Raw genomic sequence first — 57,671 nt, 5'->3', positions numbered from 1 at the left:
CCAAGCCTCGACATGGCGGCATTCAAACATGACGTCGGTAGCATTCAGGCCGAGCTGTCTCCTGCGGACAGCGCCGAGTCAGAGCATTACATCCTGCCCTTTCTGAAGCACACACCGAAGGAGAACCTCAACGATCCCAACGTCCGCAGCTACCTGGAGAACACCCCCGTGGAGGACCTCGGCAAGCTCACCGAGCAAACCATCACCGCCTATCAGAATGGCGACATCGCCACCTTCGACGGCAAGAGCTTCGTCGAGCTCCAGGAGCACGATCTCAGCCTCGCCTCCACCAGCTACACCATCCTCGGCATCACCGTGCTCGCAGTTTTTCTGATCTTCGTGTTCTACAAGGTGCCGGAGCAGCGTCATGAAAAAGGCGAAGCTCTGAATCTCGGCGCTACGGCGAAGCGGCTCTTTGCCAACCCCCGCTACCTCGGTGGCGTGGTGGCGCAGATCTTTTACGTCGGCGTGCAGATCATGGTCTGGACCTACATTTTCCACTACTGCGAGAATGAGCTCGGCATCGATAATGCTACTGCCGGCAAACACCAGATTGCTGCCCTCGTGCTGTTCCTCGGATTCCGTTTTGTCTGCACCTACTTCCTGAAATACATCTCACCCGGCAAGCTGCTCGCGCTCTTGTCGATCGGGGGAATCGCCACCACTCTCGGCGCGATCTATCTCAGCGGCATGGCCGGACTTTACTCGCTGATGGGCATTTCAGCCTGCATGTCACTGATGTTCCCCACCATCTACGGAATCGCCCTCGAGGGCGTGGGTGAGGATGCCAAGCTGGGCTCGGCCGGATTGATCTTCGCCATCGTCGGCGGCGCCTTCATGCCGAAACTGCAAGGCATGATGATCGATAGCGGCGATATGTTTGGTCTCACGGCCACCCGGGCTTCCTTCTACCTGCCGGTGCTTTGCTTTGTCATCATCGCGGTTTACGGTCTCGCGTTTCGTCGCCCCCGTCCCGTGATCCACGTCACCGAACCTGGCGAAGCGATCTAACATCAGCTATTCCTATTCACCATGGATCTTCACCTTACCGACCAAGTTGTCATCATCACCGGCGGCGCCAAGGGCATTGGCGCTGGCTGCACCGAAGCTTTTGCTGCCGAGGGCGCTATTCCTGTTATCGTCGGCCGCTCGCCGGATGTCGGCAGGCAGCTGATCGAGCAATGCGGTCGCGGCCATGTCATTGAGGCCGAACTGACCTCCGAGGAAGCTTGCCGGCTCGCGATTGAGGAAACCTTGGAGAAGTATGGTCGGCTTGATGGCATCGTGCACAATGCCGGCGTTAACGATGGCGTGTCGCTGTCACAAAGCCCCGCGGATTTCATGGCCTCGCTGCAGAAGAATATCTTCCATGTTTTCACGCTTACTCATTACGCGTTAGATGCCCTGATTGGGTCCAAGGGGTTCATCGTCAACATTTCTTCCAAGGTCGCCGATACCGGTCAGGGGGCCACCTCTGGCTACGCCGCGTCCAAGGGCGCAATGAATGCCCTGACTCGCGAGTGGGCGCTGGATTTGGCCAAGCACTCGATCCGGGTGAACAGCGTGGTGCCGGCGGAGGTGATGACTCCCCTCTATCAGAACTGGCTGGATACCCTCGACGATCCTGAAGCGGCGGTGCAAGACATCGAGTCGCGCATTCCCTTCGAGAACCGCATGACCACCTCCGAGGAAATTGCCAATACAGTGGTCTTCCTCGCCTCGGACCGTTCGGCCCATACCACCGGGCAGATTCTCTATCCGGACGGTGGCTACGTGCATCTCGATCGCTCTTACGGGGCTGTGGAAAAAGGTTAGGCCGGGAGATGGGATTGATCTTTCCCCCAGCATGCCATAGCGTGCGGGGGAACCCAGTCCGCTTTGCAAACTATTCGTCTCGCCCTAGCCCTCCGCCGCTCTTCCGCCGAGCGCTTCGTCACGGAGTTGGGAATCCACGACTATGCCCGGGAACATCCGGAAATCGAGATCATCTGCAAGGACGGCAGCCACTCGCTGTCGTGGGAAGATGCCCTTGCTTCAGAGCCGGACGCCCTGATCGGCTACTTCCACCAGCCTTGGCATATCGAGCGAGTCCGTGAGCGATCGCTACCTGCGGTCTGCATCAACAGCGTTTTCGACCACACCGAGACCTCCTGCGTGCGTGTCGATTCCTACGCGGTGGGAGTCATGGCCGCCGAGTATTTTCTGGAGTTAGGGTGCAAGGATTTCACCTACATCACGGATGTTTCCCAGCATTACTATTCCTGCCAGAGACAGGATGGATTTTGCGATCATTTGAAAAAGCATGGCCACCATGCCGAGTGCATTAGCTCGGAGTCGTTAGAGCCGGCGGCCCTGTGGCTGCAGAAAAAGATGTCGTCAGATCCTCTGTCCGGCGTGTTCTGCGTCAACGATCGTAATGCGCGGGCTTTATTGAACTTGTTAGAACCCGCCAATGCCAATTTGGAAGACTCCTTGGTGGTGTTGGGGGTCGATAACGATCCGTTTTACTACGAAAATGGCGCGGTGATCTTTTCCAGCATCGATGTGAACCATCGGCATGTCGGTTACCTTGCCGCCAAGACCCTGCATCAACGTTACCTGGATCATGCGCTGCCACCCAGCTGCACCGAGGTGCCTCCTCTGCAGCTGCACCAGCGCTACCAGCTGGCACGGAAGTTGCAAAACCAACATCCGGCGCTCGGATTGGTGTTCCAGAAGATCAACGCGGACTTTGCCGATGCCTCCCTGACCGCGGAAGTGGTGGCGAAACATTGCGGTCTCAGCGTGCGCTCGCTGAACCGGATTCTCAAAGACCACGGCCACGCGCCGCTGGCAGCCAACATTCTAGACGCTCGTGTGAGGGCGGCGAAGAAGCTGCTGGAGCGCTCGAATTTGACGCTCGAACAAATTGCCTACACCGTCGGTTTTAACGAATACACAACGTTTTACCGGTCATTCAAAAAGTCGATAGGAACGGCTCCCTCCGCATTCCGTTAGAATGACTGGTTCACTTGCCGATGGCGTCGGCGAGTTTTGAATGGCATTGGGCGTGACATCCCTTATCTTATTCGAACTTGCCTACCACGACAACGTCCCATGCTTAAATTACCATCCCTCATCTTACTGGCCTCATGTTTCTGCCAGATCGCCGTTGCGAAGGAAGCTCCGGCGACAAAGCCTGAGACGTTTTCGAAATCCTGGAACTACCGTGGAATTATTCTCAACGAGCCCGGTTGGGACCTGTGGGGGGCATCGCCCGTGATGGATGACGATGGCAAGGTGCACCTTTTCGTCGCCCGCTGGCCCGGTAAAATTCCGTTCAACAAAGGCTGGAGGTTCGATTGCGAAATCGCACGCTACATGGCGGATTCACCGGAAGGACCGTTCACCTATCAGGAGACAATCCTGAAACCTCAGCCAGACACGAAGCGCTGGGATCGACTCGGCCTCCACAACCCGAACATCCAGCGCCTGTCCGATGGTCGTTATGTGCTGAGCTATATCGGGCGTCCTGCTAGAAAAGGGCAACCTGGTAACCAGCGCATCGGTATGGTGATTGCGGATTCGCTGAAAGGGCCTTGGAAACCTGTCAACGGATCGTTTAAGAAACCGCTACTCGATATCCCCTCCGACGATTCTGTGTGGTGCTATAAGCCAAGTAATGGAGTTTGTAATCCGGCTTTGTTAGAGATGCCTAACGGAAAGTTTCACCTCTATTTCAAGTCGAGCGATGGCAAAAGGTCGGTCATGGGTGTTGCCATTGCCGATCAGGTGGAGGGGCCTTATGTGTTTCACCCCGACCCGATCACCAAAAATAATGCCACCATCGAGGACGGTTATGCCTTCCACTGGAACGGCGAGGTTTGCTTTGTCACCACGGATAATCACGGAATGATCGAAAAAGGGGGCGGCCTGCTGTGGCGCTCCAAGGATGGCATCACGTTCAATCCGAAACCCCAACAGGCATTTCCACGCTTTGAGACCGCCTACCTCAAGGGGACGGATCGCAAGAAATTTAAAGTGCATTACTCGAACCGCGTCAAATTTGAACGCCCTCAGATCCTACTCGTCAATGGCCAGCCTCGCTACATGTATGTCCCCTGTGGGGTCGCCACCGATGGTTCGGACGGCACCAATGTGCATCTCTTGGAAATTTCACCCGAAGGTGAAAAATAGACCGTCTACGCAGGGGGCTCGGTCCATGCGAGTGAGCCGCCTCACGTTCCCATTACCCCCCACCTATTCAAGCAATGACCACCCAAGTCCCTCTGAGTCAGCAGCACCCGGTAGCCTGGTGTGCACTACTGCGCGATCGCTCTGGGGCTGCTGCCGCCGTGAAGTGCCTGGGCGAGCAATCATCGGCCTTGGGCGACGCGGGGATCTTGAATCTGCAATTTTTCTGTGAAGAAATCGAGGGCTCCGAGGTGGTCGTGGCGATCATGGATGTGAAAGATGCAGACAGCGCTGCGATGGCGGAATCGTGCTGGCAAGCACTCGCAGAGTCCCCCCGGTTCAAGCCGGTTTTCGATCGCTTGCAGCCATGCCTGCTGCCGCATCCACGCCACGCAGGCGGTGAGCAATCGCCCTGGGTGCGTGCCGAGACGATCTGCCGGATCCGCCCCGCCGTGTGCGCTGGGATGACTCCGGAGGGGGCGTCCTGGCATGCTGCGGTCACCGGTCTGAGGAAGGAAAAGGAAGCCGAATACCGCCTGCTGCATGATAACGTTTGGCCGGGTGTGGTCGAGGCGATTGGGCGTTCGCAGATCCGCCGTTTCGATATTTTTCTCATCGAGTTGGGCGACCCGGAAAAGAATCAACCGTATCTTTTTTACCGCTTTCAATACAGCGGCGACGATTTTGATAAAGACATGGCCATGCAAGCGGCCAGTCCCGTCAATCAACGCTGGTGGACATTCACCGATCCCTGTCAGATCCCTCTGCCGCAAGCCGCCGCGAAGGGGCATGTCTGGTTGGGCATGATCCCTCTCGAAACCGACACACCCGATGACTAAGCTAATCGACTCCCATCACCACCTTTGGACCTTCAACGAAGCTGAGTTCTCCTGGCTGGAAACCTCTTTGCAGAAAAGTTTCCTAGCAGAAGATCTGGAATCTACCTTGGCCGATACCGGCGTGACTCAAAGTATCGCGGTGCAGGCGCGTTGCAGTCTGGAGGAGAACGATTTTCTCATCGCCCAGGCGGCCGAAACCGATCTGATCTGTGGTATCGTTGGCTGGGCCGATCTGCGCTCTGATGATGTGTCAGAGGTTCTCGATCGACTCGCCGCGCAACCATTGATGAAGGGAATCCGTGAAATCACCCAAGGTGCGGCAGATGAGGAGTTTTTGGCGAACGACGCCTTCGATCGCGGTGTCGACCTCTTGGCAGCGCGCGGATTGAGTTACGATCTGTTGATTTTTGAAGACCAGTTAGACGTGGCCGACGCCTTTGTGGGTCGACACGAAAACCTGCCGATCGTGCTCGACCACTGTGCCAAACCCTCCGTGCGTGCTGATGTTTTCCCTGAGGCTTGGGCGAAGGGGATTCGACAAATTGCCCAGCATGAAAACCTCTGCTGCAAGCTCTCCGGTCTGGTCACCGAGGTGCGTGACGGGTCGGCGTGCAAGGCCGAGTTGTTTCAGCCTTACTTCGACACCGTGCTGGAAGCCTTCGGGCCAGAGCGGATCATGTTCGGATCCGATTGGCCGGTATCGCTGGGTGCCACGCCATACGCCAGCTGGCTGGAGACTGTGCTCAGCCTCACCAGCTCACTAAGTGAGCCGGAACAGGAGATGATTTTCAGAGGCTCGGCAGAGCGCTTCTACCGAGTCTAACGGGTCACTGTGTAATGCCTTACTTTTTAGGCATGATCGGGCTGTCGAAGTCGGCGAGGTCCGACGGTTTCACGCCTTTGACGTGGCCGGCCTGGCGGAATGTGGATGGCTTGTAATCTCCGACGAAACTGACATCGGCATCGGCTTTGATTTCCTTTTCCAGTCCGGCCGCCCAGAAGATGCCGTTGATGGCCATGCGACGGTAGTTATCGTCTAATAAATCTTCCGATGCCCCTTGGGTCGAGTGGAAGACGCGGCCTTGGGTGCCATTTTTACCGGTGTAGTGACGTGTCCATGTGCAGGGGACGGGTGGTTTTTTGGCATCGAGTTTGGCGTCTTTTTTCATCGAGACCATCGGCTGGGAGTTGGCCAGCACGGTGAAGCCTTCACGCGCCACACCATTGTATCCACCTGCGTGACAGAAAGCGCCGTCCTTCACTCCGCGCAGGATCGGGTGTTCTTGCTGTGAGGGGATCAGCTGGATGCGGGTTCCTTGTTTGTGGTTCTTGCCGTAGTGGCCGACCCAGGTGTTTCCGAGCACTTGGTGACCGAATCCCTTTTCGTAGTCGGCGCCTTTGTAGTTGTAGCTGTAGCGCGCGTAGGTGGCGTCTGCTGGGATCTTGAAGGCATGGGAGGAGGTGCGGAACCCGACCACCGGGCCGCCGCGGTCGACATAATCGACGATGTGTTTCATCTGCTCATCGGGGAGATTGAGGAAGCGGGTGAAGATGACCATCAGGTCGGCTTCTTGCAGGGCTTCCAGGCCTTGGATGTTGGATGCTCCCGCTGTGATTTCTCCCTGTTCATTGACACCAAAAAGCACGGTGCATTTGAAGCCGTGGTGCTTGGCGAGGATGCGGGCTAAGGCTGGGCAGGATTCTTCGGCGCGGTATTCGTGGTCCGAGGTGACAAAGACGATGTGCTTGCCTTTTCCTGGACCCTCGGTCCCTTGGTAGGTGATTTGGGCGGTGGCAGACATGATGCTGAGGGCGAGTAGAATGAGATATTTCATGATGAGTTCGAAGGGGTGGGGTTTAGGGGGAGTATTTCGGGTGAATGAGGATGTGGTGCGTGCCGACCTTGAGGACGGCACTGAGCTGTTTGGGGTTCTTGGGGGAAAAGGCACTGCGCTCGGTGGTCAGCAACCATGAGCCGTCGGCACGACGCGTGAAGGTTTGCTTTTTATCGGATGAGATCTGGCCGTCACAGGAAAAAAGGTAGGCCTCGCTGAGATCGGCATCATGCGGGGTGTTGATTTGGATTCGGACCACGGGCTCGTTCGGCCCGCTCAGCACTGCGCCGGACCAGGCTTTTGAGCTTTGCGGGATTTCCTGTTGTGCCTGGGCGATCACCTTGGCCGCGGCAGGATCTGGGGTGGGTGAGTCGGAAACTTTGAGATCGAGCGTCAAGGTTTGGGCTCCCGGGCTGCACTGGTCGGCGCAGCACATCCAGCGCGTCGCGGCCTGCAGTGAGACCGTCCGACTGGCGATCTCCTTGGGCGGGGTGATGGTCACTAGCAGGGTGACATCGCGCTCGTAGCCGTGGCACGGGTGCTGGGCCATTTTTGTCAGTTCCGGATACGGCCAGCGGATCTCCGAGGCGGTGAATCCGGCTGGCAGTGTCCAGTCGATTGCGGTCGCCATTCCGACGATGCCCGGGTTTTTCCAGTAGGTGTGGAACCCTGCGTCATGCTCGATATGCAGACCCACCGTGAACGGCTCACCGGGCACCACGGTGGTGGTTTCCGAGATCAGGGCGATCTCGAGACCTTTCGCTGCTTCGGCCTGGACAGTGACGGTGGCCAGGGCGAGGCAGAGGCTGGCGAGTTGGATTTTCGGGGGCAACGTGGGTTGGGGGTGGTTTAGTAGTTCAGCCCGTGCAGGGACTTGGGTAGGAATACGCCGTCCTTGCGGATGAGCTTTCCATCGAAGTAGATTTCCCCACCGCCGTAGTCCTTGCGCTGGATGGTGACCATGTCCCAGTGGACCTGCGAGCGGTTGCCATTGTCGGCTTCTTCGTAGGCTTGGCCGGGGGTGAAGTGGAACGAGCCGGCGATTTTCTCATCGAAGAGGATGTCGCGCATCGGTTCCATGATCTGGGGGTTGAAGCCGAGGGCAAACTCGCCGATGTAGCGCGCGCCCGGATCGGAATCGAGGATCTTGTTGAGTTCCTTGGTCTGGGAGCCGGCGTCCGCCTTGACGATTTTGCCTTTTTTGAATTCGAGGCGGATGTTGTCGAATGGGATCCCTTGGTAAACGGTCGGTGCGTTGTGGGTGATCACACCTTCAACGCTATCCTTGATCGGAGCAGTGAACACTTCGCCGTCGGGGATGTTGTAGTGGCCGCCGCAGACCACGGCGGGGATGTCTTTGATGGAAAACTCGAGGTCGGTGCCTTCGTTTTTGATCTGCACGTGGTCGGTTTTTTCCATCAGTCGCTTCAGGGCATTCATCGCGGGGAGCATCGATTTGTAGTCGAGCAGGCAGACGTTGAAGTAGAATTCCTCGAAGGCCTCGGTGCTCATGCCTGCTTGCTGGGCCATCGCAGGGTGGGGCCAGCGCAGCACACACCAGCGAGTTTTATCAACGCGGTGGTTCATCACTTTGCGCATGTGTTTCATCACCGTCTTCATCTTGGCGGCGGGGACATCGCTGGTTTCGCAGATGTTGTGCGATCCACGAATGGCGATGTAGGCATCCATGTCTTTCATCTCGGCGAGCTGGTGCTTGGCGATCAGCTCATACTGGTCATCGCTGGCAGCCATCGACATTTCACGGCTCAGGCGACCATGATCCAGCTTTAACACTGGGATCCCCTTCTTCGCTCTGACCTCACGGATCAGGGCGATGCCGAGCTCATCCGGCACGTCGATGAGGTGGAGCAGCACTTTCTCACCCTTCTTGATCTTGGTGGAATAGCGGACGAGCTGCTGGGCGAGTTCGGAAATTCTTGGGTCTTGCATGGCAGTGACAGTCGAGAAACTGGGGCGATGAGTCAAGAGAAGGCAGATTTCATTTGCTCGGATCGATTGCGGCACCTAGGAAATGGGCATGTCCAACGGCGATGCGAAGATCAAACTCGGAGTCCTCGGCTCCGGCTCCGGCTCGAATATGCAGGCAATTCTCGATGCCATCGAGGCCGGCACCCTGAATGCCGAAATCGTGCTGGTGCTCTCCGATAATCCGGACGCCTACATCCTCGAACGCGCTGAAAAAGCAGGTATCCCTGCGCGAGTGATCGATTGCGCTGGCTATAAAACCCGCTTTCCGGATGCCTCCCAAGCCGCTGTCGCCGCGGAGTTGAAAGCCGCAGGCGTGGAGATGGTCTGCCTCGCCGGCTTCATGCGCTTGGTGAAACAGGCGATGCTCGATGTCTTTCCTAACAAGATTCTCAACATCCACCCGTCACTGCTGCCAGCCTACCCAGGTCTGATGGCGTGGAAACAGGCGGTGGAAGATGGCGCCAAGGAGTCGGGCTGCACCGTGCATTACGTCGATGCCGGCATGGACACCGGCCCGATCATCCTGCAAGCGCGGGTGCCGGTTTTTTCCGATGATACCGCAGAGACCCTGCATGCACGGATCCAGGAGCAGGAACATCAGCTCTATCCGAAAGCGATCAATCTCGCACTGGGAAGACCGGCGTAGAGAGTCCCCGACGTCGTTGTCCCAACCCTGCTGACGACGGTTTTTTTTGGGTCAAAAAATATGGTGCTCAGCGAGTGAGTCGCCAAGCATCCCTGCTCGACATGCCAGTGGGGTGGTGTATTTCCAATGCCAGAAACCACTTATTATCCATATGGCTACGAAAAAAACGACCAAGAAGACCGCCTCGAAAAAATCAGCCGCTTGGGAGAAGCCGATGCCGAAGGCGCAGTTCGACTTCATGCGTGAAGTGCTCGCCGCTCCGAGTCCGATCGGTCTGGAGGCCGCCATGTCCTACGGTGTGCTGAAGCCGTATTTTGAGAAATTCATGCCCAAGTCCTGGGGTATCCACCAGTTCAAAGGCAACGCCGGCCTCGTCGTCGATACCCACCCGGGCCAAGACGACATGACTTCCGTGATGATCATTGGTCACGCCGATAAGATCCGCATGCAGGTCCGCAACATCGACAAGGATGGCAAGATCTGGATCAACACCGACTCCTTCCTGCCCTGCACCCTGATCGGGCACGAGGTGAAACTTTTTAGCCAGGTTCCTAACAAGCCAGGCACCTATCGCACCATCGAAGGCGGCACCATCGAAGCCCTCGGCGCGATCCACTTCTCCGAGCCAGCTCAGCGCACCGGCGACAAAGGTCTGAAGCCGGAAATGATGTATCTCGAGCTGCAGATGCACGGCGAGAACTGTAAGGAAAAAATCGAAGCCCTCGGCATCCGCCCTGGCGACCCGATCATTCTCAATCGCCCGATCAAGCGCGGTTTCTCTGACGACAGCTTCTACGGCGCCTACCTCGATAACGGCCTCGGCTGCTTTGTGGTTGCGGAAATTGCCAAGATCCTCGCGAAGTCACCACTGAAGAATGTGCGTGTGCTTTACACCATCGCCACACACGAAGAGATCGGTCGTTTCGGCGCCACCGCCATCGCCGGTGAACTCAAGCCGGATATCCTGATCGGTTCCGATGTGAACCACGATTACGACGCCGCTCCAGGCATCGCCGCCCGCAGAATGAACTCACTCAGCATGGGCAAGGGCTTCACCCTGACCAACGGCTCGATCACCAGCCAGTTCCTCAACAGCCTGATCGAGAAATCTTGTCAGAAAAACGGCATTCCTTATCAGATCGACTTTGCAGGTCGCGACACCGGCACCGATGCCATGGCCGCCGCGCTGGCTGGCTTCGATAGCGCCGCTACCTCCATTGGCTTCCCAATCCGCAACATGCACACGATTTCCGAAACCGGCCACACCGCCGACGTCATCGCCGCGATCCACGCCATGGTGGAAACCTTCAAGGACATGGACAAAATGAACCGCGGCAAAGGCCTCTCACGCGAGGATCTGAAAAATGGCCACCCACGTCTGGATGACGCGAAACAGCTGTAATAGCATCGACGGCTAACGATCTCAGCGTTACTTCTTCACCAGTCCCACGGCGGTCGATATCGGCCTGCCGTGGTCAACCGCCTCGTGCCATGAAGGAATACTTTAACTCCGAATACCCGTCCGTTGATCACCTCATTAAGAAGGCGAAAAAGCGGATGCCTGGATTTGCCTACGATTATCTATCAGGTGGCTGCTTTTCCGAGGTCAACTTGGATCGCAACATCGCGGACATTCGCAAGGTTCAGTTGAAGCCATGGTATCTGGGCGACTACGCCGGGGCATCGCAGAAGACCGAGTTGTTTGGTAAAACCTACGACGCTCCCTTCGGTGTCGCCCCCGTCGGCCTCCAGGGCTTGATGTGGCCAAAATCCTGTGAGTATTTGGCGCAGTCGGCTGCCGATCACAACATCCCCTTCGTGCTCTCCACGGTCGGCACGGCAGACATCGAAAAGATTTCCAAAATCACCGATGGCGACTTCTGGTTCCAGCTCTATCACCCGGCCGAGGACGAGCTGCGTGACAAGCTGCTAGATCGTGCTTGGGACGCCGGATGTAAGACCCTGGTGATCCTGGCCGACACCCCAACCTTTGCGTATCGGCCGAAGGAAATTCGCAACGGTCTCTCGATCCCGCCGCGCATGACGCTGCGCAATATTTTCCAAATGTGCACCCACCCCACCTGGTCGTTCAGCCAGCTGTTTGCCGGGGCACCGGAGTTTGAGACCATGAAACCATACATCCCCAAAGGTCTGAATATGAAACACCTTGGGATGTTCATGAACAAAACCTTCTCCGGCCGACTCACTGAGGCGAAGATCGCCCCGATCCGTGACAAGTGGAAAGGCAATCTCGTCATCAAAGGCGTGGTGAATCCCGAAGACGCCGAGCTAGCGGTGAAGCTGGGGCTCGATGGCATGATCGTCTCGAACCACGGCGGCCGACAGCTCGACCGTGGGCAATCGACCATCACTCCACTGCAGCAGCTTGCCCCCGATTTCAAAGGCAAGATCAAGCTGATGATGGACAGCGGCATCCGCTCCGGCGAAGACGTTGCAGCAGCTTTGGCCAGTGGTGCCGACTTCACCTTCCTAGGCCGCACCCCGATGTATGGCGTCTGCGCCCTCGGCCAGCACGGCGGTCACCACACCTTCGAGATGCTCAAGAAGCAGCTGCAACAGGTGATGGAGCAGATCGCCTGCGCCAAGGTCGAGGACTTCCCAAGACACTTGGTATCCTAGCCAAAGGCTTCCATCTCGTCGGGTTAATCTGGCGATACGATTCAAGAAAAAGCCAGCACTTGTTAGTGCTGGCTTTTTGCGTCTTTAGCCACGTTCTACGTGGTGGTTCCTACTCCACGGTCACGCTTTTCGCGAGGTTCCGTGGTTGGTCGATTGCGCAGCCGCGGATGCGGGCGACGTGGTAGGCGAAAAGTTGCAGGGCAACTGCGGCGGGAACCACGGCGGTGTATTGCGGACAAGCGGGGATCTCGATGACGTGGTCGCAGGTCTTGCGGGCTTCTTCATCGCCTGCGGTGATCACACCTAACACCGGAGCCTTGCGTGCCTTGCACTCGGCGACGTTGCTGAGAGATTTGTCCTGACCGGGGCCTTGGTTGAGCAGAGCGATCACCGGCATGGATTCTTCCAACAAGGCGATCGGGCCGTGTTTGAGTTCGGCGGAGTGATAGCCTTCTGCGTGGATGTAGGAAATTTCCTTCAGCTTGAGCGCGCCTTCGAGAGCCACGGGGAACATGTAGCCGCGACCGATGTAGAAAGCGTTATCGTAGTTCGCGTAGTGGGCGGCGACTTCGGCGATCTGGTCGTTGATGTCTAACACCTCTTGCACGAGCTCGGGAATACGTTCGATTTCCTTGGCAATTTGAATCCCGTCCTCGCGTGAGAGTCGGTGAGAGCGGGCGATTTTCAGAGCGATCATCAACAGCACGGATACTTGGCTGGTGAAGGCCTTGGTCGAAGCCACACTGATCTCAGGGCCGGCGTGGAGGTAGATGCCTCGGCCAGTTTCGCGGGCGATGGTGGAACCCACGACATTCACCAGAGCGGCGACCAGCGACCCCTTGTCCACGGCTTCGCGCACGGCGGCGAGGGTGTCGGCTGTTTCTCCGGACTGACTGATCGCCAGCACCATATCGCGGCTGCCGACGATGGGGTTCCGGTAGCGGAACTCTGCGGCTTGCTCGACTTCGGCAGGGATGGCTGCGAAGTCCTCCACGGCGTATTCGCCGATCAGTCCGGCATTCATGGATGTGCCACAGCCGACGATGAGCAGGCGCTGGATGTCGACAATTTCACGCGGTGTCAGGTTGAGACCTGAAAGGATGGCAGTGCCCCGATTGAGATCGATGCGACCGCGGATGGTGTTCTTGATCGCCTCCGGTTGTTCGAAGACTTCCTTGAGCATGTAGTGCTCGTAGCCTCCTTTTTCGGCAGCGTCCGGTGACCAATCGATCTCGGAAGGTGTCCGTGTGACGGCTCCGGAATCGAGGCTTTGGATATCGACTTTGCTGCCTTCGATGCGTGCGATGTCGTTATCGTCCAGATAGATCGCCTGACGGGTGTAGGTGATGATGGCTGAGGCATCGGAAGCGACGATGGTTTCGTCCTCACCGAGACCGATGACGATGGGGGAACCGCTGCGAGCGACGACTAACACGCCGGGCTCATCCTTGCTCATGCAGGTGACGCCATAGGTGCCTTCCACTTCCTTGAGCGACTTCTTCACCGCTTCGAACAAATCGCCCTCATAGTTGGCTTCCACGAGGTGGGCGAGCACTTCGGAATCGGTCTCCGATTTGAAGGTGTGGCCTGCGGCCTTGAAGCGATCGCGAAGGGCGTTGTGATTCTCGATGATGCCATTGTGCACCAGCACCACGCGGCCATCGTTGCCTTCGTGGGGGTGGGCGTTGAGTGTCGTCGGTGGTCCGTGGGTGGCCCAGCGGGTGTGGGCGATCCCTGAGTGAGACTGGGAAAGCAGCTCTTTCTCGCCCTCCACCTGATCCGCGAGACCCGCGACCTTGCCACTTTGTTTTCTGATCAGAATGCCGCTATCCGAAGAGAGCGCAACGCCCGCAGAGTCATATCCACGGTATTCGAGTTTTTTAAGTCCGCTGATGAGAACGGGCATGGCTGAGCGTTTGCCGGTGTATCCTACGATTCCGCACATGGTGATATAGTTATTGGGATTGGGTGATTGGGAAATTGGGGAGTGTGTGCCACTGAGGTGGCAGATTACGTAAGATCACGCTCGACGGTGTCGTTCGGTCTCGTCGATGAGTTGGGGCCTAGTTTGCGACCGGGGTAGATAGCTGTTAGGATGCCGGTGTGGGTGCCGTCGCCGATGATGGCTCCGAATTTCCTGCGACCAGTGTCTAACAGACGACCCTCAATCATGGATTTGTGGTTGGCTCCATCGTGACGTAAGTTGGAGGTGATGGTGCCGGCGCCGAAGTTGACTTGATTGCCGATGACGGAGTCGCCGACGTAGGAAAGGTGGCCGACGGATGAGCCGTGACCGACGATGGAGTTCTTGATTTCAACCGCTTGGCCGATGTGGCAATCGTTGCCGATGGTGGTGGACCCGCGCAGGTAGCAGTTCGGGCCGATCTTGCAGTTCTCACCAATGACGACGTTGCCCTCGATGACCACGCCGGGAAGGATCTTGCTGCCCTTGCCAACGCTGACAAAACCATCGATGTGGGCGGCGGGGCTGACGTCACCTTGGAAATCGTTGGCGTTGAGCTGACTGACAATTTGCTCGTTGAGGCTGATGAATTCCCAGGCGTAGTTGATTAGGAACGATTGCTCGGAGGCTGTGATTTCTTCGCCGTTTTGATCACCGGTCCATGCTAGGGTGTAGCCTTGTGCCGATTTGAGAACGGCGGGCTGTGCGGCAGCGGCGAGCTTTTCCCAGTCGGCCTGAGTGATCCATGCGTTATCGTATTGATGCGCGTCACTGATGCCATCGGCGTTCTGTTGCTGCAGCTCGAGCAGAGTTTTTCCGGCGATGAGTTGCGTGCCGCATGCTTGGTCTTGCAGCAGTGGCCACCAGTTGGCTTCTTGGGTTGGATGGATGGTGAGGCTCATGGGATTAAGCTCCGATGGTGTTCTGGATTGCGGCGGCGATGAGGTCTGCCTGGGTCTGCGCCATTTCAGAATCCGAGCACTCGGTGAGCACGCGGATTTTACGCTCGGTGCCGGAGTAGCGAACTAACACCCGACCTTTTTCTGCAAAGGTTTCCTCGGCATGTTGGATGGCTTTGTGGATTTCCGGCACTTCTTCGATCGGTGGTTTTTCGGTCACGTCGAGCCCTAACAAAACCTGCGGGTAGATGTCCATGCAGTCGGCGAGTTCGGAAAGTTTGACCTCTTGCTCGCGCATCATCGAGAGCACCATCAGCGCGCTCATGATGCCATCACCGGTGGTGGCGTGGTCTGAGTAGATGATGTGGCCGGAGTTTTCGCCGCCGAGGTTGTAGCCTTTTTCGCGCATGCGCTCGATCACCAGGCGATCGCCCACGCCGGTGGTTTCCAGTGCGATGCCATCTTTTTCCAAGGCATCACGCAGGCCGAGGTTGCTCATGACAGTGGCGACCAGGGTGTTGCCCTTGAGTTTGCCTTTGGCTTTCAGTGCTTTGGCGCAGAGGCAGAGGAGCCGGTCGCCATCGACCACCTGGCCGGTTTCATCGCAGAAGATAACGCGGTCGGCATCGCCATCGAGGCAGATTCCGACGTCGGCACCGTGATCGATCACTGCCCGGGCAGCGCGTTCAGGGTGAAGCGCGCCGCAGCCTTCGTTGATGTTGCGTCCGTCCGGCTGAGTGGAAAGTTCGATCACCTCGGCTCCGAGCTCTTCGAAGATCAACGGGCCGACGTAGTAGCCGGCACCGTTGGCGCAATCGACCACCACCTTCAATCCGTGCAACGATCCTGCACCGGCGGCATTCTTGGTGAACTCGATGTAGCGGCCTAGGGCGTCGTCGATGCGGATCGCTTTTCCCAAATCTCGCTCAGGCTGCTCGAGCTCGTCGGCGAGGATGAGCTTTTCGATTTCCAGCTCGAGTTCATCGTTGAGCTTGTATCCATCGCGACCGAAAATCTTGATCCCGTTGTCTTGGTAGGGGTTGTGCGAGGCGGTCAGCATGATGCCGGCGTCACAGCCCATCGAGCTGGTGAGGTGGGCAATGGCCGGTGTGGGGGCTGGACCGGTGAGCAGCACGCGGGAGCCTTCGGAAACAAGTCCACTGGTGATCGCTGTTTCCAGCATGTATCCGGAAAGTCGGGTGTCTTTTCCGATGACCACTTTGTGTCGTTTGTGACCGTCTGCCTGCAGCACACGGGCGACCGCCCGGCCGATTCTGAGAGCAACTTCGGGGGTGATGGGAAACTGGTTGGCGACACCGCGGATGCCGTCGGTGCCAAATAATTGAGCGCTCATGAATGTAATGGAAGGTGGTAAAGAATGAAAAAATTGTAACGGATGTATGGAAATTAACCCCTCGAGAGAGGGCTAGCAAATCTCAAGTTCAAAAATAAATGAACTGTGTGTCATGCTGCGTTCGGTAGTCAGTTTGGCGTTCGCTTGTTGACATGGAAATTGTTATCTATGACATCTAGCAGACTAACCGCAAGATTGTCTCAGGCAATGCGTATTGATGAAAATCGCTATGAAAAATGCACTCTACATACACATCATTTGGGCCGTGGTCGCAGGCATCGCTTTTGTGGTGGGCGCGAAGAACTTCACCGGCGCAGCATCCACGGATTCCGAAGATGCGGATTCACGTGTCGGCGCCCGTTATTCGGAGCGTTACCAACGAGCTGGGCACGGTGCCCCTGGAGCGAGAGCGACATCGCGCAATCATTCCGCTGCGGGTGCTGGTCGGCAGGCAGGCAAGACAAAGCTCTCCGATGCCGGGATCCGATCGCTCGGGCAGCTGCTGAAGACCAGCAACGATCCCATCGAACGCCAGATCGCCTTTGCCAAACTTCTCGAGTCGATGACGGCGGAGAATGCCATGTTTCTCCGGGAGCAAATTGCCCATTTGCCCGACGATTCCGATGAGTGGCGGGAGTTCAACTACGCCTGGGGAGCCCTGGCGGGCGAAAGTGCGGTGACTTTTGGTGAAACCAGTGAAAAAAGAGACCACGCGGCGCTACTCAGTGGCTGGGCCAGTGCCGACCCCCAAGCTGTGGCGCAGTGGTTCGATCAGCTGCCGGACGACCGGAAAAATAGCAACCGCCTGAAGTGGGCCGCGGTCTACGGCATGTCGCATAACGATCCGATTCTCGCGACGAATTTCATCCTCGACCAGTCGGGCACAAACGACCGCGATGCCGCTAAGATGATCAATGTGGTCGCAGCCTCCTTCCTGCGAAGCTCGAGCACGGAGGATGTGGCACGATGGTCTGAAAACCTGCCGGAGGGCAGGGTGCGGGACGCGGCGGTGAGTCGTGTGGCCCGTGAGTTTGCAGATGAGGACCCGGCGAAAGCGGTCGCCTGGCTGACGACCTTGCCGCAGAGCGACGGTCAGAACCAGGGCATGGACTCGGTCTTTTCACGCTGGGCGCGGCAGGATGCGGAGGCCGCTGCCAGCCAGCTGAACGAGATGGCAGAGTCGCCCATGCGAGATTCTGCGGTGAAGGGGTTTTCGGATCGGCTTGTGCGTCAGGATCCAGCGGCGGCGATCCAGTGGGCCAGCACCATCAGCGATACCACGCGGCGCACTAAGGCACTGGTGGATTATGGCCGCAGGTTCATGCGCAACGACCCGGATTCGGCAGCCAGTTGGCTCGCGGATAGCGGACTGGATGAGGCCTCGCAGAAGCGGATTCAGTCGGCCAGAAAACGCCAGTAGCACAGAGTCTTGGGTTGATTCGTTCTCCAGACCTGCAAAAGTGGCGCGGATGATGCCTGTCAGAAAACTGCATGAACTACAAAGCCGGCTCACCGCCGCGGTGTTGGGCGCTGAGGAGGCGAGCAATCTGCTGCTGACGGCATTGCTGGCCAGAGGGCATGCACTGATCGAAGGGGCTCCCGGCGTTGGCAAGACTTCGCTGGCGCAGACCCTGGCCAATGGCATCGGTGGCAGCTTCAAGCGGATCCAATTTACCCCGGACCTGCTGCCCTCCGACATCCTCGGCTATCACCTCTACAAGCAGCACAACGGTGAGTTCGAATTCGTCCCCGGCCCGGTATTTTCCAACCTCCTGCTCGCCGATGAAATCAACCGGACATCGCCGCGGGTGCAGTCGGCATTGTTAGAAGCGATGAATGAAGGTCAGGTCAGTATCGATGGCTCAACGCGCGACCTCGAAGACCCGTTTCTGGTGGTCGCAACGCAGAACATCACCTCCTCGACCGGCACCTTTCCGCTGCCCGAGCCGCAGTTGGATCGCTTTTTACTATCGATCCCGATGTCGCTGCCGGATGCCGAAGTGCAAAAAAGCATTCTCAATGCGCATGCCGCCGGTGCGATCAATGGCAGCTCCCGCGACCCGTTGTTAGAACCCTCGGAAATTCTCACCCTGCAGGATCAGGCGGCCAAGATGCCGGTTAGCGAGGCTTTAAACGACTACATCATCAACCTCTGCGAAACGGTGCGTCGGGTGGCAGGTGGCGGGCACACGATCTCGGTGCGTGCGTCACTGGCGCTGATGCGGGCGGCCCAGGCGAGTGCCTTCCTGGAAGGTCAATCGGCAGTGCACCCCGATCATGTGCAAACAATTTTCCCTCACGTCATGCGGCATCGGTTGCTGCCTGATGACGGTTCGTCCCCTGAGCCCATCCTCGCCGGGGCGATCAAGGAAACGCCGGTGCCATAGGGGTGCCTTGGGGTTTTTTAGGCGGCGTCCGGCATGGCCTCAGGCGCTTTTTGTGGGGCTTTTTTCTGCGGTGCCGCGGCTGCTTTGGGGATGTCCCAGGCGGTCAACCAACGGTGCTCGATCTTGCGGTAGCCCGCTTTCAGCATGCGCTTTTCCATGTCGGGGAAATGCGCCGCGCCGTAGAAGATGGCGAGTTTCTTTTTGCCGGCCTGGACTTGCTGCTGGAGGACTTTCAGGCAGGCCTTGTTACGATCGCCGATGATGACGCTCTCGCCTAACATGCCGCCCATCTGGTCGTTGGCGCCGCCGAGGGTATCGACCAGTTCCAGCTTCATCAGATTGGCATTACCACTGAGGATGGCGGTGAGCAGTTTGGCGGGGTCCGGCTGGTTGGCGGCGGCTTTTTCGTTCTGTGCGTTTTGCATCGCGAATCCTAACAGCGACTCTCCTTTTTCCGTCTGGAGCTTTTGAAACTCTGCTAGTGAGAGGTCTGCGTGGACGAAGTTCTTGGGGCTGTAGTCGATGCCTTCCTTCTGCCCCTGAAGTTGCAGGAACTTGCTGACCAGGGTGTAAACATTGCCGAGCATAGCCATCATCGGATCCTTCACCTTCTCTTGTGGCTCGGCATTTTCAGCCTTCGCCTCCGGGCCCTTGGCGATGTTTTCGCCGCCGATCATTTCGTAGAGCAGCGCTTCATACTGGGTGAACTCCTTGTTGAGCTGCTGGTAATACTTGGCATCGGCAATGTGCACCGCGCCGATGAGATCCACTGTGACGCCGGCTTTGACGTAGCGGGTCACCCCTGTCTGGAGTCGGACATGCTGCGCATCGCGATCGACCCGAATGAACTGGGTGGCGTCTGCCGCCTTGGCCGCTGGGGCGTCAACTTGGGCCATGGCCGGAAGAGCACAGCTGGCGAGCAGGGTGAGGAGGATTTTTTTCATCGTGAAGTATTAGGAAAGCGCGTTGCGCTGGGGATTATGTCTGAAAATCGGGTGCTGGTAAACATCAGGGTTGCCGCAGCGGCTGCGATTGCTAGGCTGCGGCATGCTGAAAATGAGCCAATCCTTTGTCATCCGCATGACCCTGTGGTCGGTGCTGGTGCTCTATATGGTCTGCGATTTTTTTGTCTTCAAGGGGCCTCTTCAGCAGGAGTTGCAAGCGATGTTCCGCTCGCCGGCCGACCGCGCCCAGCGTGCGATGTCTCAGGGCGTCTGTGCCAAGGTCTGGAATGGTCCGATCTACCGCAGCCAGGTCGATTACCGGGTGCAGGAAAAGCTGTGGCGCACTGGGCGCGATCCGGAAAAGGTCAGCGAGCAGGAATTGAAACTGCTGCGTTGGGCGGCATTGGACGACTTGATTGACGAAGCGATCCTGCGTATCAAGGCGCGGGTCAACCGAGAGGAGGCCCCGGTGAGCGAGGCTGAGATTGATGCCGAGCTGGCGCAGTTTGAGAAACGCTTCGCCACCGCCGACGAGCTCGATCAGGCGCTGGGCGCACAGGGGATTGAGAGTCGTGAAGAGTTACGGTTTCGCATCGCTGCCCGCATTCAGCAGGACCATTATGTGCAGCTGAAAATCAAAGATGCCATCACAGTGAGCGAGCAGGATGCCCGCAGCTGGTATGACGATCACAAGAAGCAGCTTACCATGCCGGAGCGGCGTGAAGTGCGCCATGTGTTCCTGCCCACTCTGGACCATCCCTCCGACGAAGCGAAAGCGACGCTGCAGGAGCACCTGATCAAGCTGCAAAAGGAAGAAATCAAGTTCGCCGAACTCGCTGCCAGCCTGAGTGAAGATGCCTCGAGCAAAGACCGCGGCGGAAATCTCGGCTGGCTGCGCAAGAAACGTTTACCCGGCGATTTTGCCACGGCGGTATTTTCCATGACACCGAAGCAACCGACGCTGCTGCGTACCAAGCTCGGCTGGCATCTCGTCGAGGTGACCGGGGTGAAAGCTGCTGAGTTACTTCCCTTTGAGAGTGTCAAAGAGGAAATCATCACCGATCTGATGAACAGCCGGCGTGAGGCAGCGGTGAAACAATATCGCCACCAGCTGCGTTTGCTGAACCAGGACCAGATCGAGATTTACCGGTCGATGCTCGACTAAGAAATATCGACTAGGCGGTCTGGCTGTTTTGCGTCTCCGTGACTTGGGTTTTCCATGCGCGGATGTGCTGGTTCAGCTGCTTTTCCTCGCTGCTATCCTTGGGGGTATCTCCATAGAGCACTCCGTAATGGTAGGCTAACAATTGGTCGCCAAACTCCGGTGCGTGGTCGAGTTTTTGCAGGGACTGCATGTGTTGCCGGAGGGTGCGACCCAGCGGCATTGGGCAGCCGAGGCTTTGGCAGGCTTGTTTGAAATGCAGCAGGTAAGCTGGCTCCGGATGACGCAGGGGCTGGCCGTCCGCTGTGGTTTGCGGGCGCTTCCACCGGCGAATAACGAGGAACCCGATGGCGCAGGCGGTGATCACTCCGAGGGCAGTCAGCAGGGTGGTGTAGTTCACGCCGGTGGCCAGGCCGGGGTCGTCATCATCGGTCGACTCCACATCGGCGGCGAGTGCTTCCTCTGGGATGGGGGCAGGTTCGTTATCGGGCGCCGTGTGCGAGTCCGGTGTGGCATCGTTATCGGGAGGCGTGGTATCGAACACCACCCAGCCGTAACCGTGCAGCTTGATCTCCGTCCAGGCGTGCGCATCCTTGGCACGGAAGAGAAACATATTTTGCGACCTGTAGAGTCTACCGCCGGACCAACCGTAGGCAATTCTACTAGGCACGCCCATGGCTCGGCAGAGCATCGCTGCGGCGGTGGCAAAGTGCTCGCAGTAGCCTCTTTTTTCCTGATAGAGAAAGTTCTCCAAGGGATTTGCTCCACTGGCATTGGTGGTTTCCAGCGAGTAGGTGTAGCGATCTTGCAGGTGGTGGCGCAGCGCGAGCAGTCGGCTGCTGAGGTCGGGTTCCTCTTGGAAAAGGGTGGCAGTTTGGCGCAGCTGCTGCTCCATCGCGGCGGGCAGCTCCAGCTCATCCTTGGTCGCCAGCGCGGGGAAGAGATCTTCGTCGAGCAGGTCGGTGAGGTGCACCGACTTCGAGCTGGCGGTGTAGTTGTAGCCGGTGATGGGAGTCGCGGAATCCGGGAGCATGAAAATGTCCTCCGCCAGTCGATCGAGCACCGGCAGATCCGTCGACACCGCACCGTGGAGCGCGGTGAAGACATTTTGCCCGTTCGGATTGACCGCGTGGAAGATCCGGTGAGGGATCGGCTCGATCTCGGCAGTGGCAGCATTTGTCTGGTTAAACTCAATCGGGGATTGCAGCTGGATGCGGGTGCTGGGTACTGCCGACCAAGAGAGTCCGTTGAACTTGGAGAATGCGAAGGCTCTCAGGTGGATGCGGGAGTGCAGCAGCTTCGCCGCGTCCTCGGCATTTTCCAGCTCCACAAAGACCTCCGGTTTGTTGGTGGGTTTGTGGTTACTTTGTTTGGGGAGATCGCGCTCGAGGTTCTTCTTGAAAATCCAGGTGCCTGACCGTTCGCCATCGAAACGGATGTCGTTGCCCAGGTCCTCGCCGGGTCCAGCGCCGCCGCCATCGCGCAGCTCGGCCATGCCTTCGCGGGTGAACATGGCGAGCTCCTGCGCTGGCCCAGCCAGGCTGCTGGTGAGGGCCACAAAGCAGGCCTCGGTGAACACCAGGGCGGCACCGAGGCTGAGGTAATCGAGCAGTCCGGCCCGCCGCATGTTTTTCATCCTCGGTCGGGTGTGGGATCGCTCGGGTCGAGCCCCCCAGATGGCCAGTCCTGCGACCAGCGCCGCGACTGCCAGACAGCAGCGCAGTAGCAGCCCCGGCCCGCCGGACCAACCACGCAGCAGAGCGTAGGCGCCAGCGACGGCGAGGATGAGAACGATGGTGCGCATGAGGGAGAAGGGGAGAGGTCTGAGGGGATGGTCGGTTAACCAACCAGTGCGTGTAAACTCCGATTGCGGTATTTCACCTGGCGGATGTCGACGATCAGGGTGTGGGGATGTTTGGAAAGGAGGTGCTGCCACGACTCCGGTGACATGTCCGAGATGATCATCAAGGTATGCTCCGGGGAGACGGCGCGCAGGGCCTGCTCGAGATCGTGGGCCTCGGTCCCGCGGGCACGGCGGATTCTGGCGAGCCGGCAGAGGCACTCTACCAGCTGCGCCCGCGTGGTGCAGAGCGCCGGTTGCCAATCGTTAAAGTCTGCCGTCAGCATACACGGTATCCCATTTCCCTGCAACTCGGTGAGGGTGCCGGCGAGCAAGGACAAGGCACGTTCGAAGCGATCTTCCCGCAGCATTTCACCGCCGGTGGCAAAGGAATGGAAGACCACATGGCAGTGGTCGGGGTGGAAGCCGGGTGGATCATACTCGCGCACCCTCAGGCTGTGACCACGGGCCAGCGCGCGGGCCGATGCGGCCCAGTGGATGTGTCTGGCGGAGTCACCCGCCTGCCACGGACGAATCCCACGTGGCTCGCCAAAGGCATGGCCGGCCGAGCTGCCACTGCGCGGCACCGCATCGTGCATCGATCCGTCGCTATTGAGTTCCAGCGGGACGATGGGACGAGGGGTGATGGTCAGCTCGCGCCGGATTTCCATCCGCTTAGACATGCGGAACAGGCCGAGCGGGAAGCTGCAGGTGATGATCACCGGATGCAGCTCGGCAAAGCCTCTTCCGCGCAGCGTCACCTGCTGGCTGACCCTCGAGGCCGAGCCGCTGGCGGTCCACGGTGCGACCGCTTCCACTCGTGAGCCCCGGTTCTTGCCGCCACCTGATCCGGGGAGGAATAACATCAGCTCGGTCTGAAAGGCATCGAGCAGGTTGCGGTGGTTCAGCAGGGTGAGCTCCAGCTCGCAGGGGATGCCGGCGCTGACCCTCACGGGCATTTGCAGCTGCACCTCGAGCCCTCTCAGGCTGAGTTTTCCCAGCCCCCAAGCGACGATGAGAAAAACGATGCCGCAGAAGCCGAGCACCATGAGAAAGCCGTCCACCATCACCATACCGCCAGCCAGCAAGGCCACCGAGCCACCCGCAAGCGCGGCGCCACGGGTGCTGAGGGGGATGCGTTTCTTCGTCACCCCAGTATTCTGGCAGGTGCTGCCGATGAGAAAAGGATGGAATCCATGCAGCGCACCATGAACGACGGTGCAGTTGCGGAGTGGTTCATTTCAGCTTCTGCGAAACTTCCCCAGCGTTCTCGTGTTAGCATTGATTGCCAAAGAAACCCGGCCAGTGCCCATGAAGATACCCCTCAGAACCCTACTCGCCGCATCGCTTTTGACACTCGCCCTGCACGCCGAGCTTCATGCCCAGGCGGCGGTGATCGATTTACCGACCAACCAGGATGTGAACCGACAGAGAAATGTGCCGCTGACCTTTCATTTGCCGAAACAAACCAGCGCCCGTCCGCTGGTGCTGATCTCGCACGGCGGAGCGGGCAGTCGGCACGGCATGTATGCCATTGCCGCGGAGCTGGCGAAGCAGGGCTATGTCGCACTCTGCCTGGAACATGTCACCAGCAACACGGATAACATTCGCCAGCGCATGCGCAACAAGGGGCTGGGTTTCAAGGCGGCATTGTTGGATTCCGGCAAGGACATGATCCCGCGCAAAAACCGACCGCTCGACGTCAAGTTTGCCATCGATCTGGCGACGCAGCTGAACACGTCTGACCCTCGATTCAAAGGGCGCATGGATCTCACCCAGATTGCCATCATCGGGCATTCCTACGGTGCCTACACCGCCATGGTCAGCTGCGGAGTGAAGCCGGTGGGGCTCGTGGAAAATCTGGCCGAGCCGAGGATTGTGTTAGGCATTGGGCTGAGTCCGCAGAGTGCCAACGGAGAGTTTTTCAACCAGGATAGTTTTAAAAAAGTCACCCGTCCCTTTGTCGGTATCTCAGGCACGCGCGATATTGCCGGGCAGGGCCACCGCGACTTTTTCCAACTGATGCCGAAGGGGGATAAGCACCTGATCTGGTTCTATGACGCGAACCATTTCAGCTTCTCAGATCCCACCGGCGGCCCACGGCGCTTGCCTCGGGTCGATGCCGATGTCACCCGGGCACTCAAGGTGCTCCTTCCGGGTATTCTCGATCACTACCTGCTCGAGCAGTCGTCGCTGGACCAGAAAACCCGGCAGCAGTTGATCGGAAAAAGCATCGGCGGCACGGTGCGCCGGATCGATTGGCAGGCGAACTAAGCCGACCAGCTTCCACCCCCGCCCGGAGCAGGGGGCAAAAAAAAGCCGGAGCGCTTGGGCTCCGGCTGCTTGAGTTCGTTGTGGCAATGAACTTGGGGACTATCCGCCGATGTCGGTGCGACCGGATAGGACAGCGCCTTCCTCCATGCTGAGCATCTTGGTTTTGATGTCACCATCGAGCTTGGACTTGGTTTTCAGCTCGCAGCGCTCGGAAGTGATGGTGCCTTTGACCTTGCCAAAGAGCTTCACTTCACCGGCTTTGACATCACCTTGGACCATGGCATTTTCACCGATGGTGACCTTGCCTTTTTCTGAGGTGATCTCACCTTCGACATTACCGTCAATGACCATGTCATTAACAAACTTGATGGAGCCGGTAATTTCGATTCCACTCGCGAGAACGTTAGTTGGGTTCGCCATAAGAAGATACTGTGCCCGAGTGTTGCTGGATGGCAATCAAACAATTTAAAAAATTACTCAAGTTTTATTGATTGGTTGAGTGGGGGAATCTAGCGCTGACTACGTTGCTCGAGCTCTCCCATGCGGCGGAGAGCGTCTTCGATCGCGCGCAAGCTTTCTTCGGTGGAGTCGTGGTTACGCTCGATCTCGCGCAGGTGCTTGCGCACGCGGCCCATTGGATCGTCATCACTCTCCGGCAGCACCCTTCGGTTGCGTGCGTTGGGGGTGCTGCGGCGGGTGACTTGATTGTTGCCAGCGAGTTGCTGGTTCAGTTCTGTCACCATGCCGGGGCGGTAAGGCTCCGGCTTGGTGGCGAGCACATCGAGCACGGTAGTGGTCGGGATGATGAAGGTCTTGATCCGGCTGCCACGGGCGATGGAAACGCCGATGACTCTGCCCTCGAGATCGACGACCGGGCCTCCGGCATCGTTGGGCTCGATGGCCATATCCGATTGAATCACGCTGGGGAAATTCTCGCGCACTTTACTGGGGATGGCGCCCATGCGCTGCATTTTCGACATTCGTGCCTGAGGCACGCGGCGGATGGAATCGTTATCGGCACGCGAGCCAAGGTGGACCATGGCATTGTGTTCCGCGTCGCCGCGGCGGTAGCGGACTTTGATTTCAGAGCCCGGCACCAGACGCTGGAGCAGGTTGCGCATTTCCATGGCACCGTTGATTTTCCGATCGTCGATGGCCACGACAACATCACCGTCCTTCAAGCCGGCTTTGAACGCTCCGGAATCGGGCATCACGCGGGTCAGTGGGATGCCACCTTCGCCGGCTACGGTGAAGTCCATCATGACGCCAAGGTAGGCCTTGTCGCGCTCGCGCAGGCTGCGTGGTTTCACACTGACCACGCCGAGCCCCTCGGCTTCACCGGCGGGGTTTGCCAAGGCGATGAAGTCGCCGAGTTCCGGTGCCGCCTGCTTGGCCCACTGGACCGGAGTCAGTTTGGCGTCGGTTTTAATGATCGCGAGATCGTGCTCCGGATAAACACCGGTGACGATGGCGGCGTGCTGGGAGCCATCGGCGGTGATGATGACGAGGTGTTGGCTGGCAGCGGCGACCTCGCTCCACTTGCTGAGAATCTCGCCGTCTTCAGAAATGGCGGTGCCCAATGCGATGCGTTTACCGCGGAAGGTGACGTTCACGGTGCTCTGCGCGGCGGTGTTCACGGCCGGCTTGACGGCGTTGAAAAACTGGTCGGCCTGAGTGCTCAGCAACCTGCGTTCGGCGGGGTTCAGGGTGTCCAGTGGATTCGGCATGCGCAGTCCGCTCTGGGCGGAGGCATGCAGGGTGAGGGCGAGTAATCCGGTGGCAATGATGCGTGATGGATGTTTCATGAGATAGTGGGTTGAGTGAGTTGGGGAAATTCAGAGGGACTGCGTTATTCTTGGAAGTCACCGCGACGGCCGAGCTTGACCTTGCGGGTGATGTTTTGCTGACCACGAGCAAGCCGCACGAGGATGACATCGCCGGGTGCGTGGCGCACGATCTCTGCGTGGAGAGCCCGCAGGTTAGTGACGCGGCGGCCATTGATGCTGAGTAAAATATCACCCGCACGGATGCCGGCGTCAAAGGCTGGGCCACCTTCAAAGGCGGCACGGATGACGATGCCGCCCCGTTCACTGTCGCCCGTAAGGACGCCGATCACCGGGGAGTCGGGATCGTCCATGCTGCTGCCGCCGAGACGGCCCCATGTTTTTCCGGCTTCGAGTTTTTTCCAGTCTTGGAGAAAGCCATCGATGCTGGCGTGGTTGTTGGAGGACAGCGACATGCCGATGGATGAGTGGATGCCGATCACGCGGCCATCCAGATCGAACAAGGGGCCACCACTGTCGCCTCCGATCAGGGTGCAGTCGGTGGTGATGAACTGGTTGTCGCCACGGGCAATCATGCGGCCAAAGCGCACTGGTGGGGTGCGCACCGCATCGAAGCCGCCGGCGTGGCCCAGGGCCACCACCAGATCGCCAATTTCCAGTTTCTTGGCGCTGCCAATTTTCGCATACGGCCAGACTTTGTTGGTATCGGTGATTTGCACCATGGCGGCATCGCGGGTGTAGTTTGCTCCGAGCACTTTCCCTTGCGTTTGGGTGCCGTCGGGGAGGATGACGGTCATTTCCTCAGCTCCCCGGATGACGTGACCGGCGGTGAGGATAAGGCCTTCGCGGTTGACGATGACTCCACTGCCGGAGGCTCCATTTTTGGTGGAGAACAGCGAGACGGTTGCGGGCATCACCTTTTTGGCAACCCGCTGGACCTTGCTCTGCAGCTTTTTCAGGTCGGAGAGATCATCGATCGACGATTGCGCCTGCAGCCCATTGACCGCGATGAGAGAGGTCAGGCCGACGATGGCGGCTAGGTTGGGTAATTTGATTCTTGGAAACATTTTTTTATAAATTTTGGTTTCATTGTATCCAGCGTAGCCGAGTCTGAGGCTTGTTCCACAAATTTTATAGCAACACTAGCGGAATGGAGCGCTGTACGGTAGAGTCGACTGACCGGCGACGTGGTCCTGTCTGGGAAAACGTCGCCGATTTGAAACCGGCCGCAAACGCCCTCTTTCAATCCATCAGACTCCTACACAGACGATTTTATTTCAATTATTATGGCACGCCGCAAAACTAACACACGCTCAGGGAGTGGCAGACTTCGTCCACCCAAGAGTGCTCCTAAGCGTAAATCGCGTGCGTCTGGGAAAAAATCCACTCGCAAGCGGGGCGGGAAGAAAGCGGCACCGAAGCCGCGCGGCGCGCTGTTCACCTTGTTGTTCTGGCCCTTCATGCTGGTAGGAAGGATCACGCGAAACTGGCATCCGGCGGTGAAATGGCCGGCTTGCGTAGCTGGTTCGCTGGCTCTGATCGCGGCCTGTTTCCTGGCGCTGTTAGCCATCTTTTACTTCGTCCGCGCCAGCAGCTACAACCTCGATAAGGTGGCGGAAATGCCGGCCCGCACCATGGTCTACGCCCGCGAGGGCAAGGTGGAGCTTGGCCGACTGCACGGGGACAACCGTTACTTGGTCGACTTCGATCAGGTGTCGCCCTACTTCCGGGACGCCTTGATTTCCCGTGAGGACGCCCGGTTTTACGACCATGGAGCGATCGATGTGCGCAGTCTGGCGCGGGCATTCAAAGAAAACATTCGCCGCAAACGCCTGGCCCAAGGAGGCTCAACCCTGAGTATCCAGCTGGCGGAGAATACCTACTTCCCACCCGACACCGGACCGAAGCCGTCGAAGCTGAAATTGATCGACCAGAAGTTCTTGGAAATGGCGGTCGCGTTCAGAATTGAGAAGCGATACGAAAAGGACGAGATCCTTCAGCACTACATGAACCGGATTTTCTGGGGTCACTCGATCCGCGGCATCGAAGCGGCTTCGCGCACGTATTTCGAGAAATCGGCCAACCAGCTGACGCTCTCGGAGGCGGCGATGCTGGCGGGGATCATCCGCGGGCCGAATGCTTTTTCTCCATTCAAGAATATCGACAAAGCCACCCATGAGCGCGATGTCACCCTGGGGCGGATGGTGCTCTACGAACACATCACCCAGGAGCAGGCAGACGCTGCGAAGAAGGAAAAACTGCGTATCCGACCCAAAAACCGGCGCGTCATCCAGGACACCTACGTCATGGACTGCGTCCGGCGTGAGCTCGATCGCATCCTCGAGGAGCACAACATCGAGGAGGGTGGGCTGACGGTGATCACCACCATCGATCACACCATCCAGCGCGCCGCCGAGCTATCCATGGAACGCAACCTCGCCAAGGTGGAAAAAACCTCCGGCTACCGACACCAAACACGCAAGCAATGGCAGAGCAAACCGCAGGGGCGACGCGGCGAGCCGGCGTATCTGCAGGGCGCAGCCGTGGTCATCGAGAACCGTAGCGGCGCGGTCTTGTCCGTGGTGGGAGGACGCGATGCCGATGAATCCAAATACAACCGCGCGATCCAGGCCAAGCGCCAGATCGGCTCCGTGTTCAAACCCTTCGTTTATCTCACTGCCTTCAATCACGGCATGCTGCCACAAACATGGGTGCGCGACAGCCGGATCCAGCCGGGAGAAATCGATGGTATGTCCGGCACCTGGAATTTGCATAACTCGGATGGAAAATTCGGCACCTACATCACCGCGGAAGACGCTCTGGTGCGCTCGAGAAATACCTCATCGGCTCGGGTCGGAAACTTTGCCGGACTGAAAAACGTCAACCAAACAGCCATCGACGTTGGGTTTATCGACGGCATCCCGATGACCCCATCCTCCTTCTTAGGCTCTTGGGAAGCCACCCCTTGGCAGGTGGCGAGTGCCTACACGGTGTTCCCTAACAATGGCGACTGGTATCGGCCCTACATCATTCAGGAAATTCGCAACGCCGAGGGCGAGCGCCTCTACCCGGGCAAGGGAGATTCCGGCAAGCTGGTGGTCAGCGCGGCCGAGCCTGGAGCGACCTGGAGCGTCTCTAACATCCTTCAACAAGTGGTCGATCGAGGCACCGGCCGCAAGGTCCGCGCCCTGGGCTACAAAGCACCCTGCGGAGGCAAAACCGGCACCACCGACGATTACAAAGACGCCTGGTTTGCCGGCTACACCGGGAATCTAACATGCGCTGTCTGGGTGGGCATGGATAAACCCCAAAAGATCATCAACCGCGGCTACGGCTCAACCCTGGCGGCACCGATCTGGACCGATGTGATGAAGGTGGCGGGTCGACTGGGTTACGCCACGCCGAAGTTCAAACCGCTACGCTTACAAACTGCTCGGCTTTGTCGCTGGTCGGCCAAACACGCCACCAGTGGCTGCGAGGCTCACAACTCGGCCTACAATGCCAAAGTCCCTGCCGATATCATGCCGGAGCCTCGCGACTACTGCACCATTCACCCGCTGCGCGCCGTGGCTCCCCGCAGAACTAACCGCACTCCGCCAAGGGCGATTCCTGTGGAGCCGGACCGTCCGCCGAGAGCGATCCCCGTTGAGTAGACGAGCCAAATTTTCTAAGCCCGGGACGAGCTGTGACTCGTCGGGCCTGTGAGCACTTTATCTTGATCTCTGAATAAATACCATGACTTGGAAACCTGCCAACCAAGCCTCGCGTCTGCCGTCATGGATTCCCGAGCGCTTGCACCGCCCACTGCGCTGGACAGTGAAGTGGGGACTGGTGGTCGGTGCTCTGTTGACGGCACTGGCCTTGTATTATTTCTACCTCGCGCTGCAGTTCAATCTGGCGGACGTGGGGAAGATGCCGGAGCGGTCTGAAATCCTCGACCGCAATGGCGAAGCCATCGGTGCCATGCATGGAGAGCGGCGGCGTTTGATCACCAGGGAGGAGATCCCCGAGATGATGGTGAAGGCGCTCGAGGCGCGTGAGGATGCGCGCTTTTTCGACCACAGTGGAGTCGATGTCAAAGGTCTCATCCGCGCCACCCTGCGCAACATCAAGGACCGATCATTCACCCAGGGAGCTTCCACGCTGACCATGCAGCTGGCGCGCAACAGCTACAACATGCGGGCGAAGTCGCTGCACCGGAAGTTCCTGGAAATCGCGCTGACCCTGAGGATTGAGGGGCAGTATGAGAAGGATGAGATTCTGACACACTACCTCAACCGCATTTATTTTGGCTCCGGATGCCACGGTGTGGAGGAGGCGGCGCAGACATATTTTGACAGGGCCGCCGCCGATCTTAACACCGGTGAGTGCGCGTTGTTAGTTGGGATCATCCGTGGACCGCATATCTTTTCCCCATTCAGAAATTTGGAAGGGGCAAAAGCGCAGCGCGATGAGGTGTTGGCACGGATGGTGGTGTGTGGGTTTTTGACCGAAGAAGAGAAACTTGCGGCGCTGGACGACCCGATCCGACTGGTGGCGGCAGCCGATCGGAATCGTAACAGCTCCTACGCCCGTGAAAGCATTCGAATCCGCCTCCAGAAGATTTTGGACCAGCACGATATCCGCAGCGGCGGGTTGAAGATCTTCACCACACTCGATTCGAAGCTGCAAGAGCAGGCGACCAGAGCGATGCAGGCACCATTCACTGGCATCGAGAATGCGGAGCAGCTGCAAGGCGCCGTGGTGGTGCTCGATCCCAGCAGCGGTGGCATTCTTGCGCTTTGTGGCGGTCGCGATTACGGCGAGTCGCCCTTCAACCGCGCGTGGCTCAGCAAGCGCGACCTCGGACCGGCATTTTACCCCTTCCTCACCGCCATGGCGCTGGAGCGTAGCAAGGTGGTGATCCCGACCTCGATGGTGCAAACCGGACGCCAGCTTGGAGTGAAGGAGACACTGCGACTGAGTAAGCGCTTTGGCTTCGAAGGTCCGTATCAAGAGACCGAAGACCTCTACCGCGGAGCCATCGCCGCCACTCCCATGGAGCTGGCCACCGCCGCCTCTGCGATCGTGCATCAGGGCGAGCGACCCGAGCCGCACATGATCATGGCCATCACCGACATGGAGGGGAATGTGCTCTATGAAAATACCATCGCAACCACGTCCGCCATCTCCAAGGTGGTGGCCGAGCAGGCGAGTGCGGGGCTAAAATCTTCCGGTAGCCAGCTCGTGACCTCCACCGCCTCCCGCCGAGACGGCTGGGCTATTTCGTTCCAGCCGGATCTTGTGAGCGTCGTCTGGTTAGGCTTCGACGATCCGAAAACGATCGCCGATAGAGCGACCTTGAAAAAGACACTCAGCAGCCTGCTTGAAAAGATTCGTTAGGTTTAAAGACCGTCCGTAGAAATCTCCACGCGGAAGGCACCTCGGAGGTCTCCTTTTTTAAAACCGATTGCCTCGTCCTTGGGGTAGAGACGGTTCAAGTTTGAGCGAAGCTCGGCGGAGAAGCTATTAGAATCACCATGACATTTGAGGCAGATTTCTTGGGTCATGATCGGTTTGTAGAAAACCAGCTGGTCGCCAGATTCGATGATTTCATGTTCTGGAAGATCCTCTCCGCCCGACATGAGACGCTGCCACTTTTCCATGATTTCTCGGCTGGTGACATCGGGAGCATTCAGCGGATTGCGCACTTTCAAGGCAGTTCGTGTCACTTTGAAATTCACATCGTCCCGACTGACTTCAGCCGTAAGAGGCTGGGCGATTTGCTGACAGACATGCAGCGCATTCTCTGGCCCTCCCTGTTGCAGGGCAGATTTGAGCTGGGTGCCAAGGGTTTTCATGAGCTTGGCGGAAGCTTGTTCACCAATCTCTGCTGCCGCGGCGTGATCGGTCGTGTTTACTGTCGTGTCTGCCGTTGAGGGGCGATCGCAGGAGGAATACATCAATAGCATCAAGGGAGCGGCGAGGAGGAGATAGTGATTCATCGGTCTAGGTGGGTTGATATGAAGAGTGGGATTGGCGGGCGGAAATCATTTTTCCGTGGCTGTATCTATCTTCGTGGGTTGATAATATGGCGAAGATAGAATAAAATAGGGCGTGCCAAAGAAGAAAAAGCAACAAGGTAAACTGGGTGAGGAAGCGCTGGAGGCGATGGCGGCCACATTTCGCGTGCTCTCTGAACCGGGTCGATTGGCTCTGATTCAGGAGGTGAAGGAAGGCGAACGCACGGTCGGTGATCTGGTTGATGAGACCGGTCTGGCTCAGGCAAGTGTGTCCAAACATCTCAAGATCTTGTTTGATGCCGGACTGCTTAACAGGCGCAAGGAAGGGGTGAAGGTGTATTACTCCGTGAAGGGAGATTTCGTCTATTCACTGTGCCGAATGGTCTGTCAGAAACTGGACGAAGAACAGAGAGGGCGCGGGGAAATCGACTTCGTGATCTAGCTCCGGCCGAGTTTCGACTCGGCAGACTCACGGATTTGCCTATTTTCAAGACCCGCTACTCTCTCTGAAAACGTTTAGGCTTTCTTCGACATTTTTTCGATCAAGGTGAAGGCCGTGGCTGCGATAGCGACCAAGATCACCCACCATCCGGCGGTAGGTATGGCCGTGACATCAGGGAGTCGCACTTTGCCCTGACTCCAGACATTGAGGATGTGTTCCTTCACCCAGCTGAAACTGAGTGCGTAAGCGATCCCTCCCACCAGCATACCGAACAGGCCCATCAGGGCATGCAAGCGACCGGTGGCGATCGCGGCGACCGCAGTTCCAGGACAGTATCCATAAAGAGCCATGCCAACACCGAAAATGCCACTGCCGATGATTACACCGAGCAGGTTGGCCGGTTTGACTTGATAGCCTTCGATGAGGCCTCCGTTGATCATCAGCGCTACGCCAATGCCGCCCACCACGATGGCAGTGAGCATGATTTTCATCACGGTGAAATCTTTCAGTCGGAATAGATTTACGATGACGTTGTAGTCGGTGACTCGGCCCTTGTTGAGCAGGACGCCAAAGATGAGGCCGAAAGTAGCAGCGAGCACGAGGCCCTCGATACTGTCTTTTGCAATAGGTATATTCATGGGTCAGTTGGGTTATATGATTAAGAAATTGAATTGGTTTTGCGGAATAACAGGCGTGCAGTGATGTAGCCGGTGACGAACATGACGGGGAAAAACACCCAGCTGGACAACGCGAGCTGCATCGTTCCGCTGATGCCGTGGCCGCTGGTGCAGCCACCTGCCATACGTGCTCCGTAGAGTAGGATGGCACCGCCGAAAAATGCGGCGATCATCCGCTTTGCCACACCTCCGCCCTGATGCTGAGCCCAGACGTCTGGCACTTTCTCAAAGGAAATATCCTTACCAAAGTGAGCACTGATCCAGGCTCCGAGGCCTGTGAAAATGAGGAACAGGGTGCTGTAACCAAAGGCCGGTGTCTTGCTCGCCCAATAGGCGTTCTCGCTGACGGCCTCCCAGCCCACGAAGATGCTGGCCACCCAGCCTGAGAACTTGGAAATCTCAGTGGACATGCCAATGGGTTTGTTGACGAGCAGGAAGGCCAGCCAGCTCAGAACTCCAATGCCGGTGCCAACCAGGTAGGGGTTCCATTTTTTACGGTGTAAACTGAGGGGACTCAGTTCCACGGTTGGGTTTGATTCTGTATTTTTCATCTTTGAATGATTGTTTCCCGATGACTTCTTATCGGTTTATTCCTATATAAGAATATTATAGGGTTTTGTCAACTTGGATCGAAGGCGGTGAAGGTGAATCATGAGGATTGTGGACATCGTCATCAGCGAAAACCTCGGTGGATAGGGCGATGCAGGGCGGAAGTGGAACTTTAAGAAAAATGTCTGAATTCTTGGCAGTATGTGGCTGGTAGTATAAGGCCAAGATCAACATGAACTCTCTATTCAAACAAATCACACCCGTGGCTCTCACCGTGGCAGCGCTAGTCGTTCCCTGGAGCATTGCAGACGCCGCAGACAAACCGAATATCATCGTCATCCTCGCCGATGATATGGGCGTGGGCGACGTCGCGCACAACGGCGGCAAGGCAGCCACTCCTCACATCGACCGCCTCGCCAAGGAGGGCATGCGTTTCACCGATGCCCACACGTCTTCCTCCGTCTGCACACCCACGCGCTACGCTCTACTAACAGGTCGTTACAACTGGCGATCACCACTCAAGCGAAGCGTGCTCGGAGGCACCTCGAAACCTTTGATTCGCAATGGGGAGACGATTTTGGCGAAGTTTCTCGGTCGTCACGACTACCACTCGTCGGTCATTGGCAAGTGGCACCTGGGGCTCGGCTGGCAGAAGTTAGCGAAGAAACGTGAAGCCGAAGAAGGCCCGACCAAGGGGCTCGGCTGGGACATTGATTACACGAAAAAGGCGGTCAACGGCCCAGTGGATCTTGGATTCAGCGAAGACTTTCTCTATCCAGCCAGCCTCGATATGGCGCCCTATGTTTATTTGCGGAATGACAAAGCCACGGCGATCCCCACTGTCTCGCGCACCTTCTGGAGAGAGCGCTGGGGAGCGGCCGTGAAGGAAATGACCTCCGATCAGGTGCTGCCTGATTTTGCCCGTGAAGCCCGTGCCTTCATCAAGCGTCAGGCCAAGACCGAGGCTCCGTTTTTCCTCTACCTGCCACTGACCAGTCCCCACACCCCCATCACGCCCTCAAAGCGCTGGCTGGGCAAATCCGGACTTGGAACCTATGGCGACTTCTTGATGGAGACCGACTGGGTGGTGGGCGAAGTGCTCGCCGAGCTGGATGCGCAAAACATCGCCGATGAGACCTTGGTGATTTTCACTACTGATAACGGCTGCTCACCTGAAGCTGACCTCCCTGATCTGGCGAAAAAAGGACACTTCCCTAACGGCCCGTTGCGCGGACATAAGGCGGACATCTACGAAGGTGGTCACCGCGTGCCCTTCGTGGTGCGCTGGCCTGGGAAAGTGGCTGCAGGAAGCGAAAGCGATCGCACCCTCTGCCAGACCGATATCTTTGCTACCTGTGCTGAAGTGATTGGCCAGTCCGATGACCTGAAAGCCAGCGAAGCTCCGGATTCCTTTTCCTTCCTCCCGACACTTCAAGGAGCAGAGCAGGTCGCACGTCCGCAGATCGTGCACCACTCGATTACTGGCAGCTTCGCCATCCGCAAGGGCGACTGGAAACTGTGCCTCTGCCCGGGCTCCGGTGGCTGGTCCGGCCCAACGCCTGCCCGTGCGTGGAAAAACAAAAAGCTTCCGCGCGTTCAGCTGTTCAACCTTAAGTCTGACCCGACCGAAAAAACCAACGTTCAGGATCAGCATCCTGAATTGGTGAAGGAGCTGGTTAGCGAGCTGGCCACGGTGCTAAAGTCGGGTCGTTCCACAGCCGGAGCCCCCCAACAGAACAATGGCCCCATCCCCTTTAACGAGGAAATCATTGCGCTCTACTCAGAGTTGAAAAACTAAGCTGTTCCAATCGCCGTCATCAGACGGCTCACAGCACCTCTTTTCACCCGTCATGACCTGGTAAGATATCAGGAAATGACGGGTGTTTTGTTTTTTGTAAACGAGCTAGTAGCGGAGGTCTGTAGAGGCTCACTGCCATACCGAATGACACTGGATATCAACATCGCTTAAGCAGGAGAATGCAAAAAGTGGCGCTTTAATAAACGATGTGAATAGCTGTGGATCAATCGAAAAGAATAAGTATCACAGAGATTACAGCCTGAGCCGTTCACCGCTCTAAACAATCACCGGATCATAAGCATGCCTAATCCTATTGAGCGGCTCCCACGGTCATCTTATTCTTGTATCTCATTAAATTCTAACACTTTAGACCAATGAAATACATACCCTTCCAACTTCCCACTCTGATAAGCCGCCCTTTGAAAGATTTGGCACTGTTATCGCTTGGCTCACTGGCGATGGCGGCCTCCGCTGCTGCCGATAGCTACGCCACACTGGCTAGTGCTGGTGATACCATTACGCTTGAAAAAGGAGAGACAGCCTTGGTCTACTCAGCATCAGGTGTCATTGCCTACAGCAAAGCTGGAAGCCAATGCGCTTTCCTCCGCTTTTCTGTGCGGCGCGATCGCACCAGCACGCTGGATGAAACCTCCAAGTATCCTCTGCCACTTGTCGGCCCGGCCAAGATCACCGTGCGCAGCACCGATGGCTACGTTGGTATGCGCATCGTTGATACCGGAGTGCGTGTAGCCAAAAAGACTCAAGAGAAGTTAGTCTATGCCGCCCGCCCCTGAGACACCGATTTTTTGAGGTGATTTACAACGCCCGTGGATAGTTGCTCCCTTACTTGGGGACAATGCCCACGGGTTTTTTGTGTGTTGTCGGGAGTGGTCGACAGCATAAGCCAGTTGCTGTCTTGATCAGGAGGCAACCAGCTATCGGTCGAATGACCTATAGATCATGGCATAGGTGAGATGCATGATGTTAACGCATGAGTTCTTAGAGGTTCTCATCACTCGTCCATTATGAAATTCACATCGCTATTACTCGCCGCCATTGTCACGGGACTTTTTTCACATGCCGCAATCGCCGTTGAAGAATCGGCCTTTGTGCAATCATTGGTTCCTGGACCTTATATTTTACCCTCCGACGAAGGTTCCTGGACATGGGGGATGGCTCCGATTTATGACGAGAAAGGGAAGGTGCATGTGTTCAACTCGGTGATACCCAATCGTGACCAGGGTGGAGACTGGAAAAAGAACAGCAAGATTGTGCACTGGGTGGCGGATCGGCCCGAAGGACCTTACACCTTGTTAGGCGATGTCTTTGTCAGCGATCAAGCCAGCTATCACAACCCCCAGATCAGCAAAGTGGGTGACACCTACGTGCTGGTGTTCTTGCTGAACCGTCACCAGGATGAAAATGGCTCCAAGCAAGAGGTCGGCATCGCCACCGCGAAATCGCTGCAGGGGCCGTGGATGGAAAGTCCGTATAACCCAATTCTCAGAGCTACCCAAGAGAATGGGCAGCACGCCTCGAACCCTAGCTTTGTGGTCACTCCCGATGGCAAATTCCGGATCTATCATAAGACGATGACAACTGTCGACGGCGAGATTTTCAGAGAAATATCACTCGCCACTAGTGATCACATCGAAGGCCCCTACACGATGACCAAAGAAAACCCGGTGCTCTCCTACGCGAAACAGAAGCTCGATATCGAGGATCCCTATGCTTTTTACTACAAAGGGAGCTACTACATGATCGTGGAAGACCGACAAAATGTGAAGGGCATGCTGGAAGGTAAACCGCAAGGGAAGGCTCGCCTTGGAGGGTTTCGTCCGGGGCTGATCTATCAATCGAAGGACGGCATCCACTGGGGACTGCCAAAGGTGGGATATCAAACAAACCACCTTTACTACGGCCACGAGCTAGCGCGCAGTGAGCGGCCCAGTATTTTATGGAAAAATGGCGAGCCTGAGTATCTCTATCTCGCATGCCACGACGACCAACCAAGCGCTGGTTATATCTTGAAAATCGACGGCTGGAAGGGTGAGGTCAGCAAGTGAGGAAACTGTGAGAGGCGTAGATCATTCATATCTAAGAATCATTGTATATCATATCTAACATGAAAATAGACTTTCAAGCTAAACTCAAGCTCACTCTGGCCTGTGTAACGATCGTTTGCGGAACAAATAGCTCGGCACAAGAACGCGACCACTATCCGAAATTCAGCTGGGACAAGGTGCCGGTAGCTTTTCATTTTGGGGAATCGGGAGCTCTGCTGACCGCCGAGGAGGCCAAATTTGTCGCCACACGCTCGAATTTTGTCTGCTTGGAAAAAGGCCACGGCAGCAAGCAGTTTAAACACACTGAAGATGCCATTGAACAGGAAGCAAGGCAGTTGAAAAAGCTGAACCCTGAGATGAAGGTGATCTTCTACTGGAACACCTTTCTCGATTACCCGATGTTCCGTGCCCATGACGACTATCAAAAGCACCCGGAGTGGTGGCTGAAGAAGACGGATGGTGAGCTCGATCTGAAACAGGGTCGATTCAAACGTTACGACCTATCCAACAAGCAAGTCCGGAAATGGTGGGTGGACGTCGCCCACAAGGCCGTTGTGCAGGGCAGCTGCGATGGTGTTTTCATGGATGCCTTTCCCCAAGTGGTTGCCTCCGCGAACAAAAGGTTATGGGGGAGTGACAAGTATCAGGCGATCCAGCAAGGACTCGTGGACATCGTCGAAGAAACCCGCGAGAAGTTAGGCGATGACCAACTGATCGTTTACAATGGAGTCCGCAGCACGCCGCCACGCAAAATTGGCAATGATTTCATGAAGCAAACTGACGCCGTGATGATCGAGCATTTCGGTCACTTCCGCAGCGATAGCAAGGAGTGCATCTTGGCGGACATGGAGGCGATCATTAAGGCAGGGAAGGCCGGGAAGATCGTGGTCGTCAAAGCCTGGCCTGGGTTCTCTTGGCTCGATAAGGACGCGATGAAAAAGCCGCTCGAGGAGAAGAGAAAACTCGCGGCAAAGAATATCACATTTCCCTTGGCGGCCTTCCTGGTGGCTGCGCAGGAACACGCTTATTTCATCTACAGCTGGGGCTATGTGATGGATATGGGCTGTCTCGAGTGGTATCCTGAATTTGATCAAAAATTGGGCCCACCACTGGCTGATGCCGTCAAGTCCGGCTGGGAGTTCAAGCGCGAGTTCAAGCATGCCTCGGTTTGGGTCGATCTCGAAAAGAAACAGGCTCGGATTGATTGGAAATAACCAACGCACAGAATGTGTGATACACTCAATATCTTATGAAGAAATCCATCGTAATGTTAGCCAGCGTCTCGCTGCCATGGCTGGGCAGTCTCCATGCTGAGGAGAAGCGCCCTGAGAAACCGAATATTTTACTGCTGCTCACCGATGACCTCGGGTGGCAGGACGTGAAATGCTATGACATCGACGATCCCTCACCGTATGAAACTCCCAACATCGATGCACTTGCCAAGAAAGGCGTGATGTTCTGGCAGGGGTATTCGCCCACGCCGGTCTGCGCCTCGTCCCGCTGTGCCATCATGAGTGGCAACCACGCAGCCAGGGCACAGAAGACCAGTGTGGTCGGTGGTGCCCCGCCCGCACCACGGACTCCGAATTCACGTATGATGGATCCATGGTACAGTGGCCGGATGCCAGCCGATGAACTGACCCTGGCCAAGATCCTCGGTCAGAACGGTTATACCACGGGGCACTCAGGAAAGTGGCACATCGCCATCAGTCACAACGCCTTTCCGCAGCCAAAAGATGTGGGGTTTGATTACAGCCGCTCCGACCGTGGCTCGCGCAGTCGGATGGAGGATCGACTCTCAGGTTTCGCGACCGAGGCCGCTGACGACCCATATCGACTCGATCAAAATGGTTACCCCTTTCACCAAACGAATGAGGACGCACTGGCCTTTTTGAAGGAGAATAAAGACAAACCATTTTTCCTCTACTACGCCACCTGGTTAGTGCACTCGCCAATCCATACCCGCTCCGAGGCCCACCTGAAAAAATACGCCGAACGCATGGGCGTGGACCCGAAGGATGTCTATACCAGGGAGGATTCCGGGCAAAAGAACCCGTTCTACGGCGCCATGGTGCAGGAGCTTGATTACTATGTCGGTCAGGTCTTTGATTACCTGGAGAAAACCGACGACCCCCGCTGGCCGGGTCACAAGCTGAGTGAGAATACTTATATCATCTTCACCTCGGATAATGGGGGCATGGAAGGCAATCCCAAGGAGCGCTACACCGATAACAATCCACTGGATCGTGGTAAGATTTCCGCCAAAGAAGGAGGCACCCGCGTGCCCCTGATCATCACCGGACCGGGAATTGCCTCCGGCGTGCAGACTCAGGTCATGGCGAATGGGCTGGATTTCTACCCGACGATTTTGTCGCTTACCGGAACCAAGAAGCCGGCGGATAAAAACCTCGATGGCTGTGATCTCTCCACGCTTTTGCATAAGGACCCGACCGATGCCAGCTTGGTCAAAGATGCCGAGGGTAAGGTGCGTGATACCATGGTGTGGCACTTCCCCCACGGTGCCGCCATGGAGAGCAGCATCCGGATGGGCGACTACAAACTGATCCGCAAATACGATCATGTGAAAAATGCCGCCACCACACCGCTGCAGCTCTATCATCTGTATCGAAGCGAAAATGGCAAGGCGGTGCGCGTGGATATCGAGGAGGCCAAGGATTTATCCGCAACAATGCCAGAGAAGGCCAAGGCGATGAATCAACGGCTCACGGAGATTCTCACCGAGATGGACGCGAGTTATCCTTACTACAACCCGAAGACCAAGATCCCTCTGCCGAACAAAGACAAGGTCCCGGAAGTGCTATCACAAAAACGCAGCGAAGATACCGTCGAGTTCACTTATCAGGAAAACGGAGCCAAGGTCAAACGCGCCGACCTGATCTATACCATGAACCCCGGCGAGCGATACGAAGAGTGGTTCCGTGCTCCGGCTACCGTCGTTTCCGACAGTAAAGTCAGCGCGAAAATCCCGGCGGGAGCGAAGAAGTTTTTGATCAACTTGATCGATGAAAATCAATTCCTGGTGAGTTATCCGGAATGGAAGAAAAAGACGGGGAAAAAGAGTCATTAATCATAGATCGGGGCTCTCAAAGTAGATGTTTAGGTATATTAGAAGATGTTCATGAGAACATAGGCAAGACGACGGGTAGCCATTTTTAGCCGAGTGGGTAGCTTCACATAGGAGAAACGACTAATCGAACTAAGTCGCTAAGAAACAACCCGTCGAATTAGAATAACCAACATGAATACTCGAACAATCCCCCCTCGTAACAAACAGAAACCTCTGCGTGTAATTGGAGCTTCCTGTCTTGCTCTGAGCCCTCTGGCAGCCCCAGCAGCTACTTTGATTTCTGATAGCTTCGATGCAGGGACGATCAAAACAAATTCACGCATTCGGACGTCTCAGGTCGATGACGGTTGGTATACAAGTAACAAGGAAAATCCATTGTGGAGTATCTCTGGAGGCACGCTTTCCAATGCAGGCACGAGTGCAACATCACTGGATAACGAGGCTCCGATGTCGACCGTTATAGCCACCGACGGTTTGGCCGCTAATTTGAGCCAACTCACCTTGTCATTCGACTACACAGTGGGCAGCACCGCTACCCTGAAGTTTGCCCTCTACGGATACACGGTGAATACACAAGACGGTGGTGGGACTAGCGACATTCTGATGAACAATGGCACGTCGAACGGTTCCTTGCAGAACAATACCCAGGCAGAACTCAGGCATGGTGACATCAACCTGCTGACTGGCGCGGACGCACCGCAAAGCATGAACAATGACCTGACCTTTGCGGCTGGCACAACAGGCTCATTTAGCACGACGGTTGATCTGGCGAGTTACGCCTGGCATGCCGACGAAGCGGCCGATGCAACTCCTAACAACACACCGGGGTTGAGTGGTAACATCACAGGGGTTTCTGATTTTGATTACGTGGCATTGGTCTTTTACACCGATGTCTCGGATCCCTTGACGGCTACGACAACGAGCTTGGATAATATCAGCTTAATCGCAACCGTGCCTGAACCCAGCTCGGCCGCGTTATTGAGCTTGGGGGGGCTCGCTCTCCTGTTCCGCCGTCGTGCGTAAGCAGACTCCCAAAACATAGGATCTCTCTTACTCCCCAGTGGCCATTGTGGTCGTTGGGGATTTTTTTGATCACTTGGTCAGCTGTTATTCATCGGTTGGAAAAATGCCGAGCTGATGGGCTTTGTTCACTGCTGACGGAGCATTCTTAACGTTGAGTTTTACATAGATGTTTTCCACGTGAGCCGCCACGGTGCGCGGGCTGATATCGAGCCGGTCACCCACTTCCTTTTTCTGCAAACCTTCACCGATGAGTTGTAGCACCTCCATCTCCCGTTGACTGAGTGGTGTTTCTTCGGAGCTCGCCGGGGGCTGTTTTTTTATCTGACCAATGAGGAATTTCGCCACGGTCGGATCAAGCGATGCACCACCATTCATGACGTTGTGGATGCCGTCAGTGAGTTGATCGAGCGTATTGCTCTTGAGCATGTAACCCGATGCTCCCTGCGAGATAGCCGTTACGATATCGGCCTCTTGATTCGATTGAGTGAGAATGATGACTTTGGTATCCGGGGAATACTCATGAATCCACGGCAGCGCTTCAAGCCCGCTCATCCCCGGTAAATTGAGATCCAGTAGGACGAGGTCAGGAGCAGCGTGGGCGGAGGCACTTTCCAAACTACGTAGGGCGATTTCTGCCGTGCCAAACTGACTGGAGAGGCTGATATCGGTCTCGCTCGCCAGCGTCCGCGTGATCACCTTGCGGTAGGCTGGGCTGTCTTCGATCAGCATGATATTGATGGGAGATTTCATAATTGTTAGGCGCGGGGTTGAGTTGATGTGCGATTGAAGAGACTACGTCTGCGAGGGCGAAGTTGTAGGGTGATCTGTGAACCTCCTGTGGCTAAGTTTTCAGCGAGCACGCTGCCCCCCAGCATTTTGGCACGGCGCCGTAGTGATTCGGGTGCCTGTGCCTCTGATACGCCCACGCCATTGTCGCGGACAGTTAGCCTGATGAGGTTTTCGTTGGCAGTGAGTTCAGCTGTGACTCGGGTGGCACCGGAATGCCGGATGATGTTAGTCAGACATTCTTTGTAAAATAGGTAGAGGTCGATGCGCCGACGAGGCTTCAGCTGGTGCAGGATGTTTTGTTCTGGAAACGAGGTTTCATAATCGAGGTCAGCGAGTAACCGGGTGGTCGCTTGCTGCATTTCTCCGACCAGATTAGCGTGGATTTCCTTGGTCTCTAACATGTTGGTGCAGTAGCGCGCTGTTTCTCCTGTTTCTTCTGTCAGTGAGCGCACTTCATCGATCACCTCATTTAGCTCAGCCCACTCGTCGGTAGCATTTTTTCGAGCTACGATTCTTTTTGCAAAGTCACCGAGTAATCCGATCGCGTGCAGGTTGGCGCCAAGCTCATCGTGGAGGTTCGCTGCGATACGCTCACGGGTTCTGGCGATGGCACGCTGGCGCGAGATGTGACTGAACCAGATGACACTCAGCGTGCCCACCAGTAGGATGGCCGCGAACCAGCTGATCCATCTGAGGTTGGTCTTTTGGCTTGCGTAGCGGCGCGTGAGTTCTTCGGCGATAGAGAGCCGTTCGGTGTCGAGTCTTTGTCGGCGTGTCAGCTGATGCATCCAGTCTTTGATCGGGAGGATGGCTCCATAGAGGTTTCGACCGTCTGTCAATGCTTCCAGCGATCGGTGCACGGTGGCTTCTCCGGTGGTGCTTACTTTTTTTCCCAAGGCAACGTTGTGGTTGTTAGAAAACAATTGAATTTCAGCAAAACCAATGCGGAATGTATTCGCCGGACGGTTGTCTATGATGCGGACATATCGACAGCGGGTGGCAGGGATATTCCACATCATAATAGGCCCTGTTTCGTAGGAGCTTTGCATTTCCTGTTCGAGCAGGCTGATGGAGTCTGAAAAGTCAGAGCGAGACGCCCCCTCGATCCGTAAATAGTGAGGGATCCCCAGATCTCCTGCATGCGCCTGGGGCACGGTGTCGCTTTGTTCAAGGGCGTGTAGCTGGATGCGGTCGATTACACTTTCCGATTCCAAATCAATGGTTAGCACGGAGGATTGGTTCGGCTTACTGATATAAGCCACACTTTGTAATCCCTGGGCAGCGTTCATCAGGTAGGGGGTAAATCCGTCGACCAGAAAGCGCGAATTCCATGGGCTGGTCGATATTTCATGATGCTGGGATGAGGTTTGGACTGGCCGGTGCAGGGCGACATTTTTTCCATTACTATAGACGAAGACCTCCGCGAGCTGGAAAAGATAGTGAGCATTGGTGTATTTATCGAAAGCTCGTAACGAGAGCTCGGTCGCTTCGATCCTGACCCATGAGGCTTTCACTCCATAGGCTGGCAGGATGCGAGGAGCAATGCCCATTGGCTCGCTGGTGGCCGAGCTATACTCTCCAAGGAGTGTTCCCGGGTCATCGGGGGATGTGCCCGTGATGATGCGGAATTCGGTAGGAAAACCATCGGCCTGGAAGCCTTCTTCAGAGTCGCGATAAATGTTGGGAACGAGGATGATTTCATCGAGAGCGCAGACTTCGCCGAGATTGATCTGCACCCACTCGGTGTGCTCGTTGGTTTCATGGCGAGCTGATCGGTAGCCGATGGAGCCAACCCCCGTGCGCAGACTGGGATGCGCCAGCTGGCTGAGTTCGGCATCGATTTCTTGAAGCCGTTGTTCCAGTTGCGAGAGTTTGAGCTCACTGAGAGGCGTAGCTGCCGCCAACAAGGGAAGAACTCCGTAGAGGAGCGCTAAGAGGGCAAGGAGTGGCAGGGTTCGCATAGCTTGTAACTGTATCAGAACGTTTCGTTCACTCCAACATTCTAGGCTGACTGTGTCATCAAGCAATATCGGCTAAACGACCTATGGACGGATGAGCTCCATCGCGGTAGGGTAGTAGTTGCTAAGTGGTGCATAGATCCACTGGTAACAACGAACCTATAATACTTTGATGAATTTGATACCGTCGATTACTTTCACCCTCGCTCCGCGTATACGTCGTCGTTTTGCGCGTAGCCTGGCAGTTGGAACTCTCGCCTCGCTGCTGGTCGGACAAGCCGCCATGGCCGATAACCCACCACCTAACATCATCATTTTCTACGTCGATGACCTCGGCTGGCAGGATGTGCAGATCAATGATGTCGATAAACCATGTCCCTTCGAGACTCCAAATATCACGAAATTTGCTAAAGCTGGCATGAATTTCACCCAAGGCTACTCGCCAGCGCCTACCTGTTCACCATCGCGCGCAGGCATCATCACCGGCCAGCACCCGGCGAAAATTGGCATGACCCATGTCACCCTTGGGAGAATCGAGGAGGGAGGAAAGAGCGAGCGATTGGTGGATCCGTATCTCCAGGATCCGCTGGACCTGACGCTGCTCACCTTGGCCGATGCGATGAAGGCGAATGGTTACCGCACCGGGCATTCGGGCAAGTGGCACGTCGGCCTGGATGCTTCCAGCTATGGCTTCGAAGTGGTGAACCAGGAGCGTGGCCCGCACCGCAGCATGCCCGATCGCACCAAAGGCTTTGCTACGGCAGACGATAAGAAATATCCTCTCAGTAAGGAAAAATACGCACCGTTCAGTGACAAGAAGCCGCAGGGAATTTCCTACCCCTATGACGAGGTGACTGAATCGGCATTGAAGTTCATCGGTGAGAGCGGAGACAAGCCGTTTTTCCTCAACCTGTGTCACTGGATGGTTCACTGGCCGGCGCTGACTCGTAATGGCGAGTTATTAGAATATTATTGCGACAAGATGGGCCAACCCTTCCCTCCGAAGCCTGGCGACATGACGCTTCCTGGCCAACAGAACCCCTACTTTGCGTCGATGGTGACCACCGTCGATTGGAGCCTCGGCCGACTTGTGGATTACCTCAAAAAAACCGACGATCCGAGACAGCCTGGGAAAAAGCTGATCGAAACCACTTACATCTTCTTCACATCCGACAATGGGGGGGCGGAAAAACGTGGCAAAGAAATCCTCTCAGACAACGCCCCATTGAAATACGGCAAGGCCCACGCGGAAGAGGGCGGCATACGGGTGCCCATGGTGATCTCAGGACCAGGAATCGAAGCCGGCAGCCAGTTCGATGGATTGGTCAATCAGCTCGATTACTTTCCCACGATCCTGAAGCTCACGCAGTCGAAGATCGCTCCGGAAGATGCCAAAGAGCTCAGCGGCTTGGACATCTCCCCGGTGCTCAAAGGGGAGTCGCAGAAAATTGTCGATGCAGCCGGGAAAGAGCGCGATCACCTCTTCTGGCACTTTCCCCACGGTGATGAAGATTCCATGAGATCCGCCATCCGCAGAGGTGACTTCAAGCTCTACAAGCGCCATGTGCCGAATGACTATGAACTCTATCAGATTTATAAAGACGGCAAACGTAACGACTACGAGGAAGTCAAAGACCTCGCGAAAAACCCTGAGTATAGCGATGTGGTGAAACGCCTCAGCGAAACGCTGGAAGCCGAGCTCGCCGCCAACCACGCCGAAGGACCGTATCTCAATCCGAACTATGCCGAGAAGACCCTGCCTGTGGCCGAGCTGGGGAAAGTTTCGTTCAAGGCAAACACCCGCATGGCGCGGGTCAACGTCAAGCCTGACGGCCCAACGATCCAACAAGCTTATGTGATCTACTGCGATGCGCCGGTGGAGGGTAAGAAAAAAGGAGCGAAGAAAAAAGGTCGTCGTTCGCGTCAGGAGAAGGTACCTGAGGATGTGGCCATCCCCGGCATGCGCAGCCCCGCCAACCTTCTCAAAGAGGGAAAAAGTGCGAACGCAAAGATCCCTGAAAACATCGAGTATTACCGATTCATGGTGATCGATTCGAACAACTACGCGCAATACAGCGAGATCCTCCAAGCCAAGTAATGAACCTAACAATTATTGTCTTATGAAGAACCTCCACTTGTCATTATTCTCTATCGGAACGCTGCTCATCGCCGGAAACTCAGCGGTGATCGCAGCCGATCAGAACCGACCCGCCAAGCCCAACATCATCCTCCTGCTCACCGATGACCTCGGGTGGCAGGACGTGAAGTGCTATGACATCGACAAACCGTCGCCGATGGAGACACCCAATATTGACGCTCTGGCGAAGAAGGGAGTTCAATTTTGGCAGGCTTATTCGCCCGCACCAAGTTGTGCACCGAGCCGGGCTGCCATTTTAAGTGGTCTCCATCCTGCACGCGCGCAACTGACTCATGTGGTCGGCGGCAAACCACCCGCGCCTTACAGTAAAAAGGGCCACCGCATGATGCCTCCGTGGTATAGCGGGCAAATGACCGCCGAGCGTGTAACCATCGCTGAGGCATTAAAAAGCAATGGCTACACCACCGGCCACAGCGGCAAGTGGCACCTGGCGATCAAACACAATTCTTTTCCCCAACCGACAGATCAAGGTTTCGACTGGTCGCGCGGCAACTCAGGAGTCACCAGGAGAATGACGCCGCACCGATTGACGGGATTCGCCACAGAGAAGGCAAACGATCCGTATCGGCTCGATGAAAACGGATTCGCCACCCATGAACTCAGCGAAGATGCACTCACTTTTGTGCGTGAGAACAAAGACAAGCCTTTCTTTCTCTACTACGCCACCAAGCTCGTGCATGCGCCGATCCATACGCGCAGTGAGAAGCTATTGAAAAAATACGTGAAAAAACTCGGCGTGGAACTGCCTGAAAATCCACAGGAATGGAAGGGCGAGGGCCAGACCAATCCCTTCTACTGCGCCATGGTGGAAGAACTCGATTACTACGTCGGCCAGATGTTTGATTACTTGGAAAAGACCGATGATCCACGCTGGCCTGGACATAAGTTGAGCGAAAACACGTATATCATTTTTACTTCCGACAATGGAGGGATGGAAAACATGCCCGGCGAAGTCATCACCGATAACTACCCGCTCGATCGTGGCAAAATCTCCGCGATGGAGGGAGGCATTCGCGTGCCGCTGATCATAGTTGGGCCGGGGATCAAGGACGGTGTGCAGTCGGACGTGATGGTCAATGGACTCGATTTCTACCCGACGATTCTTTCTCTCACTGGAACTCAAGAACCTGAGGGGAAACACTTCGACGGCTGTGATATTTCCAAGCTTCTGAAAAGGGATCCCACCGACCCCAAACTGGTGACAAACGATCGCGGCGAGGTGCGCGATACCATGCTATGGCATTTCCCCAACAGTGTCGCGCTGGAAAGTGCGATTCGCGTGGGTGACTTCAAGCTGGTGCGTAATTACGATCACCTGAGCAACCCGAAAGTGCCCGAGCTGGAATTGTATCAGCTCTATGAAATGGGCTATGGAAAACCAAAACGGGTCGATATCGAAGAGGCCAAAAACCTGGTCAATGCGATGCCGGAAAAAGCAAAGGCGATGAATGCTCGGCTCACCGAACTTCTCACGGAGATGAAGGCGAGTTACCCGCATTACAATCCTCATTACCGGGCCACACTGCCGAACAAGGAGAAGGTGCCGTCGGTGCTTTCCCTGAAACAAAGCGGCGACAAGGTGGAGTGCGTCTATCAGGAAAATGGTGCCGAACTAGCTCGCGCCGACTTGATCTACACCCTCAACGGCGGAGACAAACACGGCGAAGAGTGGTTTCGCAAGGCTGCGACGGTGCTGGCCGGGAACAAGATTTCCGCCACCCTGCCCAAAGGAACCACGCACTACGTGATCAACCTGATTGATGAAAACAACTTCCTCGTTAGTTACCCGGATGTGAGCAAAGCGACCCGAAGTGCCAAAACACCATCGTCGACCGCGCAGGCCGTCGAATAAGTCCGTAAGTCAATGAGCGACATAGAAACGTTGTCAAAGGGTCTGGTAGGCCAAGGTGGACGGTTGAAATCAATGGGTGTCTGGCTCGTAGGATGTGGTTTGTTGTTCAGTCCGGCCTCCGCAATGGCTGCACCGACGCCGAAACCGAATGTCATTTTCATCCTCAGCGATGATCAGCGCTACGACTCACTGAGCCTGACCGGCAACCCGGTGACGCAAACTCCACACATCGATCGATTGGCAAAGCAGGGGGTGTTTTTTAAAAACGCCTTTGTCACCAGTCCGATCTGCGGTCCCAGTCGGGCCAACCTTTTCACCGCACAATGGGAGCGAACAAACCGGGTAGGATTCACCAGTGTCTCGAAGAATTTTGTCTCGGAGAAAGCATTTGGAAACAGCTTCCTGATGCAGCTCAAAGAGGCAGGCTACTCGACCGCTTTTATCGGCAAGCACCACACCAAGATTGCCGATCGCAGCAATACACAGCTCAAGCAGAATATCGATTTCTGTTATTATGGCGAAGGTCACCTCGGGTTTCATCCGGCCGACAAAAAGAAGACGTTTAGCAATTTAACAAACAAGTCGCAGATCGAGGGGCTGTTTGAGGCCTTTGAAGCGTATCTGAAGCCTGGCGATGATTCTTTCTACGAGAATGCTCATGCCTCGATTAAAAAGCAGCTCAAACCGCGCGATCCTAATAAACCATTTTGCGCATGGATTAACTTCAACCTCCCGCACCAGGCGAGCTTGGGAGGTATGGGGACAAGACCCGGAGATCCGAAGTTTTACTCCACACTCTACCAAGGCGAGCAAAACAAGTTCGCCATGCCAGCTGGCTACCCTGGAAATCTATCACTTCCCAAAGATGTCATCACCAGAGAAGAACAGCCGGGTTACTATCGATTCTCTGAGGCCTCGCTGAAGCGGTCGCTGCTGAAAACCTCCAGAGCCGTTTATGGGATCGATCAATTTGTCGGTAACCTTCGTGCGGTGTTAGAAAAACTAGGTTTGGCTGAAAATACCATCATCGTATTTTTCTCGGACAACGGTTTGCTCTACGGGGAGCATGGTCTCGGTGGGAAAACGATGCTTTACGAGGAATCGGTGCATGTGCCGCTGATCGTTTATTCGCCACACTTAGCCGCTGAAAACCGTGGCTCGCAACGAGCGGAGTTGGTGGTGGGGCAGGATATCCCCGCGACCTTGTTGGAAATGTGTGGGCTGAGCATTCCGGAAACCTATCAAGGACAGAGTATGGTGCCATTGTTAGGAAACAAAAAGGTAGGTTGGCGCGAAGACATCTTTCTGGAAAACCTGTTCACTGATCAAGGATACCCACGGCAGGATGCGGTGCGTGGCGAGCGATTTAAATACATCCGCTATTACAGTAAGGAAAACGACCGGAACAAGTATCTCCCCGACGGTATCGAAGGCGAGCAGCCGATCTACGAAGAACTTTTCGACCTGGCCAACGACCCTAAAGAGCAGCGGAACCTAGCGAACAATCCGGAATATGAAACGGTGCTGAAAAAACACCGCGCACGGTGCAAGCAGCTCAAGCAAGAGCTATCCCCTAAGTAGCGGAAGATGAGAGTATCAAAATTTATCCCCTTCGTTTTAGTCTTAGCGACGACACTCATTGGAGTGATTGCGGTTCCCAACAGCGCGGAGGCCAAGATCGGTTACAAAGAGTTTTTGGGAAACCACGACATGGTTTGGGATCGGATACCGAATCGTTGGGAGGTGGCTCCTTTCTCAGGAAACGGCAATGTGGGATTCACCTTCTATCAGCCGAAGGGCGCAAAGAATGTCATCTCGATCTTTACCAGTCGGCACGATTACTACGATCATCGGCTACCGTATGAGGGCAATCAATGTCTGTGGATCTATCGCTGTCGGCTTCCATTAGGTCACTTCAACCTCACCTCAAAAGGCGACATCACGGGTGTCGATTTACGTTTGGACCTGTGGAATGCGGAGCTGGTGGGCACGATAGCAACGACCGCCGGATCATATCGAGTGCGCGCTTTGACTCACCGAACCAGCGATGTCATTTATTTTGAAACGGACGCGTCTGATGGTGAGTCGGTAAAGATCTCGTGGCACCCTGAATTGGCCAAATCATCCGTGCGCCAAACCTTGGAACGAGGTGGAGGACCGAAGGGAGGCTTCTGGGACATCATGCGCAAGGCACCCTATCCTCTGCCGCCCGAGCCGGAGTTGAGCGAAGCGGACGGGATACAGTTTTGTCTGCAAAAACTCTACCAGCACCGAGGTGAAACCACGACCGCTTGGGAAACTCTGGGAGTTGCCGATGGGAAGCAAACTCTCCTCGCCAGTGTGCACCATAGTTTTCCAGAGAAGAATAGTAAGGCAACGGTCCAAGCCAACTTGCAACAGGCCAAAGAATCGCTGAAAGCGCAGAAGTTCATCGCCACGCACCGCCAGTGGTGGCACGCGTATTACCCGAAGAGTTTCCTCACCATGAACGATCCGGAGAAGGAGGCATTCTACTGGATTCAGATGTATAAGTTAGCTTCGGCCATGAGTGAGGACGGACCGATTCTTGACGTCCTAGGGCCGTGGTATCACTACACCTTCTGGCCGATGGTCTGGGGGGATTTGAACGTGCAGTTGATTTACTGGACACACCTCACCGCGAACCGGATGTCCGTGGGGGCGTCGCTTCCTAACAATCTGGACAAGTATGCTCATAACTTGGAAAAAAACGTGCCGGAGCGCTGGAAGGACAGCATGGCTCTGGGTGCCCTGTTTCCGCAGGACTGCCTTTCCTACGACAATGCCAAGACGCCGGACATGTTAGCCTGGATCTTGCATAACTACTGGCTGCACTGCGAATACGCGGGCGATCGGAAACGGATGCGTGACGGACTGTTCCCACTGCTACGCAAGAATGTGAATGGCTACCTTAACTATCTGCGCGAGAACCCGGTGAAAGCAGACGACGGCAAAATCCACATCAAGAAAAGTTGGTCGCCAGAATACCCGGGTGGCCGCGGACAGGATATCAACTTTACTATCGGTCTGCTGCGCTGGGCATGCCGCACCTTGATCGACATCGATAAAGAGCATCAGCTCAACGATCCCTTAGCCAGCAAGTGGCAGCATGTTCTTGATCACTTGGTGGATTTCCAAACGGATGAAAATGGTCTGCGAATTGGGAAAACCATCCCTTTCGAGAAACCACACCGCCACTACTCGCACCTGCTGCCATTTTTTCCTCTATCAGAAATCACTCCGGAAAACCCGAAAGATGCCAAGTTGCTGAAGACATCGGTCGATCATTGGTTAGATGTGACCATCAACGGCAAGGAGAAGGTGAAAGCAATGCCTGTCACCGGCTACACCGCAACGGGTGCGGCCTCCATGTATGCGCGACTGGGCGATGCGGAAAAGGCGGCTTACTACCTCGATTTCTTGATCAATCACAAGAATGTTTCCCCGACCACGATGTATGCCGAAGGCAATCCGGTGATCGAGAGTCCTCTATCGTTTGCCAGCAGCGTGCACGATATGTTGCTGCAGAGCTGGGGTGGGAAAATCCGGGTCCTTCACGGCACGCCGAAAGCCTGGGCGGATGTGGCATTTCACCAGCTGCGCACCGAAGGAGCTTTTCTGGTCAGTGCCAAGAAAAAAGCCGGCGTCACCCAGTTCGTGACGGTGAAGAGTCTGGCCGGTTCGCCGTGCCAGGTGCAGATCGATATTTCCAATCCTATCATCACGATCAACGGTGAGCAGGCAAAACCGGCGCAGGTAACGAAGACAGCAGACGGGTTTTATACGATCGATCTTCAACAAGGAGACCGCGTGACCTTCACGCCGGTCGCGCTGGATCAGGCGGATCTCAGCATTGTTCCGATCCCAGTTCCGGTGGATAAGCGGAACGCCTTTGGTCTCAATGATCAAACCATCCGCCTACCGGGGCATCGTTTTTATTTTCCTGAATAGGAATCGTGGCATCGGTTAAACTACGGATAGTCAATGGGATAGGATGAAGTTATATTGAATATCCATCATGGAGAAATGGTGAATGTGGGACCGAACGCCCTGCTCCCACGTCGCACAGCGTGTGATCTCCCAGTCATGATGGAATTGAACCTAATCGAACCTCCGTCATCTCATGATCTACTCCCATCCATCAGCACAAGGCCGTGGCTCTCAGCTGCGGAACAGACCTGCTTTCGTCCTGATCGCAACGGTCAGTGTCATGGTGCTGCTGGTGATGATTGCCATGGCGATGCTGAGTATGGCGACTCTCGAACAACGGACATCCGGAGAGTCACAGGCGTTGATTTCCGCACGCGCGAATGCTCGTATGGGTTTGATGTTAGCACTGGCTGAACTTCAGAAAGCCGCTGGACCAGATCAGCGGATCACCGCCAATGCCAGTATCGACGAGAACAACACCGCCCAGGCTCATCTGCTGGGAGTGTGGCGATCCTTTAAGCCGTCTAACAACGATACGAATGCCATTTCCTACTCAGCGCAGAAAACGGGCGACTTCATCCAATGGCTGAGTTCCACCACGCCGGAAAACCAAAGTAATCTCGCCTACGCCACGAAGTCACCGGAGGACTCCGTGATCTTGGTGGGTGAGGGGACCTTGCCGATGCCCTATGGTAATGTGCCCGAGAGTCAATACGTCCGCGCGAGCACGGTCGACGTGGCCGATCTCGGACAAGGTGGATCGGGGAAATACGCGTGGCATATCTTTGACGAATCACAAAAGGCAAACCTAACAATTGGAAGGCCAAGCCCTGAGACCGAGGCAGAGCGTGTCGCGGCGCTTGGCACCACAGGGCGTTCCGGCTTTCACGCTTTGGCTGATTCCGACGACTCCTACGCACCGCTTAGCGATATCACCAGCGACGAGCAAGCGAGGTTGGTGACTCTGGGAAGCTCCGCTCTGGTGGGTAGCGGCTCCAAGTTCGATCCCAAGGAGGGAAAGGCATTCCATTTCCTGAGCGCCGATTCCAAAAGCCTCCTGACCAATGTGGCCGAAGGTGGCTATCAGAAGGACCTCTCACTCTTGTTCGATGATGAGGCATTGCCGGCTGAATATGCCGATCGGTATATTTACAGCGACAGCGAAACGCCCATCGCTGCTGCTCCAGGTCGGTTCTCAGGTGCGGAACCGATGCCGAGTCCGGATCCCAAGTGGTCGCAGCTGCATTCCCACTATCAGCTTTATCAAAAAGTGAGCGTCGACAACGGGGCAGTGGGTATCGCGGCCAGTGACGATGAGCGGGAATTAGACAGCGGGTATTTCGATCGCCAGCAGCTGCAGCCAGTGATTTCCAACGCTCAGTTCATCTTTTCGATGGCACCGCAGGAACACAGCTTGGCTGATCCTTATGTAGGCTTTTTAGGCTTATGGGTGGACCTGGTGGTCACTGTGTGGAACCCCTACAACGTGGAGCTTCGGTTCGATGCCATGGAGCTGGAGTTCTATCGTTTTCCCTTACAAGTCGAGTTCTTCCGCGAGGATGAAAGTGGCGTGAAGAGTGCCTCGTCGGGGAAACCGGTGCACATCGCTTACATGTTCAACCGGGGCAACAACCCGACCGGTGTGGAGAACGTGCAAGACAAACTTCCCTACCGCGCCCGCATCACCGGACCCAGTGATGCCAAGGGGGTTAACGATATCGTGTTAAAACCCGGAGAATACAAGGTGTTTGGTGCGCCGAAGGGGACGACTTACAATCATAAAAACTGGAACTACACCAAAGGCTTGGTTTTGGAAGAAGGTTTCAATCCGAGAAGCGGTGGTGTGTTTGAGCGTTATATTTCCACCGATGAAAATTACAATGCCCAGTGTCCATGGCCCAATGCGAACAGTAATAAATCGCAAATTCAGGTGAAGCTCGGTGATGTTTATTCTGTTCGTGTTAGCCCGGCAAAGGTGCAGCGCACTGGTAGCTTGTGGCCGGAGACAAACAACAAGGAGATCGTTTCCTATCTGAAAATGTATCGCGGTGACGGGGGCAGCGATTCGAATGTCAGCGATGTCGATGCCTTTGCCTCAACCCTCGATGAGAACCGCATCCAGATTGGTGCCATCGAGATCGACCTGCCTGATGAGACCAGCATGGAGGCCAAACTTCCGAGCTTCGATACCAACCAGATGTCTCGGATGACAGTGACCGGGGCGAACCTCAAGCCGCAAGGTGATGCTTCGGAGAAAGTGCCTTTTCTGATCGCCTCGCTCCGACTCAAAACCGAGCAAGACTCCGACACCGTGGCGGGCAGTCCCAATGGCTCAATGTGGCTGCACAACGGAATCACCAACCCCTACTTCAGCATGGGGATCGATCAGGACGAGCATGAGAGGTTCCATCAGTATGAGCTGACCTGGGAGCCGATGACATCCTGGGACCAGGTGCCGGCGGTGGAAGTCGATAGCCAGAACCGAGGTTATGGCGCTGGCGGAGTGACATCCGGAACCGGGGTCAACTACGCCCCATATGCCCAAATCCCCCTCATCCCTTCGACCTCACTAGCCCAGTTTTCTCACGCCCCTTTGAATAGCGGCGGACAGGCACCGCTTACGACTCAGATTGTTGGAAATGCCTTTAACGCACCGATCATGCCCTTGTCGGAAAAAGCCACGTCAGGGAGCCTGGGAACGCATCTCGACCATTCCTACTTGGCGAACAACACCCTGTTCGATGGCTATTTCCTCTCGACTGCTGCTACTGAAGGAGGCCCTCTATTTGGCAATGCCCCACGTGATCTCAATACGGTGATCGCTGAATTTTTTGAAGATGGGAAAGCGTTGGCCAACCCTAATTTCGAGCCGGCCACGAGCATGACTCCATCGGTCAGCTCATCCGACTACGCTACTTTCGCACAGTATCTCTACAACCGGGGTGCCTTCAATGTGAACTCGACCACTGTTGAGGCCTGGGCCTTGTTTTTAGCCAGTGGCACGAACGAGTCGCTGCCCATTCTGGATGTGCTTACAGCGAATTCCACCTTGGCCGATGTTGCTGAATCTCCTGACGCGGTGGTGTCTCGTTTTTCCCCCATGATCGGCGACGAAGTGGCGGCAGACTTCGATGACCAGAGCCGCTGGGCAGGGCATCGCAGGTTGAGCCATGAGCAGATTCTGACCTTGGCGGAGCATGCCGTTGCCGAGGTCAAGAAGCGGGGCCCATTTCAGTCGGTCGCAGAATTTGTTAATCGCCAGTTGGTCAATGATCCCGCCACGGCAAATGCCGGAGCTTTGCAGACGGCTATTGAAAACGCAGAGCTCAATAGCGACTTCGGACTGCCAACAGCGCGCAACAACAACGAGCTGACCTCCGGGAATTTCACCGCGCATAGCTCGGATGGTGCCGCGACCCAGATCACCCAGGCTGACTTGCTCAGACGGCTTGCCCCATCGCTCACCGTGAGAGGCGATACCTTCCGCATCCGATCTTATGGAGAGGCCGAGCACGATGGAACGCAGGTCAAGGTGTGGTGCGAAGCGGTGGTGCAGCGGCAGCATGCCTTTGTCGATGACTCGCAAGCCCCCACAACAGCAACGGCAGCACTCAATGCCACCAACCAAAGTTACGGTCGCCGATTCGAAATTATCTCTTTCCGCTGGCTCGCCGCGGACGAAGTCTAACAATATATAGGTTTATGAAAATTTTACTCCCAGCCCTCAGCATCCTCGCCCTAGTCGCAAGCAGCCTGCACGCGCAGACCGCCGACCAGCAAACGGTGAAAGTCTCTCTGTATGCCTTCGAACATGCCAAAGACCACCACACGGTCTACCTAGCATCACCGAACAAAGATCTCTATGAGATTGCGCTCTCCACGGCAAATATCCTCGGGCCTTTTCAAACCGTGCGCGATGAGGACGGCGCAGTGACGCTGAGAACGCAAACGACCAACAAGGAGGGCGTCACCGTTTACCCCGAACTCGCCAAGGTGAAGATTAAACCCGGGATCAAAGAGCCCTTGCTGATTCTTATCCCAGTGCCGGGCGGTCAGACGTATCGGACTTTTGTCATGGACCGCAGCTTGCGAAGTTTTCCCAAAGGAACCTACAAACTGATCAATTTTTCACCTCACAAAGTTCGAGGTCTGATTGGTGAAAGCCGAATTCACGCAGCTCCACGGAAAACCATCAGCATCACTCCCTCGCTCAATGAGGAAGGACTCTTGGACGTGCATTTCCAATACGCCCACGGAGAAAGGTGGAAAACCTTCGGCCGCACCCGCTGGGTCAGGAGACAGGAGAAACGCTCGCTGCTGTGCACGTATATCGATCCGAAACGCAAAAGGATGAAAATTCGAGCCGTTAGTCTGCAAACGATCCGCCCTCGCAGTGAGCGGTTCAATCAAGCATCACGTTAGGAAATTTCCAGCCGTCACGAAGGATTGGCAATCCTTCGTGGGACAAGGATTTGATCAAGCTCACACCGATGAAGAGTGCAAACCCTTCCATGAGAAGGTATGTCAAAAGCAAAGTTGAAAATTCATTTTCACTATAGCCTAACAGTTACTTTTTTTAGAGGGCGCAAGCT

45 protein-coding genes (1 of these 45 running past the window's edge) are annotated in these 57,671 nt (G+C 56.1%); 28 read left to right on the top strand and 17 right to left on the bottom strand.

All coding sequences use genetic code 11. From position 1 onward, the window contains the following. From JO972_RS11265 to JO972_RS11240, 6 genes are all read left to right on the top strand, one after another. A protein-coding gene (locus JO972_RS11265; protein ID WP_309490151.1) for an MFS transporter crosses the window boundary here: on the top strand, positions 1-1,011 show its 3' portion. Its footprint begins 495 nt before the window's first position; 1,011 of the gene's 1,506 nt are visible here — the last part of the coding sequence; its start codon lies off the left edge, out of view; it ends in the stop codon at positions 1,009-1,011. Positions 1,012-1,032: 21 nt separating this feature from the next. Further along, entirely contained in the window at positions 1,033-1,815 is a 783-nt protein-coding gene (locus JO972_RS11260) for an L-fucose dehydrogenase (protein ID WP_309490150.1), read from the top strand. 63 nt (positions 1,816-1,878) lie between these two features. Further along, positions 1,879-2,997, top strand: a complete 1,119-nt coding sequence (locus tag JO972_RS11255) for an AraC family transcriptional regulator (RefSeq protein WP_309490149.1) — start codon at positions 1,879-1,881, stop codon at positions 2,995-2,997. 99 nt (positions 2,998-3,096) lie between these two features. Continuing rightward, complete coding sequence (locus tag JO972_RS11250) at positions 3,097-4,176, top strand: glycoside hydrolase family protein (protein WP_309490148.1); 1,080 nt, start codon at positions 3,097-3,099, stop codon at positions 4,174-4,176. A gap of 74 nt (positions 4,177-4,250) precedes the next feature. Beyond that, positions 4,251-5,012 carry an L-rhamnose mutarotase gene (locus JO972_RS11245; protein ID WP_309490147.1) on the top strand — a complete coding sequence of 254 codons (762 nt, stop codon included), beginning with the start codon at positions 4,251-4,253 and terminating at the stop codon, positions 5,010-5,012. Continuing rightward, complete coding sequence (locus JO972_RS11240; protein ID WP_309490146.1) at positions 5,005-5,835, top strand: amidohydrolase family protein; 831 nt, start codon at positions 5,005-5,007, stop codon at positions 5,833-5,835. Before JO972_RS11245 ends, JO972_RS11240 begins: the two co-directional genes overlap by 8 nt. A gap of 19 nt (positions 5,836-5,854) precedes the next feature. On the opposite strand, the gene JO972_RS11235 is transcribed toward JO972_RS11240, so the two are convergent. Genes JO972_RS11235 through JO972_RS11225 form a run of 3 tightly spaced genes read right to left on the bottom strand, consistent with a single transcriptional unit; the run spans position 5,855 to position 8,797 of the window. Then, positions 5,855-6,847, bottom strand: a complete 993-nt coding sequence (locus JO972_RS11235) for a ThuA domain-containing protein (protein WP_309490145.1) — start codon at positions 6,845-6,847, stop codon at positions 5,855-5,857. Positions 6,848-6,869: 22 nt separating this feature from the next. Continuing rightward, positions 6,870-7,679: a protein-disulfide reductase DsbD domain-containing protein gene (locus JO972_RS11230; RefSeq protein ID WP_309490144.1), complete on the bottom strand. Its 810-nt coding sequence runs from the start codon at positions 7,677-7,679 to the stop codon at positions 6,870-6,872. A gap of 17 nt (positions 7,680-7,696) precedes the next feature. After that, on the bottom strand, positions 7,697-8,797 hold the full coding sequence (locus JO972_RS11225; RefSeq protein WP_309490143.1) for an aminopeptidase: 1,101 nt from the start codon (positions 8,795-8,797) through the stop codon (positions 7,697-7,699). Between the two features lie 88 nt (positions 8,798-8,885). On the opposite strand from JO972_RS11225, the gene purN reads away from it, so the two are divergent. The 3 genes from purN to JO972_RS11210 all read left to right on the top strand — a co-directional run bounded on the left by purN (position 8,886) and on the right by JO972_RS11210 (position 12,122). Beyond that, on the top strand, positions 8,886-9,482 hold the full coding sequence (gene purN / locus JO972_RS11220; RefSeq protein WP_309490142.1) for a phosphoribosylglycinamide formyltransferase: 597 nt from the start codon (positions 8,886-8,888) through the stop codon (positions 9,480-9,482). A 214-nt stretch (positions 9,483-9,696) separates the two neighbouring features. After that, entirely contained in the window at positions 9,697-10,884 is a 1,188-nt protein-coding gene (locus tag JO972_RS11215) for a peptidase M42 (RefSeq protein WP_343221586.1), read from the top strand. 89 nt (positions 10,885-10,973) lie between these two features. Then, the gene (locus tag JO972_RS11210; RefSeq protein WP_309490140.1) at positions 10,974-12,122 is read left to right on the top strand and encodes an alpha-hydroxy acid oxidase; all 1,149 of its coding nucleotides are present in this window, start codon (positions 10,974-10,976) and stop codon (positions 12,120-12,122) included. A 109-nt stretch (positions 12,123-12,231) separates the two neighbouring features. Here JO972_RS11210 and glmS read toward each other — a convergent pair whose 3' ends face one another. The 3 genes from glmS to glmM form a co-directional block, all read right to left on the bottom strand. Then, positions 12,232-14,067: a glutamine--fructose-6-phosphate transaminase (isomerizing) gene (gene glmS, locus JO972_RS11205; protein ID WP_309490139.1), complete on the bottom strand. Its 1,836-nt coding sequence runs from the start codon at positions 14,065-14,067 to the stop codon at positions 12,232-12,234. 65 nt (positions 14,068-14,132) lie between these two features. Further along, a complete protein-coding gene (locus JO972_RS11200) occupies positions 14,133-14,987 on the bottom strand; it encodes a hypothetical protein (protein ID WP_309490138.1) in 855 nt (284 codons plus the stop codon). Positions 14,988-14,991: 4 nt separating this feature from the next. Next, on the bottom strand, positions 14,992-16,338 hold the full coding sequence (gene glmM, locus JO972_RS11195; protein WP_309490137.1) for a phosphoglucosamine mutase: 1,347 nt from the start codon (positions 16,336-16,338) through the stop codon (positions 14,992-14,994). Positions 16,339-16,567: 229 nt separating this feature from the next. Here glmM and JO972_RS11190 point away from each other — a divergent pair, with 229 nt between their 5' ends. Together JO972_RS11190 and JO972_RS11185 are read left to right on the top strand one after the other, a co-directional pair. Continuing rightward, complete coding sequence (locus JO972_RS11190) at positions 16,568-17,758, top strand: hypothetical protein (protein ID WP_309490136.1); 1,191 nt, start codon at positions 16,568-16,570, stop codon at positions 17,756-17,758. Positions 17,759-17,807: 49 nt separating this feature from the next. Continuing rightward, positions 17,808-18,725: an AAA family ATPase gene (locus tag JO972_RS11185; protein WP_309490135.1), complete on the top strand. Its 918-nt coding sequence runs from the start codon at positions 17,808-17,810 to the stop codon at positions 18,723-18,725. Between the two features lie 17 nt (positions 18,726-18,742). Here the strand turns inward: JO972_RS11185 and JO972_RS11180 are convergent, their stop codons facing one another. After that, positions 18,743-19,669 carry a hypothetical protein gene (locus JO972_RS11180; protein WP_309490134.1) on the bottom strand — a complete coding sequence of 309 codons (927 nt, stop codon included), beginning with the start codon at positions 19,667-19,669 and terminating at the stop codon, positions 18,743-18,745. 103 nt (positions 19,670-19,772) lie between these two features. Between JO972_RS11180 and JO972_RS11175 the strand changes: the two genes are divergently transcribed. Then, positions 19,773-20,834: a peptidylprolyl isomerase gene (locus JO972_RS11175; protein WP_309490133.1), complete on the top strand. Its 1,062-nt coding sequence runs from the start codon at positions 19,773-19,775 to the stop codon at positions 20,832-20,834. A gap of 10 nt (positions 20,835-20,844) precedes the next feature. Here the strand turns inward: JO972_RS11175 and JO972_RS11170 are convergent, their stop codons facing one another. Together JO972_RS11170 and JO972_RS11165 are read right to left on the bottom strand one after the other, a co-directional pair. Next, a complete protein-coding gene (locus JO972_RS11170; RefSeq protein ID WP_309490132.1) occupies positions 20,845-22,635 on the bottom strand; it encodes a transglutaminase-like domain-containing protein in 1,791 nt (596 codons plus the stop codon). Positions 22,636-22,670: 35 nt separating this feature from the next. After that, positions 22,671-23,822, bottom strand: a complete 1,152-nt coding sequence (locus JO972_RS11165; protein ID WP_309490131.1) for a DUF58 domain-containing protein — start codon at positions 23,820-23,822, stop codon at positions 22,671-22,673. 160 nt (positions 23,823-23,982) lie between these two features. Between JO972_RS11165 and JO972_RS11160 the strand changes: the two genes are divergently transcribed. After that, the gene (locus tag JO972_RS11160; protein ID WP_309490130.1) at positions 23,983-24,945 is read left to right on the top strand and encodes an alpha/beta hydrolase family protein; all 963 of its coding nucleotides are present in this window, start codon (positions 23,983-23,985) and stop codon (positions 24,943-24,945) included. A gap of 99 nt (positions 24,946-25,044) precedes the next feature. On the opposite strand, the gene JO972_RS11155 is transcribed toward JO972_RS11160, so the two are convergent. The 3 genes from JO972_RS11155 to JO972_RS11145 form a co-directional block, all read right to left on the bottom strand. Further along, positions 25,045-25,365 (bottom strand): bactofilin family protein, encoded by a 321-nt coding sequence (locus tag JO972_RS11155; protein WP_309490129.1) that lies wholly within the window; start codon positions 25,363-25,365, stop codon positions 25,045-25,047. A gap of 89 nt (positions 25,366-25,454) precedes the next feature. Then, positions 25,455-26,750, bottom strand: a complete 1,296-nt coding sequence (locus tag JO972_RS11150) for a S1C family serine protease (protein ID WP_309490128.1) — start codon at positions 26,748-26,750, stop codon at positions 25,455-25,457. A 44-nt stretch (positions 26,751-26,794) separates the two neighbouring features. Next, positions 26,795-27,796, bottom strand: coding sequence for a S1C family serine protease (locus JO972_RS11145; RefSeq protein ID WP_309490127.1), 1,002 nt, complete (start codon positions 27,794-27,796; stop codon positions 26,795-26,797). A 219-nt stretch (positions 27,797-28,015) separates the two neighbouring features. Between JO972_RS11145 and JO972_RS11140 the strand changes: the two genes are divergently transcribed. Next, positions 28,016-30,382: a transglycosylase domain-containing protein gene (locus JO972_RS11140; RefSeq protein WP_309490126.1), complete on the top strand. Its 2,367-nt coding sequence runs from the start codon at positions 28,016-28,018 to the stop codon at positions 30,380-30,382. 82 nt (positions 30,383-30,464) lie between these two features. Further along, positions 30,465-32,111: a transglycosylase domain-containing protein gene (locus JO972_RS11135; RefSeq protein WP_309490125.1), complete on the top strand. Its 1,647-nt coding sequence runs from the start codon at positions 30,465-30,467 to the stop codon at positions 32,109-32,111. 2 nt (positions 32,112-32,113) lie between these two features. Here JO972_RS11135 and JO972_RS11130 read toward each other — a convergent pair whose 3' ends face one another. Then, a complete protein-coding gene (locus tag JO972_RS11130) occupies positions 32,114-32,713 on the bottom strand; it encodes a Tll0287-like domain-containing protein (RefSeq protein ID WP_309490124.1) in 600 nt (199 codons plus the stop codon). A gap of 112 nt (positions 32,714-32,825) precedes the next feature. Here JO972_RS11130 and JO972_RS11125 point away from each other — a divergent pair, with 112 nt between their 5' ends. Further along, positions 32,826-33,173: an ArsR/SmtB family transcription factor gene (locus JO972_RS11125; RefSeq protein WP_309490123.1), complete on the top strand. Its 348-nt coding sequence runs from the start codon at positions 32,826-32,828 to the stop codon at positions 33,171-33,173. A 74-nt stretch (positions 33,174-33,247) separates the two neighbouring features. On the opposite strand, the gene JO972_RS11120 is transcribed toward JO972_RS11125, so the two are convergent. Together JO972_RS11120 and JO972_RS11115 are read right to left on the bottom strand one after the other, a co-directional pair. Continuing rightward, positions 33,248-33,811: a YeeE/YedE thiosulfate transporter family protein gene (locus JO972_RS11120; protein ID WP_309490122.1), complete on the bottom strand. Its 564-nt coding sequence runs from the start codon at positions 33,809-33,811 to the stop codon at positions 33,248-33,250. 20 nt (positions 33,812-33,831) lie between these two features. Then, entirely contained in the window at positions 33,832-34,401 is a 570-nt protein-coding gene (locus JO972_RS11115) for a YeeE/YedE thiosulfate transporter family protein (protein WP_309490121.1), read from the bottom strand. A 230-nt stretch (positions 34,402-34,631) separates the two neighbouring features. Here JO972_RS11115 and JO972_RS11110 point away from each other — a divergent pair, with 230 nt between their 5' ends. The 6 genes from JO972_RS11110 (at position 34,632) to JO972_RS11085 (ending at position 42,374) form a co-directional block, all read left to right on the top strand. Next, complete coding sequence (locus JO972_RS11110; RefSeq protein ID WP_309490120.1) at positions 34,632-36,197, top strand: sulfatase family protein; 1,566 nt, start codon at positions 34,632-34,634, stop codon at positions 36,195-36,197. Positions 36,198-36,571: 374 nt separating this feature from the next. After that, the gene (locus tag JO972_RS11105; protein WP_309490119.1) at positions 36,572-36,991 is read left to right on the top strand and encodes a hypothetical protein; all 420 of its coding nucleotides are present in this window, start codon (positions 36,572-36,574) and stop codon (positions 36,989-36,991) included. A 231-nt stretch (positions 36,992-37,222) separates the two neighbouring features. Continuing rightward, a complete protein-coding gene (locus JO972_RS11100; protein WP_309490118.1) occupies positions 37,223-38,263 on the top strand; it encodes a glycoside hydrolase family protein in 1,041 nt (346 codons plus the stop codon). A gap of 59 nt (positions 38,264-38,322) precedes the next feature. Then, positions 38,323-39,477, top strand: coding sequence for a putative glycoside hydrolase (locus JO972_RS11095; protein ID WP_309490117.1), 1,155 nt, complete (start codon positions 38,323-38,325; stop codon positions 39,475-39,477). Between the two features lie 35 nt (positions 39,478-39,512). Further along, a complete protein-coding gene (locus tag JO972_RS11090) occupies positions 39,513-41,351 on the top strand; it encodes a sulfatase (protein ID WP_309490116.1) in 1,839 nt (612 codons plus the stop codon). 171 nt (positions 41,352-41,522) lie between these two features. After that, positions 41,523-42,374 carry a PEP-CTERM sorting domain-containing protein gene (locus tag JO972_RS11085; protein WP_309490115.1) on the top strand — a complete coding sequence of 284 codons (852 nt, stop codon included), beginning with the start codon at positions 41,523-41,525 and terminating at the stop codon, positions 42,372-42,374. Positions 42,375-42,458: 84 nt separating this feature from the next. Here JO972_RS11085 and JO972_RS11080 read toward each other — a convergent pair whose 3' ends face one another. Together JO972_RS11080 and JO972_RS11075 are read right to left on the bottom strand one after the other, a co-directional pair. Beyond that, positions 42,459-43,124, bottom strand: coding sequence for a response regulator transcription factor (locus tag JO972_RS11080; RefSeq protein ID WP_309490114.1), 666 nt, complete (start codon positions 43,122-43,124; stop codon positions 42,459-42,461). A gap of 5 nt (positions 43,125-43,129) precedes the next feature. Beyond that, positions 43,130-45,124, bottom strand: coding sequence for an ATP-binding protein (locus tag JO972_RS11075; RefSeq protein ID WP_309490113.1), 1,995 nt, complete (start codon positions 45,122-45,124; stop codon positions 43,130-43,132). A gap of 169 nt (positions 45,125-45,293) precedes the next feature. Between JO972_RS11075 and JO972_RS11070 the strand changes: the two genes are divergently transcribed. The 6 genes from JO972_RS11070 (at position 45,294) to JO972_RS11045 (ending at position 57,501) form a co-directional block, all read left to right on the top strand. Further along, positions 45,294-47,219, top strand: a complete 1,926-nt coding sequence (locus JO972_RS11070; RefSeq protein ID WP_309490112.1) for a sulfatase — start codon at positions 45,294-45,296, stop codon at positions 47,217-47,219. A gap of 22 nt (positions 47,220-47,241) precedes the next feature. Beyond that, positions 47,242-49,131, top strand: a complete 1,890-nt coding sequence (locus JO972_RS11065; protein WP_309490111.1) for a sulfatase — start codon at positions 47,242-47,244, stop codon at positions 49,129-49,131. A gap of 123 nt (positions 49,132-49,254) precedes the next feature. Continuing rightward, complete coding sequence (locus JO972_RS11060) at positions 49,255-50,712, top strand: sulfatase-like hydrolase/transferase (RefSeq protein WP_309490110.1); 1,458 nt, start codon at positions 49,255-49,257, stop codon at positions 50,710-50,712. Between the two features lie 6 nt (positions 50,713-50,718). After that, the gene (locus JO972_RS11055; RefSeq protein WP_309490109.1) at positions 50,719-53,100 is read left to right on the top strand and encodes a glycosyl hydrolase family 95 catalytic domain-containing protein; all 2,382 of its coding nucleotides are present in this window, start codon (positions 50,719-50,721) and stop codon (positions 53,098-53,100) included. Positions 53,101-53,272: 172 nt separating this feature from the next. Then, a complete protein-coding gene (locus tag JO972_RS11050) occupies positions 53,273-56,767 on the top strand; it encodes a hypothetical protein (protein ID WP_309490108.1) in 3,495 nt (1,164 codons plus the stop codon). Positions 56,768-56,781: 14 nt separating this feature from the next. Next, positions 56,782-57,501, top strand: coding sequence for a hypothetical protein (locus tag JO972_RS11045; RefSeq protein WP_309490107.1), 720 nt, complete (start codon positions 56,782-56,784; stop codon positions 57,499-57,501). The last annotated feature ends 170 nt before the right edge of the window (positions 57,502-57,671 follow it).

This window comes from Oceaniferula flava (assembly GCF_016811075.1).
Taxonomy (GTDB): Bacteria; Verrucomicrobiota; Verrucomicrobiia; order Verrucomicrobiales; family Akkermansiaceae; genus Oceaniferula; species Oceaniferula flava.
This window is presented reverse-complemented; position numbering and strand designations above follow the sequence as displayed.

What these genes read in the sequence shown, in the direction of transcription:
- JO972_RS11180 (WP_309490134.1), bottom strand. Translation starts at nt 19,669, where the DNA reads ATGAAAAAAATCCTCCTCACCCTGCTCGCCAGCTGTGCTCTTCCGGCC.
- JO972_RS11215 (WP_343221586.1), top strand. Translation starts at nt 9,697, where the DNA reads ATGCCGAAGGCGCAGTTCGACTTCATGCGTGAAGTGCTCGCCGCTCCG.
- JO972_RS11170 (WP_309490132.1), bottom strand. Translation starts at nt 22,635, where the DNA reads ATGCGCACCATCGTTCTCATCCTCGCCGTCGCTGGCGCCTACGCTCTG.
- JO972_RS11075 (WP_309490113.1), bottom strand. Translation starts at nt 45,124, where the DNA reads ATGCGAACCCTGCCACTCCTTGCCCTCTTAGCGCTCCTCTACGGAGTT.
- JO972_RS11145 (WP_309490127.1), bottom strand. Translation starts at nt 27,796, where the DNA reads ATGTTTCCAAGAATCAAATTACCCAACCTAGCCGCCATCGTCGGCCTG.
- JO972_RS11210 (WP_309490140.1), top strand. Translation starts at nt 10,974, where the DNA reads ATGAAGGAATACTTTAACTCCGAATACCCGTCCGTTGATCACCTCATT.
- purN (WP_309490142.1), top strand. Translation starts at nt 8,886, where the DNA reads ATGTCCAACGGCGATGCGAAGATCAAACTCGGAGTCCTCGGCTCCGGC.
- JO972_RS11095 (WP_309490117.1), top strand. Translation starts at nt 38,323, where the DNA reads ATGAAAATAGACTTTCAAGCTAAACTCAAGCTCACTCTGGCCTGTGTA.
- JO972_RS11225 (WP_309490143.1), bottom strand. Translation starts at nt 8,797, where the DNA reads ATGCAAGACCCAAGAATTTCCGAACTCGCCCAGCAGCTCGTCCGCTAT.
- JO972_RS11185 (WP_309490135.1), top strand. Translation starts at nt 17,808, where the DNA reads ATGATGCCTGTCAGAAAACTGCATGAACTACAAAGCCGGCTCACCGCC.
- JO972_RS11105 (WP_309490119.1), top strand. Translation starts at nt 36,572, where the DNA reads ATGAAATACATACCCTTCCAACTTCCCACTCTGATAAGCCGCCCTTTG.
- JO972_RS11110 (WP_309490120.1), top strand. Translation starts at nt 34,632, where the DNA reads ATGAACTCTCTATTCAAACAAATCACACCCGTGGCTCTCACCGTGGCA.
- JO972_RS11100 (WP_309490118.1), top strand. Translation starts at nt 37,223, where the DNA reads ATGAAATTCACATCGCTATTACTCGCCGCCATTGTCACGGGACTTTTT.
- JO972_RS11115 (WP_309490121.1), bottom strand. Translation starts at nt 34,401, where the DNA reads ATGAAAAATACAGAATCAAACCCAACCGTGGAACTGAGTCCCCTCAGT.
- glmS (WP_309490139.1), bottom strand. Translation starts at nt 14,067, where the DNA reads ATGTGCGGAATCGTAGGATACACCGGCAAACGCTCAGCCATGCCCGTT.
- JO972_RS11065 (WP_309490111.1), top strand. Translation starts at nt 47,242, where the DNA reads ATGAAGAACCTCCACTTGTCATTATTCTCTATCGGAACGCTGCTCATC.
- JO972_RS11050 (WP_309490108.1), top strand. Translation starts at nt 53,273, where the DNA reads ATGATCTACTCCCATCCATCAGCACAAGGCCGTGGCTCTCAGCTGCGG.
- JO972_RS11060 (WP_309490110.1), top strand. Translation starts at nt 49,255, where the DNA reads ATGGCTGCACCGACGCCGAAACCGAATGTCATTTTCATCCTCAGCGAT.
- JO972_RS11200 (WP_309490138.1), bottom strand. Translation starts at nt 14,987, where the DNA reads ATGAGCCTCACCATCCATCCAACCCAAGAAGCCAACTGGTGGCCACTG.
- JO972_RS11155 (WP_309490129.1), bottom strand. Translation starts at nt 25,365, where the DNA reads ATGGCGAACCCAACTAACGTTCTCGCGAGTGGAATCGAAATTACCGGC.
- JO972_RS11080 (WP_309490114.1), bottom strand. Translation starts at nt 43,124, where the DNA reads ATGAAATCTCCCATCAATATCATGCTGATCGAAGACAGCCCAGCCTAC.
- JO972_RS11175 (WP_309490133.1), top strand. Translation starts at nt 19,773, where the DNA reads ATGCTGAAAATGAGCCAATCCTTTGTCATCCGCATGACCCTGTGGTCG.
- JO972_RS11135 (WP_309490125.1), top strand. Translation starts at nt 30,465, where the DNA reads ATGACTTGGAAACCTGCCAACCAAGCCTCGCGTCTGCCGTCATGGATT.
- JO972_RS11240 (WP_309490146.1), top strand. Translation starts at nt 5,005, where the DNA reads ATGACTAAGCTAATCGACTCCCATCACCACCTTTGGACCTTCAACGAA.
- JO972_RS11260 (WP_309490150.1), top strand. Translation starts at nt 1,033, where the DNA reads ATGGATCTTCACCTTACCGACCAAGTTGTCATCATCACCGGCGGCGCC.
- JO972_RS11190 (WP_309490136.1), top strand. Translation starts at nt 16,568, where the DNA reads ATGAAAAATGCACTCTACATACACATCATTTGGGCCGTGGTCGCAGGC.
- glmM (WP_309490137.1), bottom strand. Translation starts at nt 16,338, where the DNA reads ATGAGCGCTCAATTATTTGGCACCGACGGCATCCGCGGTGTCGCCAAC.
- JO972_RS11070 (WP_309490112.1), top strand. Translation starts at nt 45,294, where the DNA reads ATGAATTTGATACCGTCGATTACTTTCACCCTCGCTCCGCGTATACGT.
- JO972_RS11245 (WP_309490147.1), top strand. Translation starts at nt 4,251, where the DNA reads ATGACCACCCAAGTCCCTCTGAGTCAGCAGCACCCGGTAGCCTGGTGT.
- JO972_RS11140 (WP_309490126.1), top strand. Translation starts at nt 28,016, where the DNA reads ATGGCACGCCGCAAAACTAACACACGCTCAGGGAGTGGCAGACTTCGT.
- JO972_RS11150 (WP_309490128.1), bottom strand. Translation starts at nt 26,750, where the DNA reads ATGAAACATCCATCACGCATCATTGCCACCGGATTACTCGCCCTCACC.
- JO972_RS11120 (WP_309490122.1), bottom strand. Translation starts at nt 33,811, where the DNA reads ATGAATATACCTATTGCAAAAGACAGTATCGAGGGCCTCGTGCTCGCT.
- JO972_RS11250 (WP_309490148.1), top strand. Translation starts at nt 3,097, where the DNA reads ATGCTTAAATTACCATCCCTCATCTTACTGGCCTCATGTTTCTGCCAG.
- JO972_RS11235 (WP_309490145.1), bottom strand. Translation starts at nt 6,847, where the DNA reads ATGAAATATCTCATTCTACTCGCCCTCAGCATCATGTCTGCCACCGCC.
- JO972_RS11055 (WP_309490109.1), top strand. Translation starts at nt 50,719, where the DNA reads ATGAGAGTATCAAAATTTATCCCCTTCGTTTTAGTCTTAGCGACGACA.
- JO972_RS11160 (WP_309490130.1), top strand. Translation starts at nt 23,983, where the DNA reads ATGAAGATACCCCTCAGAACCCTACTCGCCGCATCGCTTTTGACACTC.
- JO972_RS11085 (WP_309490115.1), top strand. Translation starts at nt 41,523, where the DNA reads ATGAATACTCGAACAATCCCCCCTCGTAACAAACAGAAACCTCTGCGT.
- JO972_RS11045 (WP_309490107.1), top strand. Translation starts at nt 56,782, where the DNA reads ATGAAAATTTTACTCCCAGCCCTCAGCATCCTCGCCCTAGTCGCAAGC.
- JO972_RS11090 (WP_309490116.1), top strand. Translation starts at nt 39,513, where the DNA reads ATGAAGAAATCCATCGTAATGTTAGCCAGCGTCTCGCTGCCATGGCTG.
- JO972_RS11130 (WP_309490124.1), bottom strand. Translation starts at nt 32,713, where the DNA reads ATGAATCACTATCTCCTCCTCGCCGCTCCCTTGATGCTATTGATGTAT.